Below are 56,678 nucleotides of genomic sequence, written 5' to 3'. Positions count from 1 at the left end.
GAGCGGCCCTCGATGAACTGTCCACCGACCCGGAGTGCGCCCGCCGGTCGGCACAGTTGCGCGCCGACGCACGGGCCGAGGGCGGCACCCCGCGCGCCGCCGATCTCATCGAGGGCAAGCTGGCCGGCGCTGACGGACCGGCGGGCTGACCGGTGCTGTCGGGGCGCCGGGGGCCTATGCCACCCGGGTCGCTCCCGCGAAGGGCATCTGGTCGATCGGCGCGACACGCACGGGCGCTCCGGGGCGCGGTGCGTGGATCATCTGGCCGCCGCCGATGTACAGCCCGACGTGGCTGATGCCCGAGTAGAAGAACACCAGGTCTCCGGGGGCGAGTTCGGAGCGGGACACGCGCTGTCCGGCGTTGATCTGGGTGTACGTGGTGCGGGGCAGCGATACACCCGCTGAGCGCCAGGCGGCCTGGGTGAGGCCGGAGCAGTCGAAGGAGGAGGGGCCGGTGGCGCCCCAGACGTACGGCTTGCCGAGCGCCGTGTACGCGAAGTCGACGGCCTGCGCGGCACGGGCGTTGGGGGCGCTGACCGCGCCGCGCGGGGTGCTGCGGTCGGCGCGGGTGGCGGCGCCGCCGTGCGCCGCGTCGGCCGAGCGCTCGTAGTCGGCGCGCTCGGCGTCGGTCAGGGTGTCCAGGAGGCGCCTGGCGTCTGCCAGTTTCGTGCGGACGGTCTTCTTGTGCTCCGTCAGCTCGGCCCGGCGCGCGGTGAGCGTCGCGAGCTCGCCCTCCGCCCGTGCGCGGAGCTGGGCGACACCGGTGACCTGCCGGCGGATTCCGTTGAGGACCGCGGCCTGGCGGTCACCGGCACGGTTCAGGTACGAGGCGCGTTCCAGGTACTGGTCGGGGTCGGAGGAGAGCGCCAGCTGTACGGCGGGGTCGAGGCCACCGGAGCGGTACTGGGCGGTGGCGAGCGAGCCCAGCGTGCCGCGTGCGGTGTTGAGGCGCTCGGTCCTGCGGGCGGCCTCGTCGCGCAGCGTGTCCAGGGACCTGGCGGCGGCGGTCGCCTTCTCCTTCGTGCCGTTGTACTGCTCTGTGGCGACCTCGGCGTCGTGGTACAGCCGGTCGATCTTGGCCCTGACCTGGGTCGGCGTCAGCTGCGGGTCGGCCTGCGCCGCGCCGTCGAAGGCGGTTGCGGTCGCGGCCCCTGCGAAGGCCAGGGTCGCCGCGGTGCGGGCGGCAGGGCCGGTGAACGGGCGCTGCCCGGCTTTCCGGTGAGCGGCTTTCCGGTGTGCTGCCACGAGGGCCGCGTCCTTCCTGTTCGGCTGCCCGTCGGAAGCTACCGGCGGGCCCGGGAGGGCCCGGTGACGGGACACCACAGGGGGAAGTGGCCCGCCACCGGATCTCCCGGCAGACGACCGGGTGCCGTCCGGTACGGGGCGGTGGAAGCCGGTCATCTGAGAAGGGACGCTAAACCCACGACACGGGAAAGAGTCGCATTGACAGCTATTGCCTTGATGTGACGTTTCGCCACCTCTGCGTGACCGGAAAAATAGCACCAGAGTCAGGCAATTCGTACAGGCGCGAGCGAAGTCGGAAGGTAGCGGGACCTGACCGGCGAGGGGTGATAAGGGCCCGGCTAGGCTGCGGAGCCATGGACGTACTCATCAATGTCTTCGTCGCCCTGCACATCATCGGCATCGCCTCGCTGCTGGGCGGTTTCCTGACCCAGATGAAGGCGATGGGCGCCGGCACGGCCCGCTTCGTACCGGCCATGCTGCACGGCGCACTGACCATGCTGGTCACGGGAGTCGCGTTGGTCGGCCTCAACCAGGCCGACGACCAGACCGTGAACAACATAAAGATCGGCATCAAGCTGCTGGTCCTGGTCGTGATCCTCGCGCTCGTCTACATCAGGCGGGACGAGGAGAAGGCGAGCAAGGGCGAGTTCGCCGCGGTCGGCGGTCTGACGGTCGCCAACATCTTCATCGCCACGCTCTGGACCTGAGCGGCTTCCGACCGGGTCAGGACCGCGTCACCGTTCCGCACCCCTCGTCAGCGCTCTTCATCCGCTCGTCCATCGACGTCTCGCGGTCGTAGGGGTCGACCGCGGGTCCGCCGTCCGTTCCGGCGGCCGGGTTCCCGGCGCCGAAGACCGGGGTGAGGTAGCCGCCGGAGCTCTCGCAGCCGCCGTTGGCCGTGTCGGTCCTGTACGAGACCAGCGAGAAGGTCCCCCGCTCGGTGATCACCTTCGCGGGATCGTCCCAGTTCAGAACGAGCTCGCGACGCACGATGGTGCGCTCGACCTCGTCGCCGCCCGGCGCCGCCACCGGATACACGTACGTGACGTCGGCGGTCACCTGGAGCGCGCCGCGCTCGCCCTCCCGGGCGGTCATCCGGCCCCGCGTCCTGATCGAGTCCCCGACAAGGCGGGCGTGGGACGGCTTGAACCTGCTGAAGAGCAGCAGCGGGTCGTTCTCCTCGTCCGGTGCGCGGAACGCGGCCTTCAGGTAGTCCTGGACATCCCGCTGATGGGGGTTGATCAGTGCGATCGCCCGGTCGGGGCGCTCGCCGCCCAGCACCTCCGGATCCAGGCTGGACGCGGCAAGGAAGTCCAGGGTCCGCTCCAGGGCCTTCTCGACCTGCGCCGCGCTCATCCACCCGGTCGCCTTCGCCGTGGGGAGCGTGATGCCGGCGGTGCCGCTCGCCCAGCCCGCCGCGGGCGACCCCCTGAACGGCTCGTCGAGCGTGGGCCGCTCGTCCGGACCCGCCGCCCCGGCCGCTGACGGTGCGTCCCTGCCTACGCCCCGGCTTTCGCCCCGGCCTTCGTCCCCGCCGAGCCATCCGGCCACCTGCCCGGGATCCACCGCCACGACCAGCAGGGCCAGTGAGGCAAGCAGTCCGACCAGGTACCAGCCCTTCCTGCGCTTCGGCCGGGCCGGGGTGTAACCCCGCCAGGGCTCCGGGGGCGCGGGCTCCTCGCGCATCCGCCGGGCCACGTCGCGGGCACGCGCCGAGGGCTCCTTCGGCGCGTCCGCCGGGACGTCCGCCGATTCCCGCAGGAACCGCTCCCACTCCTCGTCAGGCACGGACGAACCGTCCCGCTCCCCACCCGCGTTCACGTCCAACTCCCTTGACCCTCAAGTTTTTCGCATGATCGCACGGGAGTCCGGGAGGGGAGCGCGCGGTTCGAAGGGGCGTGGGGCCTCCATGGGCCGGGCGCCTGTCACGCGGCCCGGCCCATGGAGGGCCGTGTCACGCCGGCCGTACGCTGCCGTAGATCGGCATGTAGTAGATCGACTCCTCGCGCACGTTCGCCCCCGGCTTGGGCGCGTGGATCATCATGCCGTCGCCCTTGTAGATGCCGACGTGGCTGATGTCGTCGTAGAAGAAGACCAGGTCGCCCGGCTGCAGATCCGCCGTGGCCACCCGTGTGCCGACCTCGACCTGATCCCAGGTGGTACGCGGCAGATCGACGCCCGCCGCCTTCCAGGCCGCCTGCGTGAGACCCGAGCAGTCGTACGAGGAGGGGCCCGTCGCCCCCCAGACGTACGGCTTGCCGATCTGGTCCCGCGCGAAGGCGAGGACCTTGTCCGCCTTGGCGGCGTAACCGCTGTCCGCGTCCGAACCGCCGCCGGTCCCGGTCCCGGTGTCCGTGCCGGTCTCGGGCTGTTCGGCCTCCTGCGCGGCGTCCTCGGCGGCCTCCTTCGCCGCCGCCTCCTCCTGGGCCTTGCGCTCGGCCTCGGCGGCCGCGGCCTGCTGGCGGGCCAGCTCCTCGGCCTTGCGCTTGGCCTCCGCCTCCTTCTTGCGCTCCAGCTCGGCGAGCCGAGCCTTCTCCTCGGCGGTCAGCTCCGACAGCAGGGTGCGCGCCTCGGTCAGCTTCTCCTGCACCTGCTGTTTGCTGCTGCGCAGCGTGGTCTGCGCCTCGGTGAGCGTCTCCAGGCTCTTGGTGGCCTCCGCGCGCTTCTTCGCCGCCTCGTTCTGCTGTGTACGGAAGTCGGCGACCGTCTTCTGCTGCTGGCTGGTCATCCGCGCCATCAGCTGGTCCTGGTCGAAGTACGACTGCGGGTCGTCCGCGAGGAAGAACGTGGCCGTCGGGGCGACGGCGCCGCTCCGGTACTGCGCCGCCGCGAGCTGGCCCAGTTCGCGGCGCGTCTCGTTCAGCTTCTCGGCCCGCTTCGCCGCGGCGTCCAGGAGCCCGTCGACCTTGGAGCGCTGCTCGGTGGAGGCGGACTTCGCCTTGTTGTACTGCTGGGTCGCGGTGCCCGCCTGGCGGTAGAGGTCGTCGACCTTCTGCTGTACGTCCTCGATGCTGGGCCGGGGCGCCGCGGGCGCGGCCGTCGCGGTCTGCGTGGAGAGCAGAGTCACAGAGGCCAGTGCCGCCGTCGTGAGCCCGACGCCGGGTGAGGTGGTGCGCATACGGGTGCGCGGTTTGCGATGCGACGCCAAGGCCGGCATCTCCTTCCGTGGACCGCCTACCGGGTTAGCTGTCGGGTTCGGGCGGAACGGAAGGCTGCCCTACGGTCCAAGTGGGGGTCGCGGACCGATTCACCCCGGTGCTGCTTGTGGGTCCCCGGTTCCGAACGCCCGCGAGGGCAGCCCGGATTCGGCGTGGGTGCCCGCTCGGCGTGGTTCGCCTCAAGGGGGTACGGGCCACCCGTCGGAGCACGCTAGCCAACCCGTGGTGTCCCTGTGAAGGTTGATGTTCGATATGCCCGATACATTTTCGTGACCTTGGTGAAATCGATACGCGCGGCCCCGGCGAGACCTCCGGTTCCCTCACCCGGAGTGGCTGACCCGTCTCCGTACGCGCATGTCCGCGGGCCGTCCTGCGGAATGCGGCCCCGGGGTGTCAGTGGGGCCGCCTAGACTCGTCAAGCGATGAGCAGCCTCTTTGACGACAGCTTCCTGACCGGCCTCCAGAACTCGGAGGAAGGCCCCCCGCCGCCCCCCGAGGACCACGCACCCGAAGCGGTGCCGGAGGGTCTCTTCGAGGGCGTCTTCGACGCGCCCCCGCCGCCCCGCGAGGGGTATTACCGCGACGGCGCCCCTCGTCCGGTCATCGACGCCGCCGCGCTGCTCGACGGGCTGAACACCGAGCAGCGTGCCGCCGTCGTGCACGCCGGTTCGCCGCTGCTCATCGTCGCCGGCGCCGGATCGGGCAAGACCCGGGTGCTCACCCACCGGATCGCCCATCTGCTGGCCGAGCGCGGGGTGCACCCGGGCCAGATCCTCGCGATCACCTTCACCAACAAGGCCGCGGGCGAGATGAAGGAGCGCGTCGAGCAGCTCGTCGGACCGCGCGCCAACGCCATGTGGGTCATGACCTTCCACAGCGCGTGCGTGCGCATCCTGCGCCGCGAGTCCAAGCGCCTCGGCTTCACCTCGTCGTTCTCGATCTACGACGCCGCGGACTCCAAGCGGCTGATGGCGCTGGTCTGCCGCGATCTGGACCTCGACCCGAAGCGCTACCCGCCGAAGTCGTTCACGGCCAAGGTCTCGAACCTGAAGAACGAGCTGATCGACGAAGAGACGTTCGCCGGACAGGCCGCCGACGGTTTCGAGAAGACCCTCGCCCAGGCGTACGCGATGTACCAGGCGCGGCTGCGCGAGGCCAACGCCCTGGACTTCGACGACATCATCATGACGACGGTGCACCTGCTCCAGGCGTTCCCCGACGTCGCCGAGCACTACCGCCGCCGCTTCCGGCACGTCCTGGTCGACGAGTACCAGGACACCAACCACGCGCAGTACACGCTCGTACGGGAGCTGGTGGGCCCGTCCGGCGAGGCCGACGCCCCCGCCGAGCTGTGCGTCGTCGGTGACGCGGACCAGTCGATCTACGCCTTCCGGGGTGCGACCATCCGCAACATCCTCCAGTTCGAGGAGGACTATCCGGACGCGACCACGATCATGCTGGAGCAGAACTACCGCTCCACGCAGACGATCCTGTCCGCGGCCAACGCGGTCATCGAGCGCAACGAGAGCCGCCGCCCCAAGAACCTCTGGACGAACGCCGGCACCGGCGCCCGGATCACGGGGTACGTGGCGGACACCGAGCACGACGAGGCGCAGTTCATCGCCGACGAGATCGACCGGCTCACGGACGCGGGCGACGCCAAGGCGGGCGACGTCGCCGTCTTCTACCGTACGAACGCGCAGTCCCGTGTCTTCGAAGAGATCTTCATCCGCGTCGGCCTGCCCTACAAGGTCGTCGGCGGGGTGCGCTTCTACGAGCGCAAGGAGGTCCGCGACGTCCTGGCCTACCTCCGGGTCCTCGCCAACCCCGAGGACACCGTCCCCCTGCGCCGCATTCTGAACGTGCCGAAGCGCGGCATCGGCGACCGTGCCGAGGCGATGATCGACGCCCTGTCGATGCGCGAGAAGATCTCCTTCCCGCAGGCCCTGCGCCGCGTCGACGAGGCGTACGGCATGGCGGCACGCTCGTCGAACGCCGTGAAGCGCTTCAACACGCTGATGGAGGAGCTGCGCACGATCGTCGAGTCCGGGGCGGGTCCCGCCGTCGTTCTGGAAGCGGTCATGGAGCGCACCGGCTACCTCGCCGAACTCCAGGCGTCCACCGACCCGCAGGACGAGACCCGGATCGAGAACCTTCAGGAACTGGCCGCCGTCGCGCTCGAATTCGAGCAGGAGCGCGCGGAGGAGGAAGGCGCGGGCACCCTCGCCGAATTCCTGGAGAAGGTCGCGCTCGTCGCGGACTCCGACCAGATTCCCGACGAGGACGAGGACGGCTCCGGAGTCATCACCCTGATGACGCTGCACACCGCCAAGGGCCTGGAGTTCCCGGTCGTCTTCCTGACCGGCATGGAGGACGGCGTCTTCCCGCACATGCGGGCGCTGGGACAGGCCAAGGAGCTGGAGGAGGAGCGGCGGCTCGCCTACGTCGGCATCACCCGCGCACGCGAGCGGCTGTATCTGACCCGGGCGGCGATGCGCAGCGCGTGGGGCCAGCCCTCGTACAACCCGCCCTCGCGGTTCCTGGAGGAGATCCCGGACCAGCATCTGGAGTGGAAGCGCAAGGGTCCGATGGCGGCTCCGGCGGGACCGACGTCGGGGATCACGTCCTCGCTGTCGTCCTCGCGCGCGAAGTCCGGCCCGTCGGGCTTCGCGACCCGGCGCACCTCGGACAAGCCGGTGGTCACGCTGGTGGTGGGGGACCGGGTCACGCACGACCAGTTCGGTCTGGGCACGGTGACGGCGGTCGAGGGCTTCGGCGACCAGGCGAAGGCCACGGTCGACTTCGGGGACGAGCGGCCGAAGAAGCTCCTCCTGCGGTACGCGCCGGTCGAGAAGCTGTAGTTGCGGCTGGTTCCGGCTGTCGGTTCCGGCTAGTTCGGGTTGAGGCCGTGGCTGCGGAACCAGGGCATCGGGTCGATCGCCGAGCCGCCGCCGGGCCGTACCTCGAAGTGCAGGTGCGGTCCGGTGGAGTTGCCGGAGTTCCCGGAGTACGCGATGACGTCACCGGCCTTGACGGAGCCCGAGCGGATCCGGGTGCTGCTCAGATGGCAGTACCAGGTCTCGGTGCCGTCGGGTGAGGTCACGATGGCCATGTTCCCGTAGGCGCTGTTCCACTGGGTGCGTACGGTGCCGTCGGTAGCGGCCATCACCGAAGAGCCGTACGAGACGGGGAAGTCGACGCCCGTGTGCACGGACATCCAGTTGACGCCCGCCTGGCCGTAGTAGGCGCTGAGACCGTGCTGCGAGACCGGGAGTGCGAACTTGGGGCGCAGTGCCTCGCGGCGTGCGGCCTCCTCCTCGCGCTTCTTCTTCTCGGCGGCCTGCCGCTCCCGCAGGTCGATGCGCTCCTGGGTACGGCTGGCGCGGTCGGCGAAGTCGTCGGCGTCGGCGCTGAGGTTGGCGAGCTGGGTGTCCAGCTTGTTGTTGGCCGCCACCGGCTTGACGGTGGCGGGGTCGGCCGCCGCCATCGACGTGGTCTCGTCCTTCTTCTCCTCGCCACCGGCGATCCCGCTGACCGAGGCGGCTGCGATGCCCGCGACGCTCATGACGCAGGCCGAGGGAACGGCGACGGTCAGGAGTGCGGATCGCTTGGCGGGGGTACGGCGTCGGCCGCGGCTGCCCGCGCCGCCGCGGGGCGCGCGGCCCACGGGACGGGGCGAGGTGGAGGGGTGCGGGGCGGCGATGACGATGTCGGGCTCGTCGGCTTCGTGCTCGTGGGCTTCGTGCTCGTTCGTCGCGGTGTCGTGCGTGTGGTTCTCGGCGGTGGTGTGGCTGTCGGTGTCCACGTCCGCGGTGCTGAACTCGGCTGTTTCGTAAGCCTCGTAGGGAGCCTGGTGTTCGACCGGCTGTTGTTCGTACGAGGGGTACGACACCTGTTCGGGCTCGTACTGCACGTTCCCGGGCGTGGCGCCGGAGTTCCAGGCGGTGGCGTCGTAGGCGCCGGTGTCCGCGCCCGCGTCCACGAATTCCGCGGTGGCGTACGCGCCGGTCTCGTACCCGGCGGCGTGGAACGTGGCGGTGGGGAACGCGCCCGTGTCGGTCGTCGCCCACTGGTCGGTCCGGCCCGGCTGGACCCAGCCCGAGGTGTCCCACTGCCCGCTGTTGTCCGGAGCGGCCGCCTGTGCCGGAATCCCGGCGTCCGGTGCCCAGCTGCCGGCGGCGTCGTACTGCTGCGGCTCGTGCGGGCGGGCGGCGTACGCGTCGTACGGGGCGGTCTGATGCGCGCCCGTGTCCCACTGGGTGGAGTCGTACGTGCCGCTGTGGCCCTGCCCGGCGGACTGGTAGCCGGTGTCGTGGCCGTACGTGGTGCCCTGAGCGGTGTCGTAACCGCTTGCGTAGCCGTCGTGATGACCGGGGAGAGCACCGAAGAGCGGATCGGTGTCGAAGCTGCCGGTGGGGTGATTGTCGTAGTCGACGTACCCGGCGTGGGGGTGCTGGTCGTTCACCAACTTCTCTCTCGCCTCGGCAGCAGGACCTGTTCCGGGGTCCGTGGGGGATCCCAGGGGAAAGCAGTGGCCGCGACTGTACCCGGCGGTACGTGACGACGACAATCTTCGCCGGGTTCCGGCCGTTCAGGAAACGGGCAATCGGCCGCCTTTCGGTGGACAGCAGGCGGAGCCTTGGCCCTACGTTCGAAATGCGTTCTATTCGAGTGCCGCGGTTCAGGCCGGTCGCGCCGCCGGTTCAGGCCACCGAGGCGGTCCCTGGCCTACTGGTGGCGGCTTCCTGGGACTCAAGTGCCTCCCGGATACCGGCGGCGACCGCGGGATGCACGGGCAGAGCGAGATGGCCGATTCCGGTTACGCGAACGTTCACCACGTCGAGGTCGGGGTGGTCCATGCAAGCCGTCTCGACCGGCACCATCACTCGGTCCAGCTCGCTCCAGAAGTTGACGAACCGGGTCCGGCAGCCGGGAGCGGGGCTGCGGAGCTCCGCGACGAGGGCGGAACCGCTGCGCATCTGCCGCACGATGGGGTGGGCGCTCGCCGGCGGGGCGACGGAGGTGCCGTTGTGCGGGGTGCCGAGCGTGATCAGGGTGCGCACCCGCTGGTCACCGCCTAGCCGCTGCACGTAGTAGCGGGCGATCAGCCCGCCGAGGCTGTGTCCAACGATGTCGACCTCGCGGTGTCCTGTGCGCGTGCAGATCTCCTCGACATGCCGGCCGAGCAGCTCGGCGGCCGTGCGGACGTCGCAGGTCAGCGGCGAGTAGTTGAGGGACTCGAGATGGCGCCAGCCGTGCCGGGCGAGTGAGCGCCGCAGCAGGACGAACACCGAGCGGTTGTCGATGAACCCGTGCAGCAGCACGACGGGCGGGCGGCCGGCGCCCCCGCCTGCGAGCAGGGCGGTGGGGCCGACGGGCTTCGTGCCGGTGCGCTCCGGGCCGGCTGGGTCCGGGTCCGGTTCCGGAATCGGGGCCGGTGCGGGCGGAGGGTCCCGGCGCTCCGGAGTGATCCCGGATGGGTAGATGAGGATGTGCCCGGCGAGGATCACCAGCTCCAGCACGGTGGCTTTGACCAGCGTCGACGACAGCCGGGCAGGGAGCGTGCGCGGCTTGCGCAGCAGTGGGGAAAGGGGCGAAAGGAAGGACAGGACCTTCATGGCCGACCTCCTGCAATGACATAGGGGAGGGCGGCTCCGGTCCCGTATGCCCTTATGGGGTGTCCGTACGAGGACGACGGTGATCGGCGGACGATCAGCCGATGGGTCGTACCACCGTGCCGTGCGGCTGACGGCACGGTGGTACGACGACCTCGCAGCGGCTCCCTTTGCGGCCGTCCCCGTGCGGCCGATGAGCCACATGGTCCAGGAACGACGCACAGCGAACATGTCCCATGTGTGATTTCCCCCTCCCCGTCCACCGCGAAACGGCGGCTTGCGGGATGCTGTAGATAACGTTCGTTCACATCCCCGGCCCTTCAGGCGCGGGAGATCCATGTGGAGGCAGTGATGGGTGTGACCGGTCCGATCCGTGTGGTGGTGGCCAAGCCGGGACTCGACGGCCACGACCGTGGAGCCAAGGTGATCGCGCGAGCGCTGCGGGACGCGGGGATGGAGGTCATCTATACCGGCCTCCACCAGACGCCCGAGCAGATCGTCGACACGGCGATCCAGGAGGATGCCGACGCCATCGGCCTCTCGATCCTCTCCGGTGCGCACAACACGCTCTTCGCGAAGGTGATCGAGCTGCTCAAGGAGCGCGAGGCGGAGGACATCAAGGTGTTCGGCGGCGGCATCATCCCGGAGGCGGACATCGCGCCGCTGAAGGACCAGGGTGTCGCGGAGATCTTCACCCCGGGTGCGACGACGACGTCGATCGTCGACTGGGTCAACGCCAACGTCCGTCAGACGGCGGGCGCCTGACCCGCCCGGTCACGGCCGACGGGCCCGTTGCGCCCGTCGGCCGCCCGGGCCGGCGTCGCCACGGGCCTACGCCGCCCCCGGGGTCAGCTCCGTCTCCATGGCGGCCCGCAGGCGCAACGTGGAGACCAGGCGCTGGAACGCCTCCGACCAGTAGCCCCCCGCACCCGGTGAGGCGCCTTCGGGTTCGTCAGGGGTGGTCGTGAGGACTTCGAGCCGGTCCGCCTCGGCCGGGTTCAGACAGCGTTCGGCCAGGCCCATCACGCCGCTGAAACTCCATGGGTAACTCCCGGCGTCCCGCGCGATGTCGAGCGCGTCGACGACCGAGCGGCCGAGGGGTTCCGCCCAGGGCACCGCACAGACGCCGAGCAGCTGGAACGCCTCCGACAATCCGTGCGCGGCGATGAAGTCGGCCACCCACACTGCCCTCTCCTCCGTCGGCAAGGTGGCGAGGAGCTTCGACCGCTCCGCGAGCGAGGCCGTCCCCGGACCGTTGGCCGGAGGTGTCGAGGGGGTGCCGAGCAGGGCGCGGGCCCACTCCGGGTCCCGTTGCCGCACCGCCGCCCGGCACCAGGCGGCGTGCAGTTCCTCGGTCCAGCCGTCGGCGACCGGAAGCCCGACGATCTCCTGCGCGGTACGCCCGCCGAACTGTGCCCGCCAGGTGGCCAGCGGGGTGGCCTCCACCAGCTGGCCGAGCCACCAGGACCGTTCCCCCCGCCCCGAAGGCGGCACCGGCACCACGCCGTCGCGCTGCATCGACGCGTCGCACTCGTGCGGGGCCTCCACCGCGATGGACGCGACCGTGCCCGTACGGTCGGGGTTCACGCAGGACGTGGCGCGGGCGGCCATGCGCCCGGCGAGTGCCGAATGCGGCAGCGCGGACAGCAGCTCGGCGCTCGTCGCGCGGACATTGCGGCTTCGGTCGGTGAGCGCCTGCTCCAGGAACTCCTCGTCCGCGCCCGAGAGACCGGTCCGCAGCGAGTCGAGGAACATCAGCCGGTCCTCGGCGCGCTCCGTGGACCAGGTGGTGGAGAGCAGGGCGAGCGCGGCAGCCGGCTCCCGTCTCCGTGCGGCCGTGAGGAGCGCGACCCGTTCGGCGAACAGGCCCTCCTCCCACAGGAGCCGCACCGCTTCCGGGTCCTCCGAGACGGACGGGAGCGAGCCGCCGGGGGCGCCGCGCAGCGCGAACTTCCACTCCGGGTTCATCCTGGCGAGCCACAGCCCGCGCGGACCCGCGAAGGCCAGGACGTGCGGACGAAGGTCCGTGCGCGCCCGCGCCGCGTCCAGCAGAGCCGGCAGTACGACCGCCGGTGCCCGGAAACCGTGCTGGTTGGCCGCGGCCAGCCACTGTGGAAGGAGCTCCGTGAGATCGGGAGCCGTACCGCGCCGCCCGCTTCCCCCGGAAGGCGCGGAGCGGTCGGCCAGCAGCTGGACGAGTCTGCGCCGGGCGGCGGCGGGGACCTGCGGGCGCGTGTCGGCGGGCGCCGCCTCCGGCGGCTCGGCCGCCGCTGCGGGCCGCAGCCCGGCTCTGCGTCGCACGGTGTGGAGCGCCGCCGCGTCCAGCAGGGCGACCGGGCCGCCGGTGCCTCCCGGGCCCGCGGCCGGAGGGCGGCGGTCGGTGCCGAGCAGCGCCGAAGTGACGAGCTCCTCCCACGGCATGGGTGCGGTCGGGTGTGTGGTGGTGGCTGTGGTCGTGTGGGTCGGTGTCATCGATCCCGTCCGGTTGTCAGGGAGTCCGGAGCCGGATATCCGGTTCACAGGTCCAGGGATTGAGGGTCCGCACGCGTCAGATGAGTGGAACGGGCTGTCCGTCTCCGGCGTCGTCCGCGCTCGTGGTCCACGCCGCGAGCGGGTCGAAGCCGCGGTGGCCGCACTCGCCGAAGACCGTGACCGGGCCGCCGCCCGACAGCGCGACGAGTTTCCACAGTCCCGGCCGGGACAGCGCCGACGGTGCGAGCGGCAGGGCCGATGTGCCGTCCGCGTCGGCCAGTTGCCAGGCGCCCCCGGACGGCGTGGGTATGACATCGCGCAGCGTCACCGGCCAGGACTCCAGCCAGGGGTCGTCCCGCAACGCGTGGCCGTAGGCCGCGACCGCTGCCGCCGTCGGTCCCCCGGCCGGTGGCGTCCCCCTGGTGGCGGGCGGAATGGTGGTGGGCGGAATGGCGGTGGGTGGAATGGTGGCGGCCGGTTCGAACTGCCGTCCCAGCTCGGCCCGCGGCTGGCCGGCGCCCGGATACGGCGTGAGTTCGGCGTCGATCGTCACGCCCACCGGCAGGGCCTGGCCGGGGGAGCGCCCGGCCGCCCCGAAGGAGAGCAGCAGCGCGGTGCGCCCCGACTCCCTTCCGTACAGCCAGATACGGCGGGCGACGATCTTGCCGTCCGGGGTGTCGTACTGCGCGAGGACCAGCCAGTGGTCACGGACAGGCGTTCCGTCGGCGGCGGCCGTCAGGCCCACGCGCGTACGAACGGTCGCGGCGAGGGGGTCCGGAAGCCGGTCGATGCCCAGCCAGGCGGTGTCGAGCAGATGGAGCAGCGCGCACTCCTCCAGCAGCCGCACCGGCCAGCCGGGGCCGGAGGCGGGAATTGACCCCAACTCCCTTACGCGCGCGGCGAGTCCCGGCGCCTGGGCGTCGACCATGCGGGCCGCGGTCTCCTCCCACAGCCCGTATCCCGCCTGGTCGGCCGCCGCGAGACCACCGCGCAGCAGGTCGGTCAGGCGCTGCTCCAACTCCTGTGCGCCGCCGGTGATCCGCGCGGCCCTGCGCTCGGCGCGCCGCCTCGCGGCGTCCGGATCGGCCGGGCCGGGGGCGGGAGCCCCGCCCTCGGCGGACCGGTGCTGTTCCGCGGCCCGCTCGCGCCGGCCGTCCAGCCATTCCCGCGCCCAGTCCGGCGCCTCGCCCGGCCGGACCGCCGCGCCGTCGGACGCCTGGAGCAGCAGCAGGCCCAGCGCGTGCTTGCAGGGGAACTTGCGGCTCGGGCAACTGCACTTGAACGCGGGACCGGCCGTGTCGATCACCGTCCGGTACGGCTTGCTGCCGCTGCCCTTGCACAGCCCCCACACAGCGCCACCGGCGTGGCCCGCTTCGGACCACGGACCTGCCGAGCCCAGCTTGTGACCCGCCTTGCGTGATGCTTCGTCAGGAGCCAGGGCCTGTACCTGCTCCACCGTCCAGCGCGCCACCGGATCAGCGGTGCGCGAGGGTTCTCCCCCGTGAGATAGCAGCATGGGAACGACGGTAGGGCGCGCCACTGACAACGGCCCCCGACATGGTGGCTGACCTGCAATGGAGGTCGATTGTCAGTGGCATGGTGCACGGTGGGAACCACATCGGGTCGAACGATCTGGAGGGGGATCCATGACCGCGTCCGAAACCACCGCCGGCGTCGCGAACGAGGCTCTGCGACCGCATGCCGAGGACGCCTTCGCCGACGAGCTGAAGGCACTCGCCGCTGCCGACGACCGGCCGAGGCCCGTCCGTTGGCGGCTCTCGCCGTGGGCCGTGGCCACCTATCTGCTCGGCGGCGTGCTTCCCGACGGCACCGTGATCACACCGAAGTACGTGGGTCCGCGCCGCCTCGTCGAAGTCGCCGTGACCACGCTCGCCACCGACCGGGCCCTGCTGCTGCTCGGTGTGCCGGGCACCGCCAAGACGTGGGTCTCCGAGCATCTCGCCGCCGCCGTGAGCGGCGACTCGACGCTGCTCGTCCAGGGCACGGCGGGCACCCCGGAGGAAGCCGTCCGCTACGGCTGGAACTACGCCCAGTTGCTCGCGCACGGACCCAGCCGTGACGCGCTGGTCCCCAGCCCCGTCATGCGTGCCATGTCCGAGGGCATGACCGCACGGGTCGAGGAGCTGACCCGTATCCCCGCCGATGTGCAGGACGCGCTCATCACGATCCTGTCCGAGAAGACGCTCCCCGTACCGGAGCTGGGGCAGGAGGTCCAGGCCGTCCGTGGCTTCAACCTCATCGCCACGGCGAACGACCGCGACCGCGGGGTCAACGAACTGTCCAGCGCGTTGCGCCGCCGCTTCAACACCGTCGTCCTCCCTCTGCCGGCCACCCCCGACGACGAGGTGGACATCGTGTCCCGCCGCGTCGACCAGATCGGCAGCTCGCTCGACCTGCCGGCGGCCCCGGAAGGGCTCGCCGAGATCCGGCGCGTGGTCACCGTCTTCCGGGAGCTGCGCAACGGCGTCACCACCGACGGCCGCACCAAACTCAAGTCGCCTTCGGGGACGCTCTCCACGGCGGAGGCCATCTCCGTCGTCACCAACGGGCTGGCGCTCGCCGCCCACTTCGGCGACGGAATCCTGCGCTCCGGCGATGTGGCGGCCGGAATCCTCGGTGCGGTCGTCCGCGACCCGGCGGCCGACCGGGTGGTCTGGCAGGAGTATCTGGAGACGGTCGTCCGCGAGCGGGACGGCTGGAAGGACTTCTACCGCGCCTGCCGTGAGGTCTCGGCATGACAGGGCCCACCGCGTCCGCCGGGCCGCTGCTGCTGGGGGTGCGCCACCACGGCCCCGGGTCCGCGCGCGCGGTCCTGGCCGCTCTGGACGCCGCCCGGCCTCGGGTCGTGCTCATCGAAGGCCCGCCCGAGGGCGACGCACTGCTGCAGCTCGCCGCCGACGAGCAGATGAAGCCACCGGTCGCGCTGCTCGCCCACGCCGTGGACGACCCGGGGCGGGCCGCGTTCTGGCCGATGGCCGAGTTCTCGCCCGAGTGGGTGGCGATCCGCTGGGCCCTCGCGCACGAGGTGCCCGCACGCTTCATCGACCTCCCCGCCACCCACTCCCTGGCCCTCACGGAGGCCGGGGCCGAGGAGCCGCCGGCCTCGCCCGCGGTCGACCCGATCGGCGTGCTCGCCGAGACCGCGGGCTACGACGACCCGGAGCGCTGGTGGGAGGACGTCGTCGAGCACCGTGCCGCCGACGGCGGGGCGGGCGACCCGCTGGCACCCTTCGCCGTCCTCGCCGACGCGATGACGGCCCTCCGCGAGGTGTACGGGGACGGAGGCCACCCGAGGGACGCGGTCCGCGAGGCGTACATGCGTATCCAACTGCGTGCCGCGCGCAAGGAGTTCGGAGACGCGATCGCGGTCGTCTGCGGCGCCTGGCACGTCCCCGCGCTCGCCGCGAAGACCACCCTCGCCGCCGACAAGGCCCTGCTCAAGGGCGTCCCGAAGGTCAGGACCGAGCTGACCTGGGTGCCCTGGACCCACCGCAGGCTCGCCCGGCACAGCGGATACGGGGCGGGTATCGACTCACCGGGCTGGTACGGGCACCTCTTCGGCGCCCCCGACCGGCCGGTCGAACGGTGGATGACGAAGGTCGCCGGACTCCTGCGCGACGAGGACCGGTTCGTGTCCTCCGCCCATGTCATCGAAGCCGTGCGGCTCGCCGGCGCCCTGGCGGCGGTGCGGGGCCGCCCGCTCCCCGGGCTGACCGAGACGACCGACGCGATCCGGGCCGTGATGTGCGAGGGCTCCGATGTGCCCCTGGCCCTCGTGCGGGACCGGCTCGTCGTCGGCGAGACGCTCGGAGAGGTGCCGGACAGCGCCCCCGCCGTGCCGCTCCAGCGTGATCTGAACTGGCAGCAGCGCACGCTCCGGCTGAAACCCGAGGCGGCCGAGCGGGAGTTGGAGCTAGACCTCCGCAAGGACACCGACGCGGCCCGCAGCAGACTCCTGCACCGGCTCCGCCTCCTCGACGTCGGCTGGGGAGACCGCGCCGTCGGCCGGGGGACTACGGGCACGTTCCGGGAGACCTGGCGGCTGCGCTGGGAACCCGAGCTGCACGTCCGGGTCGCGGAGGCCGGCGTCTGGGGCACCACCGTGCTCTCCGCCGCGACCGCGAAGGCCGAGTCGGAGGCCGTCTCGGCGACCGCCCTCGCCGACGTCACCGCGCTCGCCGAGCGCTGCCTCCTCGCCGAACTGTCCGAGGCGCTGCCCGTGGTGATGGACGCCCTCGCCGACCGGGCCGCTCTGGACGCCGACGTCAGTCATCTGGCCGAGGCGCTGCCCGCCCTGGCCCGCTCACTGCGGTACGGGGACGTGCGGGCCACGGACACGGCCTCGCTCGGAGCGGTCGCCGTCGGGCTCGCCGAGCGGATCTGCGTCGGCCTGCCCCCGGCCTGCACCGGTCTCGACGCGGACGGGGCCGAGGAACTGCGCCGCCGGATCGACGGCGTGCACACCGCCATCGGGCTGCTCGCCGGAGCCGTATCCGCCGACGGACTGCGCGAGCGCTGGGCGGCCGTGCTGCGCAAGCTGGCCGCCAGGGACACCGTCGCCGGCGTCATCCGGGGCCGCGCCGCCCGGCTCCTGCTCGACGACGGACAGCTCGACCAGGACGAGGCGGCACGGCTGATGGGCCTCGCCCTCTCACCGGGCACCCCGCCGGCCGACGCGGCTGCCTGGATCGAGGGCTTCGTCGGCGGGGCCGCGGGCGGCGGCATGCTGCTCGTCCACGACGAGCGGCTGCTGAGCCTCATCGACACCTGGCTGAGCGGCGTGCGGGCCTCGGCGTTCACCGATGTGCTGCCCCTGCTGCGGCGTACCTTCTCCGCCTACGAGCCGGGCGTACGGCGCACCCTGGGCGAGCTCGTCCGCCGCGGCCCGGCGCCCGAGGGACCGGGCCGCAGCAGCGCGGAGGCGTCCCCGTCCGGCTTCGGACCGGGACTCGACGAGTCGCGGGCGGACGCGGTGGTGCCGGTGCTGCGGCTGCTGCTCGGCCTCGACACCGCGCCCGCACCACGCAACGACCACACCACCGAGCAACCGTTGGGGGCGACGGCATGACCACGCAGACCGTGGCGAAGGACTCGGCCGCGACGGAGACGTCCGACCACGACGAACGGCTGCGGCGCTGGCGGATGGTGCTGGGCGGGGACAGCGCGGAGAGCACCGGCTGCACCCTCACCGGCCGCGATGTCGCGATGGACGGCGCGCTGGCCGCGCTGTACGGCGGCGGGGGCAAGCCCGCCGGCCGGGGAGCACCGGAGCGATCGGGGGGACTGGGTGCGTCCGCCCCGTCCGTCGCCCGCTGGCTCGGCGATATCCGTACGTACTTCCCCAGTTCCGTCGTCCAGGTCATGCAGCGTGACGCGATCGAACGGCTCGGGCTGTCCGCGCTGCTGCTGGAGCCGGAGATGCTGGAGGCCGTCGAGGCCGACGTCCATCTCGTCGGCACCCTGCTCTCGCTCAACAAAGCCATGCCGGAGACGACGAAGGAGACGGCGAGAGCCGTCGTCCGCAAGGTCGTCGACGACCTGGAGAAGCGCCTCTCCACCCGCACCAAGGCGACACTGACCGGCGCCCTGGACCGCTCGGCGCGAATCAGCCGGCCGCGTCACCGGGATATCGACTGGGACCGGACCATCCGGGCCAACCTCAAGAACTACCTGCCCATCCCCGGAAAGGACGGCGCCGGCACGGTCATTCCCGAACGGCTCATCGGGTACGGCCGCGCGGCGCGCGCGGTCAAGAAGGACGTCATCCTCTGTATCGACCAGTCGGGTTCCATGGCCGCTTCCGTCGTCTACGCCTCGGTGTTCGGAGCGGTGCTCGCCTCCATGCGCACCCTGGCGACCCGGCTCGTCGTCTTCGACACGGCCGTCGTCGACCTCACCGACCAGCTCGACGACCCGGTCGACGTCCTCTTCGGCACCCAGCTCGGCGGCGGTACGGACATCAACCGGGCCCTGGCCTACTGCCAGTCGAAGATCACCAGGCCCGCGGACACCGTCGTCGTCCTCATCAGCGACCTCTACGAGGGCGGCATACGCGACGAGATGCTCAAGCGCGTCGCCGCGATGAAGTCGTCCGGTGTGGAGTTCGTGACGCTGCTCGCACTCTCCGACGAAGGGGCGCCCGCCTACGACCGGGAGCACGCCGCCGCGCTCGGCGCGCTGGGAGCACCCGCCTTCGCATGCACCCCTGACCTCTTCCCCGACATCATGGCGGCGGCGATCGAGAAGCGCCCACTGCCCATACCGGACAAGGAGACCCATCAGTAACACGGGACTTGCGTGACCCCCGGAGGGTCGTGCAAGCATCGCCCCGTGGCCACGGAGGACTTCATTCCGCGGCCCGCGCTCTCTGGGAAGGCTCATCCGGCATGACCACCGCTGTTGCCCGTTCGGCTGACGGCCCGCGCCCTGCGCGCGGGACGGCCGGCCGACGTGTGCTGCACGCGGTGCTGTTGCTCGGCGCGCTGCTCGCCCTCGGCCTCCTCTTCGGAGGCGAGGCGCACGCGACGCAGCGCCTTACTCCGGAGCCTCCCGATGCCGGGACGGCAACGACGGCAACGACAGCGAAGACGGCGGAGACGGCGGAGACGGCGGAGACGGCGGAGACGGATGCGGAGGTGACCGGGCGCCAGGTCGCGGACCGCGCCGAGAAGTCCGTACGCACGTCGGCCGAGCAGCCGAGGGCGACCACGGAGCGGGTGCGGAGCGCAGTCGCCCGGACCGCGCGTGGCGACGTGGCTCAGCCTGTACGGGACGCGGTCACGCAGTCCGCCCAGGACACCGTCCACGGGCTCACCCGAGTTCTCGGCTCCGTCACCGCCACCCTCCCGCCTCTGCCGCATCCGGTGCCGTCCGCACCGCCCCTGCCGGTGCTTCCCGGGACCAAGGGCACGCCGCCCGCCGTCCCCGCTGACGGCTCGGCGGATTCTGCTCACCCCGGCACCGAGGCACGCGACGGCAGCGGCTCCGCAACAGCGGACACCCCCTTCCAGGGCTCCCGCACCACCCCGCCCGGCACAGCCGTGGCCGACAGCGGCACGGACCGGGCAGCCGCGCCGGAGTTCCGGCAGACACAGGGCCGTTCGCCCATCGACCCGTGCGGCGGCTCCGGCCGTACGCCCGCGGCCGAGACGCACACACCGCGCGGCGGCGACCAGCAGGCCGCACCGGTCGCGCACGGACCCTCCTTCGGACTGATACGCGGCGCCGGTCTCCCGGCGACCACCGCCCCGGTCCGTGACAGATCGGGCGAGATCCTCGAATTTCCCGGCTAGGGCAGGCCGTTCCCCGCCTCGACCTGCCGCGCGGGGGCGGAACAGGTCTGCCCGCCGTCCGGAGCGTTCCGGACCGCCGATCGAATTCGAAGGATCTGACACACACATGCACAAGAACATGCGCCGTTCCATAGCCGTCGCCGCCACCGCCACCGGAATGTGGGCCCTCGGCACCGCTGCGGCCAGCGCCGACGAACTGCCCGTCTCCGTACCGCTGTCCACCCCGGACCTCGGGGCCGAAACGGCCGACGTGACCGACGTGGTCAACGGGGTCGACGGCGTCGAGACGCTCACGGACACCGTCCGGACAACGACCACCGAGGTCGGGAACGCCGTCGGGACCAGCACGGCGGCAGTGAAGGGCGCCGTGGCCGACAGGACCGCTCCGGTCGCCGGCCAGACGCAGAAGGCCAGGAGCGCGGTGACCGGAAAGGCCACCGGCACCGCCGAGCGCGCCACCGACCGGACCGGTGTTCCGGCCGCGCAGGACCTCCCGGCCGTGCAGGACGCACTCGACGTCCAGGGCGTGCCCGACGTCCAGGACCTCCCTGGTGCGCAGGACATCCCCGCTTGGGCGCTCCCCGCCTGGGCGCAGCCCTCGTACGACGTCCCGGCAGTCACCGAGGCGGAGATCGACTACCTCTTCGGGCCCATCGAGCAGATCCCGGGCTACGCCCAGGAGACGGCCCCCGCCGTCCTGAGCGCCACCCGGCACACCGCCCAGCACACTGCCCGGCACACCGCGCCGGGTACCGCCCGGACGGCGGTCGCCCAGGCCGGTCCTGCGGTCGACCAGACCTCCGACGCCGTACTGCCGCCCATCGCCGGCCAGGCCGTCTCCGCGCTGCTCCCGGTCGTCGACCAGGCGCTCGGAGACCTCGGCACGCTCGTCCAGGACGTCGTCGGCGAGGTCGGCCCGTTCGCCCACGGCGTCGTCGGCCAGGCCGTCGCCCCCTTCGCGCAGGGCGTGGCGACCCAGGTCCAGCCGCTGGCGTACGGCGTCACCGGTGAGGTCCAGCCGTTCGCCGAAGATGTCGTCTCCCCCGTGCGGTCGATGGCTCATGGAGTGGCCCAGGACGCCGTCGCCCCGTTCGCGCAGGGGGTCACCGCCCAGGTGCAGCCGCTGGCCCAGGGCGTCGGCGGTCAGGCACGGCCGTTCGCCGGCGGGCTCGTGGGCGCGGCGGGCGACAGCGCGCGTCCCGCCGTCGAGAACGCCGCGTACGGAGCAGCGGGTCTGACCTCGGTCGCCCCGGCCTTCGTGACCGACGCGGCGGACACGTTCACCACCCCGGAGTACGCGGCCGACCGGATCTGATCCGCGCATCGGATCCGCGGTCCTGACCCACGGGCCGGTCCCACGGTCCGGTCCCGTGGTCCGGTGATTCACTGGCGCCGGGCGGTCCCCGCCCCTTCGGTTCACACCGTCGGGGGAGGGGAACCGCCCGGCGCCGCCGTCGTTCCCGCCGAGGCCGCCACCTGCCGGTCTGTCCACCGCGACCCGGCCACCAGGGCGATCTGTGACAGTAATCACCGCCCAGGTGTGATCTGCGATTTAGGGTCCTGACGAGCGCGGGGATAACCTGCCGGATGGACATGCCGCGTACCGGGACAACCGTGTGCGCCTTCCTGGTGACACTTGCAGTCACGTTGCCCTTCGCGGCACTGCCCACGCAGAAGAACGAACCGCGAGACCACTAAAAGGGACGGACGCGCGTGGACCTGTTCGAGTACCAGGCGAGGGACCTCTTCGCCAAGCACGGTGTACCGGTGCTGGCCGGTGAAGTCATTGACACGCCTGAGGCAGCCCGCGAGGCGACCGAGCGGCTGGGCGGCAAGTCTGTCGTCAAGGCGCAGGTGAAGGTCGGTGGCCGAGGCAAGGCCGGCGGCGTCAAGCTGGCCGCCGACCCCGACGAGGCGGTCGCCCGTGCGACCGACATCCTCGGCATGGACATCAAGGGCCATACGGTCCACAAGGTGATGATCGCCGAGCTGTCTCCGGAGATCGAGGCGGAGTACTACGTCTCGTACCTCCTCGACCGCACCAACCGCACCTTCCTGGCCATGGCCTCGGTGCAGGGCGGCATGGACATCGAGGAGGTCGCGGAGAAGACCCCCGAGGCCCTCGCGAAGGTCCCGGTCAACGCCGTGGACGGCGTTGACATCGTCAAGGCCCGCGAGATCGTGGCCCAGGCGAACTTCCCGGCCGACGTGGCCGAGGGTGTCGCCGAGGCCATGGTGACCCTGTGGGACACCTTCGTCGCCGAGGACGCCCTTCTCGTCGAGGTCAACCCGCTGGTGAAGACCAAGGACGGCCGGATCCTGGCCCTGGACGGAAAGGTCTCGCTCGACGAGAACGCCGACTTCCGTCAGCCCGGCCACGAGGCTCTCGAGGACAAGGCAGCAGCCAACCCGCTCGAGGCTGCCGCCAAGGCCAAGAACCTCAACTACGTCAAGCTCGACGGCGAGGTCGGCATCATCGGTAACGGTGCCGGTCTGGTCATGTCGACCCTGGACGTCGTCGCGTACGCCGGTGAGAACCACGGCAACGTGAAGCCCGCCAACTTCCTCGACATCGGTGGCGGCGCCTCCGCAGAGGTCATGGCGAACGGCCTGGAGATCATCCTCGGCGACCCGGACGTCAAGTCCGTCTTCGTCAACGTCTTCGGCGGCATCACCGCCTGTGACGAGGTCGCCAACGGCATCGTCCAGGCTCTGGCACTGCTCGAGTCCAAGGGCGAGAAGGTCGAGAAGCCGCTGGTCGTGCGTCTCGACGGCAACAACGCGGAGCTGGGTCGCAAGATCCTTTCCGACGCCAACCACCCGCTCGTGCAGCGTGTGGACACCATGGACGGCGCGGCCGACAAGGCCGCCGAGCTCGCCGCGGCTGCGAAGTAAGGGACGAGGGACTCCAACACCATGGCTATCTTCCTCACCAAGGACAGCAAGGTCATCGTCCAGGGGATGACCGGCGCCACGGGCATGAAGCACACCAAGCTCATGCTGGCTGACGGCACCAACATCGTCGGCGGCGTGAACCCGCGCAAGGCCGGTACGTCCGTCGACTTCGACGGCACCGAGGTTCCGGTCTTCGGTTCCGTCAAGGAAGCGATGGAGAAGACGGGCGCCGACGTGTCCGTCCTCTTCGTGCCGCCGGCCTTCGCGAAGGCCGCCGTCGTCGAGGCGATCGACGCCGAGATCCCGCTGGCCGTCGTCATCACCGAGGGCATCGCCGTCCACGACTCGGCCGCCTTCTGGGCGTACGCCGGTTCGAAGGGCAACAAGACCCGGATCATCGGCCCGAACTGCCCCGGCCTGATCACCCCCGGCCAGTCCAACGCCGGCATCATCCCGGGCGACATCACCAAGCCCGGCCGCATCGGTCTCGTGTCCAAGTCCGGCACGCTGACCTACCAGATGATGTACGAGCTCCGTGACATCGGCTTCTCGTCCGCCGTCGGCATCGGTGGCGACCCGGTCATCGGTACGACGCACATCGACGCCCTCGCGGCGTTCGAGGCCGACCCCGAGACCGACCTCATCGTGATGATCGGCGAGATCGGTGGCGACGCCGAGGAGCGTGCCGCGGACTTCATCGCGAAGAACGTCACGAAGCCTGTCGTCGGTTACGTCGCGGGCTTCACCGCCCCCGAGGGCAAGACCATGGGCCACGCCGGCGCCATCGTCTCCGGCTCCTCCGGCACCGCCCAGGCGAAGAAGGAGGCCCTCGAGGCCGCCGGCGTGAAGGTCGGCAAGACGCCGACCGAGACCGCCAAGCTGGCGCGCGAGATCCTCGGCGCCTGATTGCCACGTCGCGGCGGCACCATCGCCGCGGCACCTGCGTCACCGCACAGACGGCGCGGGCCCGCACCCTGATCGAAGGGTGTGGGCCCGCGCCGTTCTCGTGTCCGGACGTTGCGCAGCGCCGCCGTCAGCGAAGCTGCGGGACCAGCCGCTCAGGGCCGTGCACGAGCTCGCCGCGGAGCGCCTTCTGGAGCTTCAGGTCCTGCGGCGTGAGCTTCTGCGGGCCGCCTCGCGGGGGCACGCCGCCGACCCGTTCGGCGGGCGCCAGCGGCTGTTCGTACTGGGTGGGGGCCGTGTGCAATGTGAGGGCCGTCGTGCCGACGAGCAGCGCGGCGAAGGCGATGGCCGCCCGGGTCCAGAGCCTCGCCTTGCGCTCGCTGCCCGTGCGGACGGCGCGTGCCGGGGCCGGCGCGGGTACGTGTTCGGCGAGGGCGAGCGCGCCCAGCCGGTCGTGCAGCAGCGCGGACTGCTCGCCGGGGGACGCGATCTCCGACAGCTCGGGCAGCGCCTCGGCGACCGCGGCCCGCGCGGTCATCAGCCGGCCGGCCGCCGCCGGGGTGCTCGCCTCGGTCTCGGCCGCGGTCTCGGGGAGGTCCAGACCCACGCCGTCGTAGAGCAGCAGCGTGCGGCGGTACGCCGGGGGCAGGTCGAGCAGCGCGTCGAACAGGGCCTTGCGCTTCGGCTCGGTCGGCGGTGCGTCCGGGTGCCGGTGGGCGCGGCGCAGCTGGTGCCAGGGCGACATCGCGTACTCGTACGCGGCGGCCCGTACCCAGCCCGCGGGGTCACGGTCCACGGCGACCTCGGGCCAGCGCTGCCAGGCCAGCTGGAACGCGTGCTCGACGGACTCCCGGGACAGACTGCGCCGGCCGGTCATCAGGTACGCCTGGCGGACCAGTCCCGGCGCGGCGTTCGTGTACAGGGCGTCGAACGCCTCTTCGGCCGAGATACCGGAGGTGCCGGAGGTGTCGGCCAGCTCCTCGGTGGGGCCGGAAGCGCCGGCCAGGTCCTCGGTGGGTTCGGCCTCGGTGGATTTCTCGGCGTCCATGCCGGTGTCGGGCTCGGTCGGGGACATGGTGGTGCTCCCGGGGGCTTCGACGGAGGGCTGCGTTCCGGTTCGGTCCGCCGGGGCGGCCGGCGTCTTGGGCGGCGGCTCCTCGGCGAAGCCGATCAGCTTGGCGTACGCCTCACGCCTACGCCCCTTGGGGCTGGTCCGCCCGGTCTCCCAGGAGCGGACGGTGGCCCGGGTGACGCCCATGGCGGTCGCCACCTGCTCTTCACTCAGTGATTGCGCTTCCCGCAGCCTGCGCCGCTCCTTGGGGGAGGGCAGCGGGACGGCGGCGGCGGACTCGGTCGTTCCCTGAGTCATGAGGCGCCCTCGGGAGCGCTGCACTGGGTGAAAAAGTACATAAACGTATATTGAGCGACACAGCGGCTGTTCGCCTGTTACGCGAAATAAGCGCGTGTCGTTGGGAGCATGGCGGGCGTGACCCAAGTGACCGAGCGCAGCCCCATGTTGTCGGCCGAGCGGAGCCGGACCGCCGCGCTTGCCTCCTCCTTCCTGCGTGGCGTGACCGCCGCCGGGCTCGGGCTCGGCTCGCTCGCCGTGCTCGTCATGGTGATGTGGATCAGCTCCCCGTACCCGGACAGCGGTCCCGGCGGCGCCCTCCACATCGCGGCCGGGCTCTGGCTGCTCGCGCACGGCGCCGAGCTGATCAGGACCGACACCCTCAGCGGGGTCCCGGCCCCTGTCGCGATCGTCCCGCTGCTCCTCGTCCTCGGCCCGGTGTGGCTGACGCACCGGGCGGCCCGTGACGCCCTGGAGCCCGACGACGAGGGACGCTCCGTGCCCTCGGTGGTCGGTGCGTTCTGCGCGGTGACGGCCGGGTATCTGCTGGTCGCCGCCGGTGTCGCCGCCTATGTGCGGGGCGGGCCGATGCCGGTGGACCGTGTCTCGCTCGTCTTTCCGCTCGCGCTCGTGGTGGCCGGTTCGGCGGCTGCCGGGGTGTGGACGGCGTCGGGGCGGCCCCTGGGCCCTCTGCCGTCCTGGGCGCCGCTGAGGCTCCAGGAAGGTGTCGTGCGGACGCTGTTCCGTACGCGGGCCGAGGCGGCGTTCCGGTCGGCAGCCGCCGGGGTGACGGTGCTGCTCGGCGGTGGGGCGCTGCTCGTCGGGGTGTCGCTGGTGTGGCACGTCCAGGCCGCCCAGGATTCGTTCCTGGCGCTCTCGGGCGACTGGTCGGGGCGCCTCGCGGTGCTGCTGCTGGCCCTGGCCCTCGTACCGAACGCGGCGATGTGGGGTGCGGCGTACGGCCTGGGACCCGGCTTCGCCCTCGGTACGGGGGCCACGGTCACGCCGTACGCCTTCGAGGGGCGTCCGGCGCTCATGGACTTCCCCCTGCTCGCGGCCGTACCGTCCCCGGGCCCGGGGACGGCCGCCGGCTGGGCGGCCCTGGCGGTGCCCCTGGTGGCCGGTCTGGTGGTCGGCCGGTTCACCGCGGGGCGGGCGGCTCCGGCCCATGCGGCACGGGACGAGGTCTGGAGCGGGCGCGAGACGGTGCTGGTGTCGCTGCTGGCGGCGGTGGGCTGCGGCGCCGGTACGGCGCTCCTGACGGCGGCGTCCGGCGGTCCGCTCGGGACGGGGGCGCTGGCGGAGTTCGGTCCGGTGTGGTGGCTGGTGGGTCCGGCCGCGTTCGTCTGGACGGCCCTGCTCGGCGTACCCGTGGCGCTGCTGCTGAGGTCGTGGCGGCTGCGCGAGCGCGGCTGGACGTGGCGGCGGGACCGCGCGGAGACGGGTGCGGGGCCGGATGCCGGCGGCACGGCCGAAGGCGGAGTCCCGGACCCGTCGGTCGGGAAGACCGCGGAAGCGGGGGAGGCGGCCGGGGGCGACGAGCCGGTGCGGAGCGGCGCGGGGCGGTGGTGGCGCCGCACGGGGAGCGCGGACGGTGGAGCCGGGCCGGCTGCGGTGCCCCCGCCCGCCTCGCCCCTGGATTCCGGCGGTACGGGCCTGGCGGGCGAGGATGACGCGGCGTTCGAGCCGTACGACTTCCTGCCGACCGATCCGTGGCACGAGAAGACGGCCAGGGAGGCCCGCTGGGCCTCGCTCAAGAAGGGCTCCGGCGGACTGATGGCGGACTTCCCGGCGCCGGGCTCCCCGACCGCGGACCTCCCCGTCGCGGAGGCCACACGCGACGGCCGGGCCCCGGAGGCGTCGGAGCCTCCGGAGCCCGGCCGGGGGAATGCTTCCTGAGAGAGGAGGGGAGGGTTACTTCTTGACGCCGAAGAAGGGTTCCAGCGGCTCGGGCAGCAGATCGTTGCAGGCCAGCGCCCCGGACTTGGTCAGCGCGTCGTTCACGCAGGTGTAGTAGTCGCGGTAGACCAGCTGCACGGTGAACGTCGTCGCGACGATCGACAGGGCGAGCAGGGCCGTGACGAGGCCGCTGATCGCCGCCGTCGTCTGCGGCCTGCCGTAACCGGTACGGCCGGCGGCGGGTGCGGCCCCGCCCTCCGGTGCTCCGCCTGCCGCGCCCTCGGTGACCGCGGGGCGCGAGATGCCCGCGACGTCCTCGGCGGTGGCGTGGGTGGTGGACGGGGTCTTCGGCTTGGCCCGCAGCGCGCTGATCGACCAGTACACCGAGAGCGCGCCGAGCAGCAGCGCGATCTCCGGGAAGTCGAAGAGGGCGAAGAAGAAGGCCCACATGCCGCCCAGTACGGCGTAGCGGGCGCGCCGCTGCGCGGGATCGGTCGGGTCCCAGCGCATGCCGCCCGCCCCGCCGCCGGACCCGCCGTCCGGGCCGCCCTGTCCGCCGCCCTGGCCGCCGGGGCCCGCGCCGCCGGGGCGGCTGCCGAAGCCGCCGTTCTGCCGGCCGGGCTGCTTGTTGCTCCACTGGCTGCCCCAGGCCGGGCGGTTCCCGGACGAGTCGTCGCCGGAGTCGTCGCCCGGCTTGTCGTCGCCGTTGTTCCCGTCGCCGTCCCCGTTCCGCGCGGGGTGGCGCGGCTGCCAGGGCTGGTCGGGCCGGTTCTCGGGCGGAGCCGCGAAGGGGTTGTCGTCCTGGGGCTTCGAGGACCCGGAAGCGTCGGCGGAGTCCGAGGAGGAGCCCGGCGAGGAGGACTGGCGTTCCCGCAGCATCATCGGGGTCCGCTCGGGCAGCGGGAGGTGGAAGGCGGTGCGGCGGCGTCGGTCCGGCATGTGGTGAACGTCTTCCCCATCTCGTCGTTTCCCGCCCGGTGGACGGTTCGCTGTCCCCAGACGCTACCTTCCGGCCGCGCCCCCGTCCCGTGGGGGCCGCTGGGTGTGCCGGTATCGTTGCTGACGGTCGGCCGGTTCGTAGAGTTCCCCGTATCAAGGGGCGAGATTCTTTCGTACGACCGTACAAGTAGCACCGCAAGCACTTCGCACCTGCGTTACCACGCGAGAAAGGGCCCAGCTGTGGCCTCCCCGCCCCCTTCCGCCGCTCCGGCACGCCTGGTCGTGCTGGTCTCCGGATCCGGTACGAACCTCCAAGCCCTGCTCGACGCCATCGGTGACGACCCCGAGGGCTATGGGGCCCAGGTCGTCGCGGTCGGCGCGGACCGCCCCGGCACCGTCGGCCTGGAACGCGCCGAGCGCGCCGGACTGCCGACCTTCGTGTGCCGGGTCCGCGACCACGCCACCCGCGAGGACTGGGACGCGGCGCTCACCGCGGCCACCGCCGCGCACCGCCCCGACCTGGTCGTCTCGGCGGGCTTCATGAAGATCGTGGGCAAGAGGTTCCTCGCGGAGTTCGGTGGCCGGGTCGTCAACACCCACCCCGCCCTGCTCCCCAGCTTTCCCGGTGCCCACGGAGTGCGTGACGCTCTCGCGTACGGCGTGAAGGTCACCGGGTGCACCGTCCACTTCGTCGACGACGGCGTCGACACCGGTCCGATCATCGCGCAGGGCGTGGTCGAGGTGACCGAAGAGGACACCCCGGAGGGCGAAGCCGCTCTCCATGAACGCATCAAGGAAGTCGAGCGCAAGCTGCTCGTCGAGGCCGTGGGGCGGCTCGCCCGTGACGGCTATCGCATTGAGGGACGAAAGGTTCATCTCGGTCATGTCGGTGAATAAGCCCATCCGCCGCGCCCTGGTCAGTGTCTACGACAAGACGGGGCTCGAAGACCTCGCGCGCGGTCTGCACGAAGCGGGTGTCGAGCTCGTCTCCACCGGCTCCACCGCCGGGAAGATCGCCGCCGCCGGTGTGCCGGTCACCAAGGTCGAGGAGCTCACCGGTTTCCCCGAGTGCCTCGACGGCCGGGTCAAGACGCTGCACCCCCGCGTGCACGCCGGCATCCTCGCCGACCTGCGCCTGGACGCCCACCGCGAGCAGCTCGCCGAGCTGGGTGTCGAGCCGTTCGACCTCGTGGTCGTCAACCTGTATCCGTTCAAGGAGACCGTCGCCTCCGGCGCGTCCGACGACGAGTGCGTGGAGCAGATCGACATCGGCGGCCCCTCGATGGTCCGCGCCGCGGCCAAGAACCACCCGTCCGTGGCCGTCGTCACGAGCCCCGGGCGTTACGCCGACGTCCTCGCCGCGGTCGCGGCGGGCGGCTTCGACCTGACCGCGCGCAAGCGGCTCGCCGCCGAGGCGTTCCAGCACACCGCCGCGTACGACGTGGCCGTGGCGTCCTGGTTCGCGGCCGACTACGCCGCCGCCGACGACTCGGGCTTCCCCGACTTCTTCGGTACGACGTACGAGCGAGGCAACATCCTGCGGTACGGCGAGAACCCGCACCAGCCTGCCGCCCTCTACACCTCGGGCGCCGGTGGCCTCGCCGAGGCGGAGCAGCTGCACGGCAAGGAGATGTCGTACAACAACTTCACGGACACCGACGCCGCGCGCCGGGCCGCGTACGACCACGCCGAGCCGTGTGTCGCGATCATCAAGCACGCCAACCCGTGCGGCATCGCGATCGCCGACGACGTCGCCGCCGCGCACCGCAGCGCGCACGCCTGTGACCCGCTGTCCGCCTTCGGCGGGGTCATCGCCGTCAACCGCCCGGTGACCGTCGCGCTGGCCGAGCAGGTCGCGGAGATCTTCACCGAGGTCATCGTCGCCCCCGCCTACGAGGACGGCGCGGTCGAGGTGCTCGCCCGCAAGAAGAACATCCGCGTGCTGCGCTGCCCCGACGCCCCGTCCGCCCAGGTCGAGGTCAAGCCGATCGACGGCGGTGCGCTGCTCCAGGTCACCGACCGCCTCCAGGCCGAGGGCGACGACCCGGCCAACTGGACCCTCGCCACCGGTGAGGCCCTCTCCGCCGACGAGCTCGCCGAGCTCTCGTTCGCCTGGAAGGCGTGCCGCGCGGTGAAGTCCAACGCGATCCTGCTCGCCAAGGACGGCGCCTCGGTCGGCGTCGGCATGGGCCAGGTCAACCGTGTGGACTCCGCGAAGCTGGCCGTCGAGCGGGCGGGCAAGGAGCGCGCACAGGGTGCGTACGCCGCGTCCGACGCGTTCTTCCCGTTCCCCGACGGTCTGGAGATCCTGACCGCGGCCGGCGTCAAGGCCGTCGTCCAGCCGGGCGGATCGGTCCGCGACGAGCTGGTCGTCGAGGCGGCGAAGAAGGCGGGCGTGACCATGTACTTCACCGGTACGCGCCACTTCTTCCACTGAGCCGTCCCTGTCAGCCCCGCACTGAGCGCAGGCCGTACCCCGGACACCGGGGTGCGGCCTGCGCCGCGTCCGGCGTGCCGTACCGCCTCGTCTCTCTGTTCTAATAAACGGCCAGAGATTCTGTTGCGGGGGCGTTGTGCTCGAACTGAACAAGAGGGAACCGGACCGGGTCGAAACGGACGCCGGCCCTCCGGCTCCCGCACCGGCAGCGGACGCCGGGACGCCCGGGGACCGCGTACCGCTTCGTCCGTATCTGATCGCGGCGGCCGTCCTGTGCGCGCTGTACTTCCTGTACTCCTACCTCCAGTACAGGAGCTTCGGCTCGCCCTCCTGGGACCTGGGGATATTCGAGCAGGAGGTCCGTGCCTACGCCGGACTGAACGCCCCGGTCGTGGACATCAAGGGACCCGGTTATCTGATCCTCGGCGACCACTTCAGCCCGGTCGTGGCGCTCCTCGTGCCGCTCTACTGGATCTGGCCGTCCGCCCTGGCCCTGCTGTTCGCCCAGGCCGCCCTGTTCGCCGCCTCGGCCGTCGTCGTGGGCCGGACCACCCAGCAGCTTCTCGGCGGTCGCTCGGGGCTCTGCGCCACGGTCGCGTACGGGCTGTCCTGGGGGCTCCAGGAGGCGGTGAAGTCCGACTTCCACGAGATCGCGTTCGCGGTGCCCCTGCTCGCGCTCGTCTGCCGGGCCCTGCTCATGGGCCGCTGGACCGCCGCGGTCCTCTGGTCGCTGCCGCTGGTGCTGGTCAAGGAGGATCTGGGCGCCACGGTCGCGGTCGTCGGCTTCCTGCTCTTCCTGTACGGCCGCCGCCTCCAGGGCGCGCTGCTGGCCGCCTTCGGGGTGCTGGCCTTCGTCCTCACCGTGTTCGTGCTCATACCGGCTGCCAGCAGCCAGGGGACGTACGACTACTGGAAGAAGATCGACAAGAACGGCGAGCAGGACGTCTCCCTGCTCGACTCGGTCCTCGGCATCCTCAATTCCTCCGTCAAGCTGGAAATGCTCGTCCTCCTGGTCGGCATCACCGCCTTCATGGCGCTGCGCTCCCCGCTGATCCTCCTCGTGCTGCCCACGCTCGGCTGGCGGCTGCTCTCCCAGGACTCCAACCACTGGGGCATGGTGTGGCACTACAGCGCGACCCTGATGCCGGTGCTCTTCCTCGCCATGGCCGACGGAGTCCGCCGCAGCCGCGCCTCGTCGCGGCCCTGGCTCGTCTCGTACGCGAAGGTCGCCGTGCCCGTCGCCACCGCGATCGCCGTGGCCCTCACCCAGCACCTGCCGCTGCGCGACCTGCTGCGCCCCGAGACCTACCGCACCGACGCCCGCACCCACGCGGCCCGGGAGGCGCTGGAGGCCATCCCCGCGGGGGCGCGCGTCGAGACGGACATCACGCTCATGGCGCACCTGACCGGTGACCGCACGGTCTTCTGGATCGGTGGGGCCCCCGGCACGGCGCCCGACATCGTCGCCGTCAACCTGGACTTCAGCTGGTCGCGGCCGATCGAGGACCCCGTGGCGTACGCGGAGCAGCTGCACCCGGAGGCCCGCTACCGGCTCAAGCAGCGGTCGGGCTCGTTCGTGGTGATGGAGCGGACGTCGCCCGCTCCGGCCGACTCGGGCCGCTGAGCGCACCGGGGGCCGGACCCGGAGAGGCCGAAGGCCGTAATCCCGCTGTGAGCGGAGTTACGGCCTTCGTGCGTGTACGAACGGTCGGACGGACCGGCGGTCGGCCGGGCCTCGGCCGGTCAGTACTGCGGCTGCTGCTGACGGTTGAACCACGCGCCGCCGTCGCTCTTCGCCACGAAGACGATGATCAGCACGGCGAGAACGGTGTGGACGAGGCCGACCACGATGAACGGGTAGATACCGAGCAGAGCGGTGATCGAACCGAACACGATCGCGGCGATACGGATTCCGTTACCGCCCTTGCCGAACTTGGCGGCGAGGAAGACCGCGAACACGCCCCACAGGAGCACGATGACGGCGAGGCCCCACAGTGCGCCGCCCGAGTAGTCGGCGAGCTCCTGGAACTGGACGTCTTCCTGGAGCGTCGGGTCGTTCTTCGCGGCGTTCACGGCGACGGCCGAGAGGACGAAGAGGATCACACCGATCAGCTGGAGGCCGGCGATCACGTAGAGCATGATGCGGGCGGCCTTCACGCTGCCCGGCATCTCGGTGGGTGCACCGGGGTAGCCGTAACCTGCCTGGACGGGCGGGGCCTGCGGGTAGCCGTAGCCGGGCTGCTGGCCCTGCGGCGGCACGCCCTGGGGAGCCTGCTGGGGGTAGCCGTAACCCGGCTGCCCGCCCTGCTGCTGCTGGCCGTAGGGGTTGTTCGGGTCGCCGAAGCTCATGGCGAGATTCCTCCGTTGGAAATTGCGGGGACGACGCGGTCCGGGCGGAGGAATTGCACGCAATTGAACGGTCTGTCCCCCCGACACTGTCCGCGATATGCGCGCCTCATCGTCGTCCTGACATCGGGTTTTTGTCCAGCCGATTGCAGAATGTGTTGTGCAAGTGCAATCTTGCGTCCATCCCCGGCACCCAGAATTGGTATGCGGGCGGGGTCATCCGCGAGGATGGGTACATGACTGCCCAGATTCTCGATGGCAAGGCCACCGCAGCTGCGATCAAATCCGATCTGACCGTCCGCGTGGCGGCCCTCAAGGCGCAGGGCATCACGCCCGGCCTGGGGACCCTGCTCGTCGGGGACGACCCGGGCAGCCGGTGGTACGTGAACGGAAAGCACCGTGACTGCGCCCAGGTCGGCATCGCTTCCATTCAGCGCGAACTCCCCGACACCGCCTCCCAGGAGGACATCGAGGAGGTCGTGCGCGAGCTCAACGACAACCCCGAGTGCACGGGTTACATCGTGCAGCTTCCCCTCCCCAAGGGCATCGACACCAACCGCGTCCTGGAACTCATGGACCCGGCCAAGGACGCCGACGGCCTGCACCCGATGAGCCTGGGCAGGCTCGTGCTCAACGAGACCGGCCCGCTCCCCTGCACCCCGCAGGGAGTCGTCCAGCTGCTCCGCGCCCACGGTGTCGAGATCAACGGCGCGCATGTCGTGGTCGTCGGACGAGGTGTCACCATCGGCCGCTCGATCCCGCTGCTGCTGACCCGTAAGTCCGAGAACGCCACGGTGACCCAGTGCCACACCGGCACCCGGGACCTCTCCTCCCACCTCAAGCAGGCCGACATCATCGTCGCCGCCGCAGGGGTGCCCCACCTCATCAAGCCCGAGGACGTGAAGCCGGGCGCGGCCGTGCTCGACGTCGGCGTCAGCCGCGACGAGAACGGCAAGATCGTCGGTGACGTGCACCCGGGCGTCGCCGAAGTGGCGGCCTGGGTCGCCCCGAACCCCGGTGGCGTCGGCCCGATGACCCGCGCCCAGCTGCTGGTCAACGTGGTCGAGGCGGCCGAGCGTGCCTCCGCCGAGGCCGCAGACGCCGCTGCCGTCTCCGGCTGATCCGATCCCGGAAGGAACGTCATGGGTGCTGGTACCAGTCCGGCCGGCCAGGACTCCGCCGACCCGAACTCCGTGGACCGGGAGGCGCCGGTGACGGCGGGTGAACCGGCTGCGGTCGGGGAACGGGCCGCGGCAGGGGAGTCGAGTACGGCAGGGGAACAGCGCGCGGCCGGTGAAGCGAGCGCCGACGGGGAACAGCGCGCGGCCGGTGAAGCGAGCGCCGACGGTGAAGCAAGCTCGGACGGGGAAGAGCGCGCTGCCGGGGAACCGGCCGAGGCCGCCGCTCCGCGCTCGCGGCGTTTCCCCTCGCTGACCCGTGACACCGCGCGGCCCGAGGGCGGCGGACGGGCGGCGCCGGGCGACGCGCCCGCCCCCGCCCGTCAGTGGCCGCTGCTCACCGTGCTCTGCACGGCCGCGGCCGGGCTGCTGATCGTCGCCACCGATCCCTTCGAGCAGGCGTTCCGGATCGGCACGATGGTGATCGGGATCGCCCTCATCGCGGGGGCCGTGCTGCGCTGGGTGGTCCCGTCCGTCGGCATGCTCGCCGTGCGGTCCCGGTTCACCGACCTGGTCACGTACGGACTGATGGGCACGCTCATCGTGTTGCTCGCACTGATGACGCAGCCGAGGCCGTGGCTGGACGTCCCGATCCTGGAGGACGCGGTCCACTTCACCATCCGCTAGGGCCGGACAGGCCCTGGAGCCGGACGTGGCATGGAACTCACCATTCCGCCACAGTGTGATTGTCGCGCAACGGTGGCAGACTGTCCCGGCATCCGGCCCGGGGCGCTCGGCGGAGCGCGCTGACGTACCGAATGCTCCCGTGCGCTCTCTCGTCAGGAACTGACCCCCTGACTTCGCGCATCCTCTTGGGTAGTCCAGAACGAGGACCACCGGATCTGGGCAGGGGGCATCGGTACCGGCGTCGCGGAGCGGGGCACATCAGGCACGTTCGGGGGAACACAAGGGGGAGTAATGCCTCGTTGGAAGGCACTACCGGAGGAACTCGACCCGCAGGTCAAGGAGTTCACGGGCCAGCTGCGCAGGCTCGTCGACCGCGGTGGGCTGAGCCTCGCCGCGGTGGCCGACCGCACGGGTTACAGCAGGACGTCCTGGGAGCGCTATCTCAACGGCCGGCTGCTCGCGCCCAGGGGGGCGATCGTCGCGCTGGCCGAGGTGACGGGCACCGACCAGAGTCATCTGACGACCATGTGGGAGCTGGCCGAGCGTGCCTGGAGCCGCTCGGAGATGCGCCACGACATGACTATGGAGGCCATCCGGATCTCCCAGGCGCGTGCGGCGCTCGGCGAGTTCGGCTCCGCTCCTGCCGTCGGCGGGACGGGCCGCCGCGGCGGTACGGGCGTGTCCACCGCCCCGGAAGCCGGCCCCGGCCATGCCGACGAGGTGATCGACGGAATCCGCCTGCCGTCCGTGCCGGTCCAGCGCGGTCCGGTGACCGCGGTCCCGCGACAGCCCTCGCGACCGGCGCCCGGGACGCCGCCCCCGCACGGCCCGGCGGGTGGCTCGGGTACGCGTGAGCCCGGCAGCCGCCGCAAGCTGACGATGCTCCTCGTGGGCATGGCCGGGGCGCTGCTGGTGGTGGCCGGCGCGGTCCTGCTGGCCGGCCAGGGCGGGGACGGCGAAGGCCGGGCGAGCGACGCGAAGCCTTCCGCCTCGCCGACGGCGAAGGCGCCGGCCCTTCCCGCGGGCGTCGAGTGCGTCGGCGCCGACTGCACGGGACAGGACCCGGAAGTCATGGGCTGCGGCGGTGAGCTCGCCCGTACGGTCTCCAGCGCCACGGTCGGCGGCAGCCTCGTCGAGGTCAGGTACAGCAAGACCTGCGCGGCCTCCTGGGCCCGGATCACCGAGGCGGCGCCGGGCGACACCGTACGGATCAACGCGGGCGCGGGCGGTCAGGACGGCACGGTGGACGTGGGACCGGACACGGACGCGTACACCCCGATGGTCGCGGTGAAGAAGCCGGCCGACGCCAAAGCCTGCGCGACCCTCACCTCCGGTACGGAGGGCTGCACAACGCCCCAGTAGGGGTGCGTTGTGCGCTGCGCCACAGGGGGGCGGGCGGCCGGGGAGTCCCGGGTCCGATAGCCTGACCGCTGGATATCTCTTCACGTCAAGATTCAGAGGTATCCAGCACCAGGGGCAGGGACCCCCACCGCCAGCTGTCTAACGGAGATCGCCATGACCCGCACTCCCGTGAATGTCACCGTGACCGGCGCAGCCGGCCAGATCGGCTACGCGCTGCTCTTCCGCATCGCCTCCGGCCACCTGCTCGGCCCGGACGTGCCGGTCAACCTGCGCCTCCTCGAGATCCCGCAGGGCCTCAAGGCCGCCGAGGGCACCGCGATGGAGCTCGACGACTGCGCCTTCCCGCTGCTGCGGAACATCGAGATCACGGACGACCCCAACGTCGGCTTCGCCGGTGCGAACGTCGCGCTGCTCGTCGGTGCCCGCCCGCGTACCAAGGGCATGGAGCGCGGCGACCTGCTCGCCGCCAACGGTGGCATCTTCAAGCCGCAGGGCAAGGCCATCAACGACAACGCCGCGGACGACATCAAGGTCCTCGTCGTCGGCAACCCGGCCAACACCAACGCGCTCATCGCGCAGGCCGCCGCCCCGGACGTACCCGCGGAGCGCTTCACCGCGATGACCCGTCTGGACCACAACCGCGCGATCTCGCAGCTGGCCGCCAAGACCGGTGCCGCCGTCTCCGACATCAAGAAGCTGACGATCTGGGGCAACCACTCGGCGACCCAGTACCCGGACATCTTCCACGCGGAGATCGCCGGCAAGAACGCCGCCGAGCTCGTCAACGACGAGGCGTGGCTGGCCGACACCTTCATCCCGACCGTCGCCAAGCGCGGCGCGGCGATCATCGAGGCCCGTGGCGCGTCCTCGGCCGCCTCGGCCGCCAACGCCGCCATCGACCACGTGCACACGTGGGTCAACGGCACCGCGGCCGGCGACTGGACCTCGATGGGTATCCCGTCGGACGGCTCCTACGGTGTGCCCGAGGGCATCATCTCGTCCTTCCCGGTCACCACCGAGAACGGCACCTACAAGATCGTCCAGGGCCTGGACATCAACGAGTTCTCCCGTGCGCGCATCGACGCGTCGGTGAAGGAGCTCACCGAGGAGCGCGACGCGGTGCGCGAGCTCGGTCTCATCTGACCGGCCCCACCCCGAGTTCGACGAAGCGCTCCCGGCAGCACTCGCTGCCGGGGGCGCTTCGCTGTGGTGCCGTGCTCAGTGCTTGATGTCGCCGGGGGTGTAGTGACCGGGAGTCAGCCGGGCGGTCACACCGAACCGGTTCCAGGCGTTGATCACCGTGATGGCGGCGACGAGCTGGGCGAGCTCCGCCTCCTCGAAGTGCTTGGCGGCATTCGCGTACACCTCGTCCGGTACGAAAACGTCGGTCAGCACCGTGACGGCCTCGGTGAGTTCGAGCGCGGCGATCTCCTTCCCGGTGTAGAAGTGCTGCGACTCCTGCCAGGCGCTGAGCTGGATGATCCGCTCCACGGACTCGCCCGCCGCGAGCGCGTCCTTGCTGTGCATGTCCAGGCAGAACGCGCAGCGGTTGAGCTGCGACGCCCGGATCTTGACCAGCTCGACCAGCTTCGGATCGAGTCCCTTACGGGAGGCGGCGTCCAGCCGGACCATGGCCTTGTAGACCTCGGGGGCGAGCTGGGCCCAGGGCAGGCGGGCGGGGTGTTCGGGGGCGTAGCCGGTGGATGCGTGATCGTGCTCGTGCGTCGTCATGGAAACGACGTTACGTGGCAGGTGGCGCAGAGGTATGGTCCATTCCCATGACGGATAGCTGGGCCACTTTCGGGGCCGACCTGCACATCGAGCCGGTCGGCGGCGGACTGCGCAGCGGACTCATGGAGGCGCTGCGCGAGGCCGTACGCAGCGGGCGGCTGACGCCGGGCACCCGGCTGCCGTCGTCCCGGACGCTCGCCGCCGACCTCGGGGTCGCCCGGAACACCGTCGCCGACGCCTACGCCGAACTCGTCGCCGAGGGGTGGCTCACCGCCCGGCAGGGCTCGGGTACCAGGGTCGCCCAGCGGGCCGTCCCGCGCCGCGCTGCCACCAGGGCGCCGAAGTCCCGGCCGGTACGGGGCCGGCCCGCCTACAGCCTGAACCCCGGGACCCCCGACCTCGCGTCCTTCCCCCGCGCCGACTGGCTCAAGGCGGCCCGGCGCGCACTGACCGCGGCGCCCAACGAGGCGTTCGGATACGGAGATCCGCGCGGGCGCATCGAACTGCGTACGGTGCTGGCCGACTATCTGTCGCGGGCCCGCGGTGTGTACGCCGCCCCGGAACGGATCGTCATCTGCTCCGGATTCGTCCACGGTCTGATGCTGTTGGGGAAGGTGCTGCGGCAGCGCCGGGTGAGGGAGGTCGCCGTCGAGTCGTACGGCCTCGATGTGCACTGGAACCTCCTCGTGGAGGCCGGGCTGCGCACCCGGTGTCTGCCGCTGGACGGACTCGGCTCCGCAACCGGTGAGCTGGGAGCGATGCGGGGGGCGGGTGCGGTGCTGCTGACGCCCGCGCACCAGTTCCCGACGGGCGTCTCGCTCCACCCCGACCGGCGGGCCGCCGCGGTCGACTGGGCCCGGTCCTCGGGCGGGCTGATCCTGGAGGACGACTACGACGGGGAGTTCCGCTACGACCGGCAGCCGGTCGGCGCACTCCAGGGGCTCGATCCGGAACGGGTCGTCTACCTGGGGACAGCGAGCAAGTCCCTGGCGCCGGGGCTGCGGCTGGGCTGGATGGTGCTCCCGGAAGGGCTGGTGGGGGAAGTGGCCGAGGCGAAGGGGGTCTCCGACTGGGCGTCCGGTGCGCTGGACCAGCTGACCCTCGCGGAGTTCATCGCGTCGGGGGCGTACGACCGTCATGTCCGCTCCATGCGGCTGCGCTACCGGCGCAGGCGCGACCAGCTCGTCGCCGCGCTCGCCGAACGGGCACCCGACATCAGGGTCAGCGGCATCGCCGCCGGTCTGCACGCGGTTCTCGAACTCCCGGAGGGCACCGAACGACCGGTGATCCAGGCCGCCGCCTTCCAGGGCCTGGCCCTGGAAGGCGTGTCGCGCTACCGGCACCCGGAGGCGGCGCCGGGGCGCGACGCGCTGGTCATCAGTTACGGATCACCCGCGGACAGCGCCTGGTCGGGCGCGCTGGACGCCCTCTGCCGCGTACTGCCCTGAGCCCCCCCGGCAGACAAGGGCCGGCCTCGTCAGCCGCGCAGGACGGCCCTGAGCTGGTCGAGCCCCCAGTCCAGATCCTCCTTGCTGATCACCAGGGGCGGGGCGATACGGATCGTCGAACCATGGGTGTCCTTGACCAGCACGCCGAGATCCATCAGCTTCTCCGAGATCTCCCGGCCCGTCCCATGGGTGGGGGAGATGTCGACCCCCGCCCACAGACCCCGGCCGCGGACGGCCTCCACGGCGCCCTGGCCCACCAACAGGCCGAGTTCACGGTGGAGATGGTCGCCCAGCTCGGTCGCCCGCTGCTGGAACTCACCGGTGCGCAGCATCGCGATGACCTCCAGCGCGACCGCGCAGGCCAGCGGATTCCCGCCGAACGTGGAGCCGTGCTCACCCGGGCGGTACACACCGAGCACCGCCTCCGACGACACCACCGCGGACACGGGCACGACGCCCCCGCCGAGTGCCTTGCCGAGCACATACATGTCGGGCACCACGCCCTCGTGCTCGCAGGCGAAGGTCTTTCCGGTCCGGCCCAGACCCGACTGGATCTCGTCCGCGATGAACAGCACATTCCGCTCGCGGGTCAGCTCACGGACCCCGGGGAGATAACCCGCGGGCGGCACCAGCACCCCGGCCTCGCCCTGGATCGGCTCCATCAGCACCGCCACGGTGTTCTCGGTCATCGCCGCACGCAGCGCGGTGAGGTCCCCGTACGGCACGATCTCGAACCCCGGTGTGTACGGCCCGAAGTCGGCCCGTGCCTCGTGGTCCGTGGAGAAGCTGACGATCGTGGTCGTCCTGCCGTGGAAGTTGTCGGCGGCGACGATGATCTTCGCCATGCCGTCGGGGACGCCCTTGACCCGGTACCCCCACTTGCGGGCGGTCTTCACCGCCGTCTCCACGGCCTCCGCCCCGGTGTTCATGGGCAGGACCATCTCCATCCCGCACAACTCCGCCAGCTGCGTACAGAAGTCGGCGAAGCGGTCGTGGTGGAAGGCGCGCGACGTGAGCGTCACACGATCCAGCTGGGCCTTGGCGGCGTCGATCAGCCGGCGGTTGCCATGGCCGAAATTGAGCGCCGAGTATCCGGCGAGCATGTCGAGGTAGCGGCGCCCCTCGACATCGGTCATCCAGGCACCGTCTGCGGAGGCTACGACGACGGGCAACGGGTGGTAGTTGTGCGCGCTGTGCGCCTCGGCGGAGGCGATGGCTGTTTCCGTGGTCGACACGGGATCTCCGTTCGTCGTGCGGCGTGGGCTGGGGTCGTGCCCACTTTGTATCGTCGGTCGGTTACCTGGCGAGGAAACCTTCAATGCGCGGCGCGCCCCGGCGGTCCGCCCCGGGGTGTACCCGCGGAGCCACGCCGCGACCCGCTCCGCGCGGCCCGGAGGCTCCCGGACGGGCACCGGCACGGCTTCGGCGACGAGCCGCGCCATCACCCGCTCGGCCATCGTCAGACCATCGGTCGCCGGAACGTCCAGCCCGCGCCCCAGTGCCAGCAGCTCCGCCCTGAGCCGGGTCCGGGCGTCGTCCGGCCCCGCCCCGGCTTCCCGGCCCGGCTCACCCTCGCCCGCCGCAGCTCCCATGCCCTCCACCGCCCTCCCGTGTCTGACCACGCTTCCGGTCCTGATCCCGGTCCTGATCCTGGTCCTGATCCCGGTCCGGTTCCTCGCGCAGTTCCTTCTCCAGCTTCTTCAGCGCGCGGTTCAGCCGGGACTTCACCGTCCCCCTCGGCCAGCCCAGCGCCTGCGCCGTCTCCGCCTCGTCCATCTCCAGCAGATAGCGGTACGTGACGACCTGCCGCTGCTCCTCGCTCAGCCCGTCCAGCGCGGCCGTCAGCAGACTCCGGCGCTCCTCCGCGAGTGCCGCGACGGCCGGGTCCGCCGATTCCGGTATCAGCGGGTCGGCGCCCCGGAACATGGCCTCGCGCCCGGCCACGGCCCGCGCCCGGCCCGCCGACCGCACTGTGTTTCTCGTCTCATTTACGACGATCCGTAGCAACCATGGACGAAACGCCGCACCGTCCCGGAAACGCCCGAGCGCCTGATACGCCTTGAAGAAGGCGGACTGCACCACGTCCTCGGCGTCGGCGCCCGCCCCGAAAGCGACCGCGACCCGCAGCGCGGTCCCCGTATGGGCGTGCACCAGCTGTGCGTATGCCTCCGCCTCCCCGGCGCGCACACGAGCGATGACCTCGGCCTCGCTGTCGGCCCGGCCCGCCTCCGGCCCCTGCCGCAGGGCCCCCTCCCGCGTCCTCACACCTTTCATACACCGGTTGCCGGAGATCGGTTCCGCACCTGAGACAATGAGTGTTATGGCCTCTGAACGCCCCCGCGTGCTCTCCGGAATCCAGCCCACCGCAGGCTCGTTCCACCTCGGCAACTACCTCGGTGCGGTCCGCCAGTGGGTGGCGCTGCAGGAGTCCCACGACGCCTTTTACATGGTCGTGGACCTGCACGCGATCACTGTTCCGCAGGACCCCGTCGAGCTGCGCTCGAACACCCGGCTCGCGGCGGCCCAGCTGCTTGCGGCCGGCCTCGACCCGGAGCGGTGCACGCTCTTCGTCCAGAGTCACGTCCCCGAACACGCCCAGCTCGGCTGGATCATGAACTGCCTGACCGGCTTCGGTGAGGCGTCCCGCATGACGCAGTTCAAGGACAAGTCCGCCAAGCAGGGCGCAGACCGGGCCACCGTCGGCCTCTTCACGTACCCGGTCCTCCAGGTCGCCGACATCCTGCTCTACCAGGCGAACCAGGTGCCGGTCGGCGAGGACCAGCGCCAGCACATCGAGCTCACCCGCGACCTCGCCGAGCGCTTCAACGGCAGGTACGGACAGACGTTCACCATCCCGGCGCCGTACATCCTCAAGGAGACGGCGAAGATCTACGACCTCCAGGACCCGGCGATCAAGATGAGCAAGTCGGCGTCGACGCCGAAGGGCCTCATCAATCTCCTGGACGAGCCGAAGGTCACGGCCAAGAAGGTCAAGAGCGCCGTCACCGACACCGACACGGTCATCCGTTTCGACACGGAGAAGAAGCCGGGCGTCAGCAACCTCCTGTCCATCTACTCCACCCTCACGGGGACCGGTATCCCGGATCTGGAGCAGAAGTACGAGGGCAAGGGCTACGGTGCGCTGAAGACCGACCTCGCGGACGTCATGGTGGAATTCGTCACCCCGTTCCGCACCCGTACGCAGGAATATCTGGACGACCCGGAGACGCTGGACTCGATCCTGGCCAAGGGCGCGGAGAAGGCCAGGGCCGTCGCCGCCGAGACCCTGGCACAGACCTACGACCGCATGGGTCTTCTGCCTGCCAAGCACTGAGTCCAAGGACCCTGGCGAGAACGCGGTCCCAGGCGGCACACTGGCGTCAGGACGACCGAAAACCGACCATCGAAGACCGACCATCGAAGACTGAGGAGAACGACGTGGGGACCGTAACGCTTGGCGTTTCGATCGCGGTCCCGGAGCCCTACGGCAGCCTGCTCCAGGAGCGGCGCGCGAGCTTCGGGGACCCTGCCGCACATGGCATTCCCACCCACGTCACCCTTCTCCCGCCGACCGAGGCGGAGGCGGCCGACCTGCCCGCGATCGAGGCGCATCTCGCGCGGATCGCGGCGGCCGGCCTCCCCTTCCCGATGCGGCTGTCCGGAACCGGGACCTTCCGTCCCCTCTCACCGGTCGTCTTCGTCCAGGTCGTCGAGGGTGCCTCCGCCTGCGCCTGGCTGCAGAAGCGGGTCAGGGACGCCTCCGGGCCGCTGGTGCGCGAGCTCCAGTTCCCGTACCACCCCCATGTGACCGTGGCGCACGGCATCGCCGAGGAGGCGATGGACCGGGCCTACGAGGAGCTGTCCGTCTACGAGGCGGCCTGGACCTGCGGTTCCTTCGCTCTGTACGAGCAGGGCGCCGACAGCGTCTGGCGCAAGATCAACGAGTTCCCGTTCGGGTCGGGGGGCGGCGCACCCGCCGTGCCCGCGCAGGGCGGCAGCTCGGTCGACCAGCCGTCGCTCCACCCCTAGGGCCGGACAGGCCCTAGACCGGGAGCCGCCGGAACAGCGGGCGCGGTACGTGGCGCAGGGCCGACATCACGACCCGTAGCGCCCCCGGCACCCACACCGTCTCCGAGCGCCGCCGCAGCCCCGTCACGATCGCGTCCGCGACCGCCTCCGGGGTCGTCTCCAGCGGTGTCTCCGGCATGGCGGCCGTTTTCGCGGACCGTACGAAGCCGGGGCGTACGACCATCACCTGCACCCCCGTGCCCTGGAGCGCGTCCCCCAGCCCCTGGGCGAAGGTGTCCAGGCCCGCCTTGCTCGACCCGTAGATGAAGTCGGCGCGCCGGGCGCGCTCGCCCGCCACGGACGAGAGCACGACCAGCGAGCCGTGGCCCTGCGCCTGAAGCGCGCCGGCGCACACCAGCCCGGCCGAGACCGCCCCCGTGTAGTTGGTCTGGGCGACCCGGACCGCGGAGAGAGGTTCCTCCTCGTCGCGCCCCTGGTCGCCGCGCTCGCCGAAAGCCATCAGCACCACGTCGATGTCCTCCTCGGCGAACAGCGCGCCGAGCGTCGCCTCGTGCGACTCGGGGGCCAGCGCGTCGAAGGCGACCGTACGGACATCGGCTCCGAGGGCGCGCAGGTCGGCGGCGGCCGTCTCCAGGGCGGGGGAGGGCCGGCCTGCCAGCCGGACGGTGCGGGTACGGCCGCCGATCAGACGGCGCGCGGTGGCGAGGCCGATCTCCGAGGTGCCGCCGAGTACGAGCAGGGACTGCGGAGCACCGAAGGCGTCCTTCATGAAACAAACAACTCCTGACAGGGGTTCAGAGGGCCAGCCGGCGGGACAGGTCCGACCGGAACGCTCCGTTCGGGTCCAGTTCTGCCCGCAGCGCGCGGAATTCGGCCAGCTGCGGATACATCGAGGCGAGCGTCTCGGGACGCAGCCGTGAGTCCTTCGCCAGGCAGACCCGGCCGCCGGCGGCGGCCACCTCCTCGTCGAGTTCGTCCAGGAAGCCCGCCAGGCCGGGGAGGGCCGCGGGCAGCCCCAGGGCGAGGGACCAGCCGGGCATCGGGAACGAGAGCCAGCCCGGATCGCCCTCGCCGAACCGTTTGAGTACGGCCTGGAACGAGGGGCAGCGGCGCTGCGAGATCCGCCGGACGATGCGCCGCAGCGTCTCCTCCCGGCCGTGTCCGATGACGAACTGGTACTGCACGAAGCCGCTGCGGCCGTAGACACGGTTCCAGTGCGGGACCCCGTCGAGGGCGTGGAAGAAGGCGGAGATCCGCTGGAGCTCTCCGGTGCGGTGCCTGGGGGCCGTGCGGTAGCGGAGTTCGTTGAACAGCGCGATGGACGCCCGGCCCAGCAGCCCTTCCGGTACGTACGGGGGGACCGCGGGCAGGTGCACCGGGCGGAAGACGAGCGGGGTGCGCCGGGCGCGCGCCGGGAGTGCGTCCAGCGGGGCGTGCTCCCCACGGGTGAGTACGGCGCGTCCCGTGGACCGGCCACGCGCCAGGAGATCGATCCAGGCGGACGTGTACGTGGAGCGGCGGCTGCCCGCCGTAAGACGGGCCATCAGATCGTCGAGGTCGGTGGCCCGTTCGGTGGTGACCGACATCAGCGAGGTCGTGACGGGGCGCAGACCGATGGTGGCGGAGAGGATGACGCCGGTGAGGCCCATGCCGCCCGCCGTCGCGTCGAAGAGACCGGTGCCGGGCCGGACCGTGCGCACCTCGCCGTCGGCCGTCAGCAGCTCCAGGGAGTGCACGTGCCGGGCGAAGGAACCCGAGACGTGCTGGTTGCGGCCGTGGATGTCGGCGCCGATCGCGCCGCCCACGGTGACGTAACGGGTCGCGGGGGTGACCGGCAGGAACCAGCCCAGCGGCAGCAGCGCGTGCATCAGCCGGTGCAGGCTCACCCCGGCGTCGCAGACCACCGTGCCGCCGGCGGTGTCGACGGAGCGGATGCGGTTGAGGGCGGTCATGTCGAGGACGGAGCCGCCCGCGTTCTGCGCCGCGTCGCCGTAGGCGCGGCCGAGGCCGCGGGCGATGGAGCCGCGAGGTCCGCAGCCGCGCACCGCGGCCACCGCCTCCTCGTACGTACGGGGCCGGAACCGCAGTGCGGTCGTGGGGGCGGTGCGGCCCCAGCCGGTCATGGAGACGGTGTCGACGGACATGATGTGACGTTATCGCCCGACAAAACACCTTTGAGGGATTTGTTACAGGACTCACCGAAACAGGGGATTGGGCGGGTGTCGCCGCCTATTGAGGCAAAACTTTCGATCACCACCGGAGAGGGCGCCTGGTTTTCGGCTCCCGGGAGGGTACGCGTAGGTAATGGACTGGCTGAAAAAACTTCCCGTCATCGGGCCGCTCGTCACCCGGCTGATGCTGACGCACGCCTATCGCTCGTACGAAACGCTGGATCGCGCCCACTGGGCCAGGCTCGCCGCCGCGATCACCTTCATCAGCTTCCTCGCGCTGTTCCCGCTGATCGCGGTCGGCGCGGCGATCGGTGCCGCGCTGCTCTCGTCCGAGCAGCTGAAGGAGATCGAGGACAAGATCGCCGAGCAGGTCCCGGGGATCTCCGACCAGCTCGGCATCGACGGTCTGGTGGCCCACGCGGGCACGGTCGGGCTGGTCGCCGGTGCGCTGCTGCTCTTCACCGGCGTCGGCTGGGTCGGCTCGATGCGCGACTGTCTGCGGGCGGTCTGGGGCCGGGACGACGTGGACGAGGGCAATCCGGTCCTGCGCAAGCTCAAGGACGCCGGGGTGCTCATCGGGCTCGGCGGTGCGGCGCTCGTGACGCTCGCCGTCTCCGCGGTCGGGTCCACCGCGGTCGGCTGGACCGCCGACCGCCTGGGTATTGAGGGTGACGGCTGGGGCGGTGTGCTGCTGAAGGCCGCCGCCCTGGTCGTGGGGGTGCTCGCCGACTTCCTGCTGCTGCTCTATCTGCTCACGCTGCTCCCGGGCGTGCAGCCGCCGCGGCGCAGGCTGGTGGTCGCGGGCCTGATCGGCGCGGTCGGCTTCGAACTGCTCAAGCTGCTGCTCGGCAGCTATATGAGCGGGGTCGCGGGGAAGAGCATGTACGGCGCGTTCGGTGTGCCGGTCGCCCTGCTCCTGTGGATCAACTTCACCGCGAAACTCCTGCTCTTCTGCGCCGCCTGGACGGCGACCGGGAGCGTGAAGCAGGACGGGGAACAGGCAGAGGAGCAGGACGGGGCGCCGGACGACAGCGCGCCGGACTCCGGGCGGAAGGTCAGCGGCGGGGCAGACGCCGGACCAGGTCCGGCAGCGGCCAGCGCCGGTTGACCAGGAACACCGCGGCCGAGAGCGCCACCAGCAGTCCGCCGATGATCGCCAGCGCGATCCCGACGCCGCTGGAGCCGTCACCGGCCCTGGCGGCCACGGCCGCGGCGTCCTTCCGGTCCTCCTTGGGCTGGTTGGCGCCACTGGCCGGCTGGGCGCCCTTCCCGGCCCCGGTGTCCACGGACTTCGGGGGGACCAGCTCGCCGACCGGCGTCACCTTGCCGCTCGCGGCGAAGCCCCAGTCGAGGAGGCTCGCCGCCTCCTTGTAGACGGCGTGGCTCTCCTCCGACGACGGATTCATGACCGTGACGAGCAGCACCTTGCCGTTGCGCTCGGCGACACCGGTGAAGGTGTTGCCCGCATGGGTCGTGTAGCCGTTTTTGACGCCCGCGATGCCCTGGTACGGGTCGACGCCGATGTCACCGGTGATGAGCCGGTTGGTGTTCTGGATCTCGAAGGTCTCGCGCTTCTTCCCCTTCTTCTTCTCGCCGGGGAACTTCGCGCTGGCCGTCGCCGCGTACTCCCGGAAGTCCGGCTTCTGCAGCCCGCTGCGGGCGAACAGCGTGAGGTCGTACGCGCTGGAGACCTGCCGCGGGGAGTCGTAGCCGTCGGGCGAGACCACCGTCGTGTCGAGAGCCTGCAGCTCCTCGGCGTGCTTCTGCATGGCGTCGACCGTCTTGGGAACACCGCCGAACATCGACGACAGCACATGCACCGAGTCGTTGCCCGAGCGCAGGAACACCCCGAGCCACAGGTCGTGCACCGTGTAGGAGTGGTCCTCCTTGATGCCCACGAGGCTGCTTCCCTCGCCCACGTCGGCGAGTTCCGGCTCGGTCACCTCATGGGTCATGGTCTTCGGCAGCAGCTCCGGCTGCGTCAGGAGCGTGTCCGCGAAGAGCATCTTCAGCGTGGAGGCGGGCGGCAGCCGCCAGTGGGAGTTGTGCGCGGCGAGTACCTGGCCGTTCTCCGCGTCCGCGACGATCCACGACCGTCCGGTGAGCCCCTTCGGCAGGACCGGGACGCCGGGGCCCAGCTTCACCTGGGTGCCGACCTTGCCCAGCAATTCCCCGCCGACCTGGGACATCGGCTGGGTGGGCTTCGGCTGTTTGTCGTCGGTCTTGTCCTTGTCCGCCGCCGCAGCGGGGTTGACGACAAAAGCGGACAGCAACGCGGCGGTGGCGACCGTCAGTACGATCTTTTTCAGTGCAGGCACGGTCGGAAACGTACAGGGCGAAGTTGTGGATGTGGACCCCGATCGTCTGACCCGCCGTGCGTACCGCCGGGACAGCCCATGCCGGACCCGGCCGGGCCCCTCCTCGCGCTCCCCACCCCGGGCGAGCCCTCCGGCGGGCGCGGGCGATACTGAATCCATGAAGCTCAGCCGCCCCGTCTCCTGGTTCCTGCTCGCCTTCGGGGTGTGGAGCTGGTTCATCTGGATCACTTTCGTCAAGAACCTGTGGAAGGACGGCAGCGGGCTCGCCTTCGACGACGCGGGCGACCCGACCGCGTATTTCTGGGTGCATCTGCTGCTCGCCGTCGCGTCGTTTCTCCTGGGGACGGCGGTCGGCGTGATCGGGTTCCGTGGCGTCAGGGCTTTGCGCGCAGAGCGCACATAACAAGCCGGGGTCCGAGCAACAGCCGGGGCACGAGCGGGCCCCGGACAACGCGTGGGTGGGGGAGCGGAAGTGGTAGTGGTCTTCGTGCTGGTGGCCGTCGCGGTGGTGGCGCTGCTCGCGATCGTGCACCGCTATGTGTGGCGGCGTTTCGTCGGCGACACGACGGTACCGGGCAGCGCGCTGCGCAGGGCGGGCACGGTGGCGGCCTTCGTCCTGCCCCTGCTCACCGTCGGGGCGTTGGTCTCCGGCCGCGCAGGTGCCCCCTTCTGGCTCCAGCAGGTACTGGCCTGGCCCGGCTTCATGTGGCTGGCCGCGCTGCTCTACCTGACGCTGGCTCTGCTCGTCGGCGAGGCCGTACGCCCCGTCCTGCGCCGCCTGCTCGACCGCCGGGACCGCGCCGCCGCCGAGCCGACGACGGAATCCGCGGTGAGTACGGAGGCGGGCACCGGACCCCGCGCCGACGCCAGGACCCGTAACGACTCACTGGTTCCGTCCGGCGCCGGTCCCTCGCCCGCACCGCCGGCTCCCGCACCGGACAGCGGTGCGGCCCCCGCGCCCGCCCCGTCCCTCGCCCTGCCCTCACGGCGGCTGTTCGTCTCCCGGGCCGTCGGCGGCGCCGCTGCCGTCGCCGGGCTCGGCACCGTGGGGTACGGCACCTACGGTGTGCTGCGCGGCCCCCGGGTCAAGCGCGTCACGGTGCCCCTCGCCAAGCTGCCGCGCTCGGCGCACGGCTACCGGATCGCCGTCGTCAGCGACATCCACATCGGCCCCATCCTCGGGCGCGCCCACACCCGGCGGATCGTCGACACGATCAACCGGACCCGGCCGGATCTGATCGCTGTCGTCGGAGACCTCGTCGACGGTTCCGTCGCCGACCTCGGCGCGGCGGCCGAGCCCCTGGCCGGGCTCGAGGCCCGTCACGGCAGCTACTTCGTCACCGGCAACCACGAGTACTTCTCCGGCGCCGCCCAGTGGATCGACCACGTGCGCGAGCTGGGTCTGCGTCCGCTGGAGAACGCGCGGGTCGAGATCGACGGCTTCGATCTCGCCGGGGTCAACGACATCGCGGGGGAGAGCGAGGGTCAGGGCCCCGATTTCGTGACGGCACTCGGCGACCGTGACCGCGGCCGGGCCGCCGTCCTCCTCGCCCACCAGCCCGTCGTCATCCACGACGCCGTCGAGCACGGCGTCGACCTCCAGCTCTCCGGGCACACCCACGGCGGTCAGCTCTGGCCGGGAAACCTCCTGGCCGAGCTGGCCAACCCGACGGTCGCGGGGCTCGAACGCTACGGCGACACGCAGCTCTACGTCTCGCGCGGCGCCGGGGCCTGGGGCCCGCCGGTACGGGTGGGCGCGCCGTCCGACATCACGGTCGTGGAGCTCGCTTCCCGGCAGGCGTAACACCGGCCCGCGTGAGCAGGAAAAACACACACGACCATCACAGTCAGCGACGAAATCTCCTGATCCAGGGCGCTGATTCAGCCATTTCGGACCCAAGTGGTTTCAAGTGCCGAACAAAAGGCTGTGAGTGTCCGATTTACTCTTCCAGATGTGAAAATCGTGTGATTGGGTAAGCAGGAGCATGCGGTGATGTGCGTGTCTGAGCACATCTGCCGAGGTGGGGCTGGTAAGGGAGAGCACGGCAATGCGGTCGATCCGGGTACGGATTCTCGCGATTTTCGCGGTATTGGTCATCGCAGGCGTCGGCGCCTGGCAACTCCTCCCCTCGGACGAGGTGAAGAAGGACCCGATCACGGTCGGCACGACGGACGAGGTCACGTCGCTCGACCCGGCGGGGGCGTACGACGCCGGTTCCTGGGCGATCTACAGCAACCTGTACCAGTCCCTCATGACCTTCAAGTCCGGTGCGATCGTGCCGGAACCCGACGCGGCCGAGAGCTGCGGTTTCATCGGGCAGAAGCTCCAGACGTACCAGTGCAAGCTCCGCGACGACCTGACGTTCTCCAACGGCCGGAAGGTCACCGCGAAGGACGTCGAGTTCTCCTTCGAGCGGATGCTCCGGATCAAGACGGACGTCGGCCCCTCGGTGCTGTTCCCGAACCTCAAGACGGTCGTGGCCGAGGGCCGCACGGTCACCTTCAACCTCTCCTCGCGCGATGCGACGTTCCCTCAGAAGCTGGCCACCGGTGCCGGTTCGATCGTCGACCGTGAGCAGTACCCGGCGGACAAGCTGCGTACCGGGAATCAGGTCGACGGCTCGGGGCCGTATGTCCTGAAGGCGTTCGAGCCCGGTACCAGTGCCGAGCTCGCACCCAACTCGCGGTACCAGGGCGCTCTGAAGAAGACCGGCGTGCCGGTCACCATCCGCTACTACCAGGAATCCGACGATCTCCTGACGGCGTGGAACGCCTCGGTGCTCGACATCACGCACCGTCAGCTCCCGCCCGCCAGGCTCGCCGAGCTGAACCCGGCCGACCCCGAACTGCGCGTCACCGAGGCCGACAGCGCCGAGATCCGCAACCTGGTCTTCAACGTCCGCGAGGGCTCCCCGCTGGCCGGCAAGAAGGTCCGTCAGGCCATCGCGTCGATCATCGACCGCGGTCCGCTGGTGGCCGACGTGTACAAGAGCACCGTCGAACCGCTCTACTCGCTGATTCCGCAGGGCTACATCGGGCACAGCACCCCGTTCTTCGACGCGTACCCGCAGCCCGACGCCAAGCGCGCCAAGCGGCTGATGCAGGAAGCCGGCGTGCAGACGCCGCTGCCCATCACCTTCGGCTACCGCGCCGACTCCTCGTACGCGAAGGAGACCGCGGAGCTGCGCCGCCAGCTGGAGAAGGACGGTCTGTTCAAGGTCTCGGTGAAGGCCGTGGAGTGGCAGGACTTCCAGAAGGGGTACGCGGCGGGCGACTACGACCTGTACACCCTCGGCTGGCTCCCCGACTACCCGGACCCCGACACCTTCAGCCAGCCGCTGGTCGGCAGCGAGAACAGCCTCGCCAACGGCTACGCCAGCAAGCAGATGGACGCGCTGATCGCGTCGACGCTGCAGTACAGCGACCGCAGCCGCACCTCGTCCGACTTCAAGGAGCTGCAGGCACTGGTCGGCGAGGACGTGCCGCTCGTACCGCTGTGGCAGAAGAAGGACTACGTCGTCAGCAGGACGGACGTGTCCGGTTCGCAGTACCTCTCGGACGGCACGGGTGTCTGGCGCCTGTGGGAACTGAAGTGGATCTGACCGGGCCCTAGGGCCGCTTGCGGGCCGTGGCCGTCTCGGCCATGCCCGGCAGGAAGTCCGTGAACAGCTCGTGCACCTCGTGGACGAGTGGCCGCAGCACCCGGAACCGGGCGAGCGCGACGCCCCGTGTGGTGAGGCGGGCGCCGCGGGCCGCGAGGCGGCGGCTGCGCTCGCGCTCCGGTGAGCGGTCGAACACCCAGTACAGGACGAGTCCCATCTGGGAGAGCCACATCAGCTCGGGGAGGATGTCCTCCAGCTCGGCGGGGATCTTCGCCTTGGAGCCGGACAGCGCCTCGCGGTGAATCGCGATGGCCGCCTCGCGGGCGGGTTCCGATTCGGCGGAGAAGGGGCTGAGCGGGCTCTCCGGGTCGGCGGCGTTCTTGAAGAACTGCGCCGCGAACTCGTGGTACGGCGCCGCGATGTCCAGCCAGGCCGTCAGCACCCCGGCGAGCCGGGTCTCCAGGTCCGTCTCCTTGTCCAGGACCTCACGGACCGCCGCCCCGTGCTCGGCGCCGATCCGGTCGTAGAAGCCCTGGACGAGGTGTTCCTTGCTGGCGAAGTAGTAGTAGGCGTTGCCGACGGAGACCCCGGCCTCCTTGGCGATGGCCCGCATCGTCGTCTTGTCGAAGCCGCGTTCCTGGAAGAGCCGGAGCGCCGTTTCGAGGATGAGGGTGCGGGTCTGCTCGCTCTTCTGGGCCTTGACGGGCTTGGCCTCCGCCACACCCTGCTCGTCCTTCACGCCCTGCTCATCCGCCTCGTCGTGCTCGTCGCTCGCCACGGTCCCAAGGCTAGCCGCCCGCTCCGTCGCCCAGAACCGGTACCGGGACCTCGCAGGCCCCGTCCCCCTCGCCGCAGGGACTCGCCGTCACCGAGCGGTACTTCGCGGCGGCGAGCACGGTCGCGCGGGCGAAGGGCCGGCCCGCCGGGGTGGTCAGCCAGTGGGCCCTGTGCCGGTGCTCGGACAGCGCCCAGAGGCAGACGATCCACGCGGAGGTCCCGCGGTAGATCTGGCCCCGGTCACCGATCACCGTGATCTCGGTGAGCGTGCTCGCGTGGTCGAGCCCGGGGAAGCGCCTGCGCGCCTCGTCCGAGGCGGCCGGCACCAGGTCGAGCGGGACCAGCTGACGCTGCTTCAGCAGCCAGTGACGCACATGGACGCAGAGCGAGCAGTGCGCGTCGTACAGGACGGTGAGGCGTGCGACGGGGGTGCGCGGACCGGTGGTGGTCACGGGTCACTTCCCGGTGGCGGGTGCGGCCCACGGCCCCTGGTTCGCGGGTCCGGTCCAGCCCTGCGGCGGCACGGGCGGGGTCTGCTCGCGCTCCATCAGGCCGCGGCGGCGCATCTTGTTGAGTACGTAGACGTTGCCGAGGTGCATCGCGCCGAGGACCAGCAGTACGACGCCGACCTTCGTCGAGAGCGCGTCGAAGAGCTGCCTGGCGTCGGTCACGCTGTCGGCGTTCTTCAGGTAGAGCGTCACGAAGCCCAGGTTGACCAGGTAGAAGCCGACCACCAGCAGGTGGTTGACGGCCTCGGCGAGCTTCTCGTTCCCGTGCAGGACGTCGGCCAGGAACACCCTGCCGTTGCGGCTGAGGGTGCGGGCTACCCAGACCGTGAGGGCGACGCTGATCAGCAGGTAGATGACGTAGGCGACAACTGTGAGGTCCATGCCCCGAGCTCCCTTGAACGTGTTCAAAAGCTGTTGTCATGGACTGTAGACCTATCTTTGAACATGTTCAAGACGCCGCGTTCGGTGCCGAATCTGCGTACCCCCGGCACTGCTGCCGTCCCCAGGCAGGCCACCGCGACCGCCACCGCCGCAGCGGCGAGCGGCACTTCGGGACCCCAGGCGGCTGCGGCGAGCGGGGCCAGTGCGTACCCCAGGGGCATCGCGCCGAGGGAGAGCAGCCAGTCGTACGAGGTCACGCGGGCCAGTGCGTGCGCGGGCACCGCCGTCTGGACCGAGGTCTCCCAGACGGGTCCGAGGAAGCCGAGCCCGGCCAGGGCGACGCCGTACGCGGCGATGGTCGCCCAGGCGGGAGCGGACAGGGCGAGAAGGGCGAGCGGGAGGGCGTACGTGGCCAGGCCGAGGTTGGCGACCAGGACCGGGCGGCGCGGGCGGGCCCGGCCCGCGAGGAGCGAGCCGAGCAGCAGGCCGAAGGCGCCGGTCTGGAGCAGGGCGATCCAGACGTCCTGGCCGCCCAGTTCGCGCACGGCGATGGCCGGGCCGAGCGTCATCAGGACGGCTGCGGCCCCGTTCCACACGGCGTGGGCGACCAGGCTGGTCCAGTACCAGTCGCGGGAACGCACCTCGCCCCAGCCCTCCTTGAGGTCGGCGAGCAGCGAACGCCGGGGGATCGGTACGTGCCTGACCTCGATGGCGGCGAGCAGCGCGGCGCTGACGGCGAAACTCGCGCCGTCCAGCACGAAGGCCCAGCCAGGACCCGCCGTGAAGACCAGTGCGCCGGCGACCGCCGGGCCGCCGAGGCGGGTCGCGCTGCTCGCCACCGCCATCAGGGAGTTGGCGCGCAGCAGCGCTTCGGGCGCCACGGTGCCCCGGATCAGCGGCGCCACGGTCGGCATGGCGAAGGCGCCCGCGGCTCCGCCGAGCACCTCGGCGACGGCGATCTGCCACAGCTGCGGTGCGCCGCCCAGGAGTTCGACGCCGACGAAGACCTGGGTCGCGCACCGGACGAGATCGGTGGCCAGGGCGACCGTACGGGCGTTGAAGCGGTCGCCGACGACGCCGCCCAGCGGCAGCAGGAGGAGCTTGGGAACCATCGCGCAGGCCAGGACCAGGGCGAGCGCTCCGGTCGATCCTGTGGCTTCGAGGACGGCCAGGGCGAGGGCGGCGGGGATGGCGGCGTCGCCGAGCAGGGAGAGGGTGCGTCCGGCGAAGAGCAGGCGGAAGGCGCGCGTGCGCAGAGGGTGCGGCATGCGGCGAATGTATTTCGGTTACGAATTATTCGTCAACAAAATATTCGGTACCGAAGTATAGCGTTCGAGAGGCGTACGCTTTCCGTATGGAGCAACGCGACTGGACCGACGGACACGTGGCGCGCTGGAAGCCCGTACTGCCCGGCCTCGACCCCGATGTCGAGGGTGCGGTCACCCGGATGAAGAAGCTCTCGGTCCATCTGCGCCGGGTACGCGAACAGTCCCTGGTCGACTTCGATCTGGACCGTCAGGAGTTCGACACACTCCACAAGCTGGCCGGGCGCGGCGGCACGGCCGCACCCTCCGAGCTCGCCGCCGACCTGGACCTGGCCCCGGCCTCCGTAACCGGCCGCCTGGACGTCCTGGAACGCCGGGGCTTCGTACGCCGCACACCGTCCACCACGGACCGGCGGCGGGTCGTCGTGGAGCTCACCGACGAGGGCCACTCGACCTGGCTGGGTGCGATGGACTTCCTCGGGCACGAGGAGTACCGGCTGCTCGGTGTGCTCGCCCCGGAGGAGCGGGTCCTCCTCAACGACATGCTGCGGCGCATCATGGTCGTCGCGGAGGACCGGGGTGAAGCCGGCGGGTGGGACTGAGGCGCCTGGGGCTCAGGCGCTCATCGAGCGGGCCGTGTTGACCTGGGCCATGACCATCTGGAAGGTCTCGGGACCCATGGCCGGGATCATCGTCGAGTGGTGCCTGCCGCCGCTGGTGACCGTGACCTGGATGAAGCCGGTGGTCTTCTTCTCCTTCATCAGGAGGAAGAGCAGACCGATCAGGCACAGCAGCGCGAAGATGATCGCGAGCACGATCGCGACGGTCGGGATCTTCTCCTCCGTGCGCGACATGTCGGTGGCCGTCCACACCGCGCCCTTGAGGGGCATGGTCCCGGACGGCGTCACGATCGAGTCGTTCATGACGGTGATGTCGCCGAACGCCAGCATCGGCACCCCGCCCGGCATCCCCTGATGCTGCGGGAGGTTGTAGCCGGGCATCGTCGGCTGGCCGTGACCGGCCGCCGGATAGCCGTAACCCGGACCCGGCTGTACCGCGGAGTCCGGCAGCGGCTGCGGGTATCCGTAGGCCGGGTTGGCGCCCGCCGGGTAGCCGTATCCCTGCCCGTCCGGCATCGTCGGGGGGTTGCCTGGCTGCTGCTGCGGCGGGCCCCACTTGTATGAGTCGTCCGCGTACGGATTCGGATCGCTCACAGCATTCCCCGTTCTCTTCTGGTCACAAGCTCCGCACGACCGTACCGCCCCCAACCGGCGGGCGCAGCAAGAGGCCCCGCTTCCCGCGGCGATACCGCGGAGAAACGGGGCCTCCCGTAGAACAGGATCAGGTCAGAAGCGACGCGTGATCAGCGCGCGCTTCACTTCCTGGATCGCCTTGGTGACCTCGATGCCACGCGGGCAGGCGTCCGTGCAGTTGAACGTCGTGCGGCAACGCCACACACCGTCACGGTCGTTGAGGATCTCCAGGCGCTGCTCGCCGCCCTCGTCGCGCGAGTCGAAGATGAAGCGGTGCGCGTTGACGATCGCCGCCGGGCCGAAGTACTGCCCGTCGTTCCAGAACACCGGGCACGAGGACGTGCACGCGGCGCACAGGATGCACTTGGTGGTGTCGTCGAAGCGCTCGCGGTCCTCGGAGGACTGCAGACGCTCGCGGGTCGGCTCGTTCCCCTTGGTGATGAGGAAGGGCATGACGTCGCGGTACGCCTGGAAGAACGGGTCCATGTCGACCACGAGGTCCTTGAGGACCGTGAGGCCCTTGATGGCCTCGACCGTGATCGGCTTCTCCGGGCTCAGGTCCTTGATCAGCGTCTTGCAGGCGAGCCTGTTCTTGCCGTTGATCCGCATCGCGTCGGAACCGCAGATCCCGTGGGCGCAGGAGCGGCGGAAGGTCAGCGTGCCGTCCAGCTCCCACTTGATCTTGTGAAGGGCGTCGAGAACACGCTCCTTCGGGTCGATCGAGATCTGGAAGTCCTGCCACTGCGCCTCGTCGGAGACCTCCGGGTTGAACCGGCGGATCCGGAAGGTGGCAGTGATGTACGGGGAGTCGGCGAAGCCGGCCTCGGGCTCGGGGGCCTTGTCCGACTTCTCCAGGGTGGGGGTAGCCATCAGTACTTACGCTCCATCGGCTGGTAGCGGGTCACGACGACGGGCTTGTAGTCGAGCCGGATCGACTCGGTGCCGTCGGCGGCGACCTCGCGGTACGCCATGGTGTGGCGCATGAAGTTGACGTCGTCGCGGTTCGGGTAGTCCTCGCGGTAGTGACCGCCGCGGGACTCCTTGCGGGCCAGCGCGGACGTCGCCATGACCTCGGCCAGGTCGAGCAGGTTGCCCAGCTCGATGGCCTCCAGGAGGTCCGTGTTGAACCGCTTGCCCTTGTCCTGGATGGACACGTTCAGGTAGCGCTTCCGCAGCTCGGCGATCTTGTCGACGGCCGTCTTGATGGTCTGCTCGGTGCGGAACACCATCACGTTGGCGTCCATGCACTCCTGCAGCTCCAGACGGAGCGTCGAGACCCGCTCGGTGCCCGTCGAGTTGCGCAGGCGCTCGACCTGGTCGACGACGAGCTGCGCCGGGTTCTCGGGAAGCTCGACGTAGTCGTTCTTCGCGGAGTACTCGGCGGCGGCGATACCCGAACGGCGTCCGAAGACGTTGATGTCCAGGAGCGAGTTGGTGCCCAGACGGTTGGCGCCGTG

General features: G+C 71.1%; 50 protein-coding genes and 1 riboswitch (2 of these 51 only partly in view). Of the genes, 27 read left to right on the top strand and 23 right to left on the bottom strand.

Annotated features, from left to right (window positions below):
- Positions 1-149, top strand: partial view of a macrolide family glycosyltransferase gene (locus tag ACWGO0_RS11420; protein WP_453531564.1) — the 3' end only. It extends 1,048 nt beyond the left edge of the window; 149 of the gene's 1,197 nt are visible here — the last part of the coding sequence; its start codon lies beyond the left edge, outside the window; the stop codon is at positions 147-149.
- A 25-nt stretch (positions 150-174) separates the two neighbouring features.
- On the opposite strand, the gene ACWGO0_RS11415 is transcribed toward ACWGO0_RS11420, so the two are convergent.
- Complete coding sequence (locus ACWGO0_RS11415) at positions 175-1,245, bottom strand: NlpC/P60 family protein (protein WP_453531561.1); 1,071 nt, start codon at positions 1,243-1,245, stop codon at positions 175-177.
- A 353-nt stretch (positions 1,246-1,598) separates the two neighbouring features.
- Here ACWGO0_RS11415 and ACWGO0_RS11410 point away from each other — a divergent pair, with 353 nt between their 5' ends.
- A complete protein-coding gene (locus ACWGO0_RS11410) occupies positions 1,599-1,952 on the top strand; it encodes a hypothetical protein (RefSeq protein WP_453531558.1) in 354 nt (117 codons plus the stop codon).
- Positions 1,953-1,968: 16 nt separating this feature from the next.
- Here ACWGO0_RS11410 and ACWGO0_RS11405 read toward each other — a convergent pair whose 3' ends face one another.
- Complete coding sequence (locus ACWGO0_RS11405; protein ID WP_453531555.1) at positions 1,969-3,066, bottom strand: hypothetical protein; 1,098 nt, start codon at positions 3,064-3,066, stop codon at positions 1,969-1,971.
- 133 nt (positions 3,067-3,199) lie between these two features.
- Positions 3,200-4,402, bottom strand: a complete 1,203-nt coding sequence (locus ACWGO0_RS11400; RefSeq protein ID WP_453531552.1) for an NlpC/P60 family protein — start codon at positions 4,400-4,402, stop codon at positions 3,200-3,202.
- Positions 4,401-4,566, bottom strand: a riboswitch (cyclic di-AMP (ydaO/yuaA leader). Its footprint overlaps the gene before it by 2 nt.
- A 259-nt stretch (positions 4,567-4,825) precedes the next feature.
- On the opposite strand from ACWGO0_RS11400, the gene pcrA reads away from it, so the two are divergent.
- Positions 4,826-7,264, top strand: a complete 2,439-nt coding sequence (gene pcrA, locus ACWGO0_RS11395; RefSeq protein ID WP_453531549.1) for a DNA helicase PcrA — start codon at positions 4,826-4,828, stop codon at positions 7,262-7,264.
- 29 nt (positions 7,265-7,293) lie between these two features.
- Here the strand turns inward: pcrA and ACWGO0_RS11390 are convergent, their stop codons facing one another.
- A complete protein-coding gene (locus tag ACWGO0_RS11390; protein ID WP_453531546.1) occupies positions 7,294-8,868 on the bottom strand; it encodes a peptidoglycan DD-metalloendopeptidase family protein in 1,575 nt (524 codons plus the stop codon).
- 238 nt (positions 8,869-9,106) lie between these two features.
- Positions 9,107-10,021, bottom strand: a complete 915-nt coding sequence (locus ACWGO0_RS11385) for an esterase/lipase family protein (RefSeq protein WP_453531543.1) — start codon at positions 10,019-10,021, stop codon at positions 9,107-9,109.
- A 348-nt stretch (positions 10,022-10,369) separates the two neighbouring features.
- On the opposite strand from ACWGO0_RS11385, the gene ACWGO0_RS11380 reads away from it, so the two are divergent.
- Entirely contained in the window at positions 10,370-10,783 is a 414-nt protein-coding gene (locus tag ACWGO0_RS11380; protein ID WP_453531540.1) for a cobalamin B12-binding domain-containing protein, read from the top strand.
- A gap of 66 nt (positions 10,784-10,849) precedes the next feature.
- On the opposite strand, the gene ACWGO0_RS11375 is transcribed toward ACWGO0_RS11380, so the two are convergent.
- Both ACWGO0_RS11375 and ACWGO0_RS11370 read right to left on the bottom strand, forming a co-directional pair.
- Positions 10,850-12,490 carry a DUF5691 domain-containing protein gene (locus ACWGO0_RS11375; RefSeq protein ID WP_453531537.1) on the bottom strand — a complete coding sequence of 547 codons (1,641 nt, stop codon included), beginning with the start codon at positions 12,488-12,490 and terminating at the stop codon, positions 10,850-10,852.
- 76 nt (positions 12,491-12,566) lie between these two features.
- The gene (locus ACWGO0_RS11370) at positions 12,567-14,006 is read right to left on the bottom strand and encodes an SWIM zinc finger family protein (RefSeq protein WP_453531535.1); all 1,440 of its coding nucleotides are present in this window, start codon (positions 14,004-14,006) and stop codon (positions 12,567-12,569) included.
- 130 nt (positions 14,007-14,136) lie between these two features.
- Here ACWGO0_RS11370 and ACWGO0_RS11365 point away from each other — a divergent pair, with 130 nt between their 5' ends.
- The 7 genes from ACWGO0_RS11365 to sucD all read left to right on the top strand — a co-directional run bounded on the left by ACWGO0_RS11365 (position 14,137) and on the right by sucD (position 23,604).
- On the top strand, positions 14,137-15,249 hold the full coding sequence (locus ACWGO0_RS11365) for an ATP-binding protein (RefSeq protein ID WP_453531532.1): 1,113 nt from the start codon (positions 14,137-14,139) through the stop codon (positions 15,247-15,249).
- Positions 15,246-17,579: a DUF5682 family protein gene (locus tag ACWGO0_RS11360; RefSeq protein ID WP_453531529.1), complete on the top strand. Its 2,334-nt coding sequence runs from the start codon at positions 15,246-15,248 to the stop codon at positions 17,577-17,579. The genes ACWGO0_RS11365 and ACWGO0_RS11360 overlap by 4 nt, the downstream gene beginning before the upstream one ends.
- Positions 17,576-18,796, top strand: coding sequence for a VWA domain-containing protein (locus ACWGO0_RS11355; protein WP_453531526.1), 1,221 nt, complete (start codon positions 17,576-17,578; stop codon positions 18,794-18,796). The genes ACWGO0_RS11360 and ACWGO0_RS11355 overlap by 4 nt, the downstream gene beginning before the upstream one ends.
- A gap of 101 nt (positions 18,797-18,897) precedes the next feature.
- Positions 18,898-19,803: a hypothetical protein gene (locus tag ACWGO0_RS11350; protein ID WP_453531523.1), complete on the top strand. Its 906-nt coding sequence runs from the start codon at positions 18,898-18,900 to the stop codon at positions 19,801-19,803.
- 106 nt (positions 19,804-19,909) lie between these two features.
- A complete protein-coding gene (locus ACWGO0_RS11345) occupies positions 19,910-21,118 on the top strand; it encodes a hypothetical protein (protein WP_453531520.1) in 1,209 nt (402 codons plus the stop codon).
- Between the two features lie 398 nt (positions 21,119-21,516).
- Complete coding sequence (sucC, locus tag ACWGO0_RS11340; RefSeq protein WP_453531518.1) at positions 21,517-22,698, top strand: ADP-forming succinate--CoA ligase subunit beta; 1,182 nt, start codon at positions 21,517-21,519, stop codon at positions 22,696-22,698.
- Between the two features lie 21 nt (positions 22,699-22,719).
- A complete protein-coding gene (sucD, locus tag ACWGO0_RS11335) occupies positions 22,720-23,604 on the top strand; it encodes a succinate--CoA ligase subunit alpha (protein ID WP_328905401.1) in 885 nt (294 codons plus the stop codon).
- Between the two features lie 127 nt (positions 23,605-23,731).
- Here sucD and ACWGO0_RS11330 read toward each other — a convergent pair whose 3' ends face one another.
- Positions 23,732-24,970 (bottom strand): helix-turn-helix domain-containing protein, encoded by a 1,239-nt coding sequence (locus ACWGO0_RS11330; protein ID WP_453531514.1) that lies wholly within the window; start codon positions 24,968-24,970, stop codon positions 23,732-23,734.
- A gap of 108 nt (positions 24,971-25,078) precedes the next feature.
- On the opposite strand from ACWGO0_RS11330, the gene ACWGO0_RS11325 reads away from it, so the two are divergent.
- Complete coding sequence (locus ACWGO0_RS11325; protein WP_453531511.1) at positions 25,079-26,848, top strand: cell division protein PerM; 1,770 nt, start codon at positions 25,079-25,081, stop codon at positions 26,846-26,848.
- A 15-nt stretch (positions 26,849-26,863) separates the two neighbouring features.
- Here the strand turns inward: ACWGO0_RS11325 and ACWGO0_RS11320 are convergent, their stop codons facing one another.
- Complete coding sequence (locus ACWGO0_RS11320) at positions 26,864-27,787, bottom strand: hypothetical protein (RefSeq protein ID WP_453531509.1); 924 nt, start codon at positions 27,785-27,787, stop codon at positions 26,864-26,866.
- 240 nt (positions 27,788-28,027) lie between these two features.
- Here ACWGO0_RS11320 and purN point away from each other — a divergent pair, with 240 nt between their 5' ends.
- The 3 genes from purN to ACWGO0_RS11305 all read left to right on the top strand — a co-directional run bounded on the left by purN (position 28,028) and on the right by ACWGO0_RS11305 (position 31,848).
- Positions 28,028-28,684: a phosphoribosylglycinamide formyltransferase gene (gene purN / locus ACWGO0_RS11315; protein ID WP_453531506.1), complete on the top strand. Its 657-nt coding sequence runs from the start codon at positions 28,028-28,030 to the stop codon at positions 28,682-28,684.
- Complete coding sequence (gene purH, locus ACWGO0_RS11310; protein ID WP_453531503.1) at positions 28,671-30,224, top strand: bifunctional phosphoribosylaminoimidazolecarboxamide formyltransferase/IMP cyclohydrolase; 1,554 nt, start codon at positions 28,671-28,673, stop codon at positions 30,222-30,224. Before purN ends, purH begins: the two co-directional genes overlap by 14 nt.
- A 136-nt stretch (positions 30,225-30,360) precedes the next feature.
- On the top strand, positions 30,361-31,848 hold the full coding sequence (locus tag ACWGO0_RS11305) for a DUF2079 domain-containing protein (protein ID WP_453531500.1): 1,488 nt from the start codon (positions 30,361-30,363) through the stop codon (positions 31,846-31,848).
- A 119-nt stretch (positions 31,849-31,967) separates the two neighbouring features.
- On the opposite strand, the gene ACWGO0_RS11300 is transcribed toward ACWGO0_RS11305, so the two are convergent.
- Positions 31,968-32,573 (bottom strand): hypothetical protein, encoded by a 606-nt coding sequence (locus ACWGO0_RS11300; RefSeq protein WP_453531497.1) that lies wholly within the window; start codon positions 32,571-32,573, stop codon positions 31,968-31,970.
- A gap of 233 nt (positions 32,574-32,806) precedes the next feature.
- On the opposite strand from ACWGO0_RS11300, the gene ACWGO0_RS11295 reads away from it, so the two are divergent.
- The 4 genes from ACWGO0_RS11295 to ACWGO0_RS11280 all read left to right on the top strand — a co-directional run bounded on the left by ACWGO0_RS11295 (position 32,807) and on the right by ACWGO0_RS11280 (position 36,880).
- Positions 32,807-33,691: a bifunctional methylenetetrahydrofolate dehydrogenase/methenyltetrahydrofolate cyclohydrolase gene (locus tag ACWGO0_RS11295; RefSeq protein ID WP_453531494.1), complete on the top strand. Its 885-nt coding sequence runs from the start codon at positions 32,807-32,809 to the stop codon at positions 33,689-33,691.
- Between the two features lie 21 nt (positions 33,692-33,712).
- Positions 33,713-34,375, top strand: a complete 663-nt coding sequence (locus ACWGO0_RS11290; RefSeq protein WP_453531491.1) for a DUF3017 domain-containing protein — start codon at positions 33,713-33,715, stop codon at positions 34,373-34,375.
- 291 nt (positions 34,376-34,666) lie between these two features.
- Positions 34,667-35,737, top strand: coding sequence for an XRE family transcriptional regulator (locus ACWGO0_RS11285; RefSeq protein WP_453531488.1), 1,071 nt, complete (start codon positions 34,667-34,669; stop codon positions 35,735-35,737).
- A gap of 153 nt (positions 35,738-35,890) precedes the next feature.
- Positions 35,891-36,880 carry a malate dehydrogenase gene (locus tag ACWGO0_RS11280; protein WP_453531485.1) on the top strand — a complete coding sequence of 330 codons (990 nt, stop codon included), beginning with the start codon at positions 35,891-35,893 and terminating at the stop codon, positions 36,878-36,880.
- A gap of 75 nt (positions 36,881-36,955) precedes the next feature.
- Here ACWGO0_RS11280 and ACWGO0_RS11275 read toward each other — a convergent pair whose 3' ends face one another.
- The gene (locus ACWGO0_RS11275) at positions 36,956-37,468 is read right to left on the bottom strand and encodes a carboxymuconolactone decarboxylase family protein (RefSeq protein WP_453531482.1); all 513 of its coding nucleotides are present in this window, start codon (positions 37,466-37,468) and stop codon (positions 36,956-36,958) included.
- 47 nt (positions 37,469-37,515) lie between these two features.
- Here ACWGO0_RS11275 and pdxR point away from each other — a divergent pair, with 47 nt between their 5' ends.
- Positions 37,516-38,916, top strand: a complete 1,401-nt coding sequence (gene pdxR, locus ACWGO0_RS11270; RefSeq protein WP_453531479.1) for a MocR-like pyridoxine biosynthesis transcription factor PdxR — start codon at positions 37,516-37,518, stop codon at positions 38,914-38,916.
- A gap of 29 nt (positions 38,917-38,945) precedes the next feature.
- On the opposite strand, the gene rocD is transcribed toward pdxR, so the two are convergent.
- Together rocD and ACWGO0_RS11260 are read right to left on the bottom strand one after the other, a co-directional pair.
- A complete protein-coding gene (rocD, locus tag ACWGO0_RS11265) occupies positions 38,946-40,151 on the bottom strand; it encodes an ornithine--oxo-acid transaminase (RefSeq protein ID WP_453531626.1) in 1,206 nt (401 codons plus the stop codon).
- A gap of 331 nt (positions 40,152-40,482) precedes the next feature.
- Positions 40,483-41,181, bottom strand: a complete 699-nt coding sequence (locus ACWGO0_RS11260) for an RNA polymerase sigma factor (protein ID WP_453531476.1) — start codon at positions 41,179-41,181, stop codon at positions 40,483-40,485.
- Between the two features lie 55 nt (positions 41,182-41,236).
- Here ACWGO0_RS11260 and trpS point away from each other — a divergent pair, with 55 nt between their 5' ends.
- Both trpS and ACWGO0_RS11250 read left to right on the top strand, forming a co-directional pair.
- Positions 41,237-42,250, top strand: coding sequence for a tryptophan--tRNA ligase (gene trpS / locus ACWGO0_RS11255; RefSeq protein WP_453531473.1), 1,014 nt, complete (start codon positions 41,237-41,239; stop codon positions 42,248-42,250).
- Positions 42,251-42,354: 104 nt separating this feature from the next.
- On the top strand, positions 42,355-42,945 hold the full coding sequence (locus ACWGO0_RS11250) for a 2'-5' RNA ligase family protein (RefSeq protein ID WP_453531470.1): 591 nt from the start codon (positions 42,355-42,357) through the stop codon (positions 42,943-42,945).
- A gap of 13 nt (positions 42,946-42,958) precedes the next feature.
- Here ACWGO0_RS11250 and ACWGO0_RS11245 read toward each other — a convergent pair whose 3' ends face one another.
- Together ACWGO0_RS11245 and ACWGO0_RS11240 are read right to left on the bottom strand one after the other, a co-directional pair.
- Positions 42,959-43,714, bottom strand: coding sequence for a decaprenylphospho-beta-D-erythro-pentofuranosid-2-ulose 2-reductase (locus ACWGO0_RS11245; RefSeq protein ID WP_453531467.1), 756 nt, complete (start codon positions 43,712-43,714; stop codon positions 42,959-42,961).
- A gap of 25 nt (positions 43,715-43,739) precedes the next feature.
- Positions 43,740-45,089, bottom strand: a complete 1,350-nt coding sequence (locus ACWGO0_RS11240) for an FAD-binding protein (protein ID WP_453531465.1) — start codon at positions 45,087-45,089, stop codon at positions 43,740-43,742.
- A gap of 160 nt (positions 45,090-45,249) precedes the next feature.
- Here ACWGO0_RS11240 and ACWGO0_RS11235 point away from each other — a divergent pair, with 160 nt between their 5' ends.
- On the top strand, positions 45,250-46,224 hold the full coding sequence (locus tag ACWGO0_RS11235; protein ID WP_453531462.1) for a YihY/virulence factor BrkB family protein: 975 nt from the start codon (positions 45,250-45,252) through the stop codon (positions 46,222-46,224).
- Here the strand turns inward: ACWGO0_RS11235 and ACWGO0_RS11230 are convergent.
- On the bottom strand, positions 46,172-47,434 hold the full coding sequence (locus ACWGO0_RS11230; RefSeq protein WP_453531459.1) for a D-alanyl-D-alanine carboxypeptidase family protein: 1,263 nt from the start codon (positions 47,432-47,434) through the stop codon (positions 46,172-46,174). The genes ACWGO0_RS11235 and ACWGO0_RS11230 overlap by 53 nt on opposite strands.
- Positions 47,435-47,591: 157 nt before the next feature.
- Here ACWGO0_RS11230 and ACWGO0_RS11225 point away from each other — a divergent pair, with 157 nt between their 5' ends.
- From ACWGO0_RS11225 to ACWGO0_RS11215, 3 genes are all read left to right on the top strand, one after another.
- Complete coding sequence (locus ACWGO0_RS11225) at positions 47,592-47,837, top strand: SCO4848 family membrane protein (RefSeq protein WP_453531456.1); 246 nt, start codon at positions 47,592-47,594, stop codon at positions 47,835-47,837.
- Between the two features lie 75 nt (positions 47,838-47,912).
- Entirely contained in the window at positions 47,913-49,238 is a 1,326-nt protein-coding gene (locus ACWGO0_RS11220; RefSeq protein ID WP_453531623.1) for a metallophosphoesterase, read from the top strand.
- A 244-nt stretch (positions 49,239-49,482) separates the two neighbouring features.
- On the top strand, positions 49,483-51,036 hold the full coding sequence (locus ACWGO0_RS11215; RefSeq protein ID WP_453531453.1) for an ABC transporter substrate-binding protein: 1,554 nt from the start codon (positions 49,483-49,485) through the stop codon (positions 51,034-51,036).
- Positions 51,037-51,043: 7 nt separating this feature from the next.
- On the opposite strand, the gene ACWGO0_RS11210 is transcribed toward ACWGO0_RS11215, so the two are convergent.
- From ACWGO0_RS11210 to ACWGO0_RS11195, 4 genes are read right to left on the bottom strand one after another with little or no spacing between them, the layout of a single operon-like run.
- The gene (locus ACWGO0_RS11210) at positions 51,044-51,775 is read right to left on the bottom strand and encodes a TetR family transcriptional regulator (protein ID WP_453531620.1); all 732 of its coding nucleotides are present in this window, start codon (positions 51,773-51,775) and stop codon (positions 51,044-51,046) included.
- A gap of 49 nt (positions 51,776-51,824) precedes the next feature.
- Positions 51,825-52,265: a thiol-disulfide oxidoreductase DCC family protein gene (locus ACWGO0_RS11205; RefSeq protein ID WP_453531450.1), complete on the bottom strand. Its 441-nt coding sequence runs from the start codon at positions 52,263-52,265 to the stop codon at positions 51,825-51,827.
- 3 nt (positions 52,266-52,268) lie between these two features.
- The gene (locus ACWGO0_RS11200) at positions 52,269-52,703 is read right to left on the bottom strand and encodes a hypothetical protein (RefSeq protein WP_453531447.1); all 435 of its coding nucleotides are present in this window, start codon (positions 52,701-52,703) and stop codon (positions 52,269-52,271) included.
- 23 nt (positions 52,704-52,726) lie between these two features.
- Positions 52,727-53,971 (bottom strand): MFS transporter, encoded by a 1,245-nt coding sequence (locus ACWGO0_RS11195; RefSeq protein ID WP_453531444.1) that lies wholly within the window; start codon positions 53,969-53,971, stop codon positions 52,727-52,729.
- 86 nt (positions 53,972-54,057) lie between these two features.
- On the opposite strand from ACWGO0_RS11195, the gene ACWGO0_RS11190 reads away from it, so the two are divergent.
- Positions 54,058-54,570, top strand: coding sequence for a MarR family winged helix-turn-helix transcriptional regulator (locus ACWGO0_RS11190; RefSeq protein WP_453531441.1), 513 nt, complete (start codon positions 54,058-54,060; stop codon positions 54,568-54,570).
- Positions 54,571-54,582: 12 nt separating this feature from the next.
- Here ACWGO0_RS11190 and ACWGO0_RS11185 read toward each other — a convergent pair whose 3' ends face one another.
- The 3 genes from ACWGO0_RS11185 to sdhA all read right to left on the bottom strand — a co-directional run.
- Entirely contained in the window at positions 54,583-55,182 is a 600-nt protein-coding gene (locus ACWGO0_RS11185; protein ID WP_453531439.1) for a hypothetical protein, read from the bottom strand.
- A 132-nt stretch (positions 55,183-55,314) separates the two neighbouring features.
- The gene (locus ACWGO0_RS11180) at positions 55,315-56,091 is read right to left on the bottom strand and encodes a succinate dehydrogenase iron-sulfur subunit (protein ID WP_362836008.1); all 777 of its coding nucleotides are present in this window, start codon (positions 56,089-56,091) and stop codon (positions 55,315-55,317) included.
- Positions 56,091-56,678, bottom strand: the final stretch of a protein-coding gene (gene sdhA / locus ACWGO0_RS11175) for a succinate dehydrogenase flavoprotein subunit (RefSeq protein WP_453531435.1). 1,167 nt of this gene lie beyond the right edge of the window; the window shows 588 of its 1,755 coding nt (coding positions 1,168-1,755); its start codon lies off the right edge, out of view; it ends in the stop codon at positions 56,091-56,093. The genes ACWGO0_RS11180 and sdhA overlap by 1 nt, the downstream gene beginning before the upstream one ends.

The sequence above is a fragment of the Streptomyces sp. NPDC055749 genome (genome assembly GCF_053617235.1).
This window is presented reverse-complemented; position numbering and strand designations above follow the sequence as displayed.

Coding starts and splice junctions, on each gene's coding strand:
- ACWGO0_RS11410 (WP_453531558.1), top strand. CDS start 1,599: ATGGACGTACTCATCAATGTCTTCGTCGCCCTGCACATCATCGGCATC.
- ACWGO0_RS11400 (WP_453531552.1), bottom strand. CDS start 4,402: ATGCCGGCCTTGGCGTCGCATCGCAAACCGCGCACCCGTATGCGCACC.
- pcrA (WP_453531549.1), top strand. CDS start 4,826: ATGAGCAGCCTCTTTGACGACAGCTTCCTGACCGGCCTCCAGAACTCG.
- ACWGO0_RS11385 (WP_453531543.1), bottom strand. CDS start 10,021: ATGAAGGTCCTGTCCTTCCTTTCGCCCCTTTCCCCACTGCTGCGCAAG.
- ACWGO0_RS11380 (WP_453531540.1), top strand. CDS start 10,370: ATGGGTGTGACCGGTCCGATCCGTGTGGTGGTGGCCAAGCCGGGACTC.
- ACWGO0_RS11375 (WP_453531537.1), bottom strand. CDS start 12,490: ATGACACCGACCCACACGACCACAGCCACCACCACACACCCGACCGCA.
- ACWGO0_RS11370 (WP_453531535.1), bottom strand. CDS start 14,006: ATGCTGCTATCTCACGGGGGAGAACCCTCGCGCACCGCTGATCCGGTG.
- ACWGO0_RS11365 (WP_453531532.1), top strand. CDS start 14,137: ATGACCGCGTCCGAAACCACCGCCGGCGTCGCGAACGAGGCTCTGCGA.
- ACWGO0_RS11360 (WP_453531529.1), top strand. CDS start 15,246: ATGACAGGGCCCACCGCGTCCGCCGGGCCGCTGCTGCTGGGGGTGCGC.
- ACWGO0_RS11355 (WP_453531526.1), top strand. CDS start 17,576: ATGACCACGCAGACCGTGGCGAAGGACTCGGCCGCGACGGAGACGTCC.
- ACWGO0_RS11350 (WP_453531523.1), top strand. CDS start 18,898: ATGACCACCGCTGTTGCCCGTTCGGCTGACGGCCCGCGCCCTGCGCGC.
- ACWGO0_RS11345 (WP_453531520.1), top strand. CDS start 19,910: ATGCACAAGAACATGCGCCGTTCCATAGCCGTCGCCGCCACCGCCACC.
- sucD (WP_328905401.1), top strand. CDS start 22,720: ATGGCTATCTTCCTCACCAAGGACAGCAAGGTCATCGTCCAGGGGATG.
- ACWGO0_RS11330 (WP_453531514.1), bottom strand. CDS start 24,970: ATGACTCAGGGAACGACCGAGTCCGCCGCCGCCGTCCCGCTGCCCTCC.
- ACWGO0_RS11325 (WP_453531511.1), top strand. CDS start 25,079: ATGGCGGGCGTGACCCAAGTGACCGAGCGCAGCCCCATGTTGTCGGCC.
- ACWGO0_RS11320 (WP_453531509.1), bottom strand. CDS start 27,787: ATGCCGGACCGACGCCGCCGCACCGCCTTCCACCTCCCGCTGCCCGAG.
- purH (WP_453531503.1), top strand. CDS start 28,671: ATGTCGGTGAATAAGCCCATCCGCCGCGCCCTGGTCAGTGTCTACGAC.
- ACWGO0_RS11300 (WP_453531497.1), bottom strand. CDS start 32,573: ATGAGCTTCGGCGACCCGAACAACCCCTACGGCCAGCAGCAGCAGGGC.
- ACWGO0_RS11295 (WP_453531494.1), top strand. CDS start 32,807: ATGACTGCCCAGATTCTCGATGGCAAGGCCACCGCAGCTGCGATCAAA.
- ACWGO0_RS11290 (WP_453531491.1), top strand. CDS start 33,713: ATGGGTGCTGGTACCAGTCCGGCCGGCCAGGACTCCGCCGACCCGAAC.
- ACWGO0_RS11285 (WP_453531488.1), top strand. CDS start 34,667: ATGCCTCGTTGGAAGGCACTACCGGAGGAACTCGACCCGCAGGTCAAG.
- ACWGO0_RS11280 (WP_453531485.1), top strand. CDS start 35,891: ATGACCCGCACTCCCGTGAATGTCACCGTGACCGGCGCAGCCGGCCAG.
- ACWGO0_RS11275 (WP_453531482.1), bottom strand. CDS start 37,468: ATGACGACGCACGAGCACGATCACGCATCCACCGGCTACGCCCCCGAA.
- pdxR (WP_453531479.1), top strand. CDS start 37,516: ATGACGGATAGCTGGGCCACTTTCGGGGCCGACCTGCACATCGAGCCG.
- trpS (WP_453531473.1), top strand. CDS start 41,237: ATGGCCTCTGAACGCCCCCGCGTGCTCTCCGGAATCCAGCCCACCGCA.
- ACWGO0_RS11245 (WP_453531467.1), bottom strand. CDS start 43,714: ATGAAGGACGCCTTCGGTGCTCCGCAGTCCCTGCTCGTACTCGGCGGC.
- ACWGO0_RS11240 (WP_453531465.1), bottom strand. CDS start 45,089: ATGTCCGTCGACACCGTCTCCATGACCGGCTGGGGCCGCACCGCCCCC.
- ACWGO0_RS11235 (WP_453531462.1), top strand. CDS start 45,250: ATGGACTGGCTGAAAAAACTTCCCGTCATCGGGCCGCTCGTCACCCGG.
- ACWGO0_RS11225 (WP_453531456.1), top strand. CDS start 47,592: ATGAAGCTCAGCCGCCCCGTCTCCTGGTTCCTGCTCGCCTTCGGGGTG.
- ACWGO0_RS11215 (WP_453531453.1), top strand. CDS start 49,483: ATGCGGTCGATCCGGGTACGGATTCTCGCGATTTTCGCGGTATTGGTC.
- ACWGO0_RS11200 (WP_453531447.1), bottom strand. CDS start 52,703: ATGGACCTCACAGTTGTCGCCTACGTCATCTACCTGCTGATCAGCGTC.
- ACWGO0_RS11195 (WP_453531444.1), bottom strand. CDS start 53,971: ATGCCGCACCCTCTGCGCACGCGCGCCTTCCGCCTGCTCTTCGCCGGA.
- ACWGO0_RS11190 (WP_453531441.1), top strand. CDS start 54,058: ATGGAGCAACGCGACTGGACCGACGGACACGTGGCGCGCTGGAAGCCC.
- ACWGO0_RS11180 (WP_362836008.1), bottom strand. CDS start 56,091: ATGGCTACCCCCACCCTGGAGAAGTCGGACAAGGCCCCCGAGCCCGAG.